47 protein-coding genes and 12 tRNA genes (1 of these 59 running past the window's edge) are annotated in these 57,671 nt (G+C 44.9%); 36 read left to right on the plus strand and 23 right to left on the minus strand.

Annotated features, from left to right (window positions below; translation table 11 throughout):
- The 6 genes from G517_RS0114585 to queF all read left to right on the plus strand — a co-directional run bounded on the left by G517_RS0114585 (window position 1) and on the right by queF (window position 3,195).
- Window positions 1-76, plus strand: a tRNA-Gly gene (locus tag G517_RS0114585).
- A gap of 25 nt (window positions 77-101) precedes the next feature.
- Window positions 102-177: transfer RNA gene (locus tag G517_RS0114590), tRNA-Glu, on the plus strand.
- 47 nt (window positions 178-224) lie between these two features.
- Window positions 225-300 (plus strand) — tRNA-Gly (locus G517_RS0114595).
- 268 nt (window positions 301-568) lie between these two features.
- Window positions 569-1,555, plus strand: a complete 987-nt coding sequence (locus G517_RS0114600) for an ABC transporter ATP-binding protein (RefSeq protein ID WP_028305019.1) — start codon at window positions 569-571, stop codon at window positions 1,553-1,555.
- Window positions 1,556-2,329 (plus strand): ABC transporter permease, encoded by a 774-nt coding sequence (locus tag G517_RS0114605; protein WP_028305020.1) that lies wholly within the window; start codon window positions 1,556-1,558, stop codon window positions 2,327-2,329.
- A gap of 2 nt (window positions 2,330-2,331) precedes the next feature.
- Entirely contained in the window at window positions 2,332-3,195 is an 864-nt protein-coding gene (queF, locus tag G517_RS0114610; protein ID WP_028305021.1) for an NADPH-dependent 7-cyano-7-deazaguanine reductase QueF, read from the plus strand.
- A 67-nt stretch (window positions 3,196-3,262) separates the two neighbouring features.
- Here queF and G517_RS0114615 read toward each other — a convergent pair whose 3' ends face one another.
- Window positions 3,263-3,823, minus strand: coding sequence for a hypothetical protein (locus G517_RS0114615; RefSeq protein ID WP_028305022.1), 561 nt, complete (start codon window positions 3,821-3,823; stop codon window positions 3,263-3,265).
- Between the two features lie 186 nt (window positions 3,824-4,009).
- Between G517_RS0114615 and G517_RS0114620 the strand changes: the two genes are divergently transcribed.
- The 3 genes from G517_RS0114620 (at window position 4,010) to G517_RS0114630 (ending at window position 5,342) form a co-directional block, all read left to right on the plus strand.
- The gene (locus G517_RS0114620) at window positions 4,010-4,570 is read left to right on the plus strand and encodes a nitroreductase family protein (RefSeq protein ID WP_028305023.1); all 561 of its coding nucleotides are present in this window, start codon (window positions 4,010-4,012) and stop codon (window positions 4,568-4,570) included.
- Between the two features lie 56 nt (window positions 4,571-4,626).
- Window positions 4,627-5,079, plus strand: coding sequence for a YiiD C-terminal domain-containing protein (locus G517_RS0114625; RefSeq protein ID WP_028305024.1), 453 nt, complete (start codon window positions 4,627-4,629; stop codon window positions 5,077-5,079).
- Between the two features lie 175 nt (window positions 5,080-5,254).
- A tRNA-Ser gene (locus G517_RS0114630) sits at window positions 5,255-5,342 on the plus strand.
- Window positions 5,343-5,448: 106 nt separating this feature from the next.
- Here the strand turns inward: G517_RS0114630 and G517_RS0114635 are convergent.
- Window positions 5,449-6,324, minus strand: a complete 876-nt coding sequence (locus G517_RS0114635) for a putative RNA methyltransferase (RefSeq protein ID WP_028305025.1) — start codon at window positions 6,322-6,324, stop codon at window positions 5,449-5,451.
- A 210-nt stretch (window positions 6,325-6,534) separates the two neighbouring features.
- Between G517_RS0114635 and G517_RS0114640 the strand changes: the two genes are divergently transcribed.
- A complete protein-coding gene (locus tag G517_RS0114640) occupies window positions 6,535-6,900 on the plus strand; it encodes a DUF2750 domain-containing protein (protein WP_028305026.1) in 366 nt (121 codons plus the stop codon).
- Window positions 6,901-6,918: 18 nt separating this feature from the next.
- Here the strand turns inward: G517_RS0114640 and holA are convergent, their stop codons facing one another.
- The 3 genes from holA to leuS form a co-directional block, all read right to left on the minus strand.
- Window positions 6,919-7,950 (minus strand): DNA polymerase III subunit delta, encoded by a 1,032-nt coding sequence (gene holA, locus G517_RS0114645; RefSeq protein ID WP_028305027.1) that lies wholly within the window; start codon window positions 7,948-7,950, stop codon window positions 6,919-6,921.
- Window positions 7,947-8,540: an LPS-assembly lipoprotein LptE gene (locus G517_RS0114650; RefSeq protein WP_028305028.1), complete on the minus strand. Its 594-nt coding sequence runs from the start codon at window positions 8,538-8,540 to the stop codon at window positions 7,947-7,949. The genes holA and G517_RS0114650 overlap by 4 nt, the downstream gene beginning before the upstream one ends.
- Before the next feature lie 147 nt (window positions 8,541-8,687).
- The gene (leuS, locus tag G517_RS0114655; protein WP_028305029.1) at window positions 8,688-11,138 is read right to left on the minus strand and encodes a leucine--tRNA ligase; all 2,451 of its coding nucleotides are present in this window, start codon (window positions 11,136-11,138) and stop codon (window positions 8,688-8,690) included.
- 485 nt (window positions 11,139-11,623) lie between these two features.
- On the opposite strand from leuS, the gene G517_RS0114665 reads away from it, so the two are divergent.
- The 4 genes from G517_RS0114665 to G517_RS0114680 all read left to right on the plus strand — a co-directional run bounded on the left by G517_RS0114665 (window position 11,624) and on the right by G517_RS0114680 (window position 14,813).
- Complete coding sequence (locus G517_RS0114665) at window positions 11,624-12,175, plus strand: zinc ribbon-containing protein (RefSeq protein ID WP_028305030.1); 552 nt, start codon at window positions 11,624-11,626, stop codon at window positions 12,173-12,175.
- Between the two features lie 100 nt (window positions 12,176-12,275).
- Entirely contained in the window at window positions 12,276-12,983 is a 708-nt protein-coding gene (gene tsaB / locus G517_RS0114670) for a tRNA (adenosine(37)-N6)-threonylcarbamoyltransferase complex dimerization subunit type 1 TsaB (protein WP_028305031.1), read from the plus strand.
- Between the two features lie 169 nt (window positions 12,984-13,152).
- A complete protein-coding gene (locus G517_RS0114675) occupies window positions 13,153-13,950 on the plus strand; it encodes an undecaprenyl-diphosphate phosphatase (RefSeq protein ID WP_028305032.1) in 798 nt (265 codons plus the stop codon).
- A gap of 20 nt (window positions 13,951-13,970) precedes the next feature.
- Complete coding sequence (locus G517_RS0114680; RefSeq protein WP_028305033.1) at window positions 13,971-14,813, plus strand: class I SAM-dependent methyltransferase; 843 nt, start codon at window positions 13,971-13,973, stop codon at window positions 14,811-14,813.
- Between the two features lie 83 nt (window positions 14,814-14,896).
- Here G517_RS0114680 and gvpU read toward each other — a convergent pair whose 3' ends face one another.
- Together gvpU and plsB are read right to left on the minus strand one after the other, a co-directional pair.
- On the minus strand, window positions 14,897-15,343 hold the full coding sequence (gene gvpU, locus G517_RS0114685) for a gas vesicle accessory protein GvpU (protein ID WP_028305034.1): 447 nt from the start codon (window positions 15,341-15,343) through the stop codon (window positions 14,897-14,899).
- A gap of 152 nt (window positions 15,344-15,495) precedes the next feature.
- Window positions 15,496-17,994: a glycerol-3-phosphate 1-O-acyltransferase PlsB gene (plsB, locus tag G517_RS19410; RefSeq protein WP_051206455.1), complete on the minus strand. Its 2,499-nt coding sequence runs from the start codon at window positions 17,992-17,994 to the stop codon at window positions 15,496-15,498.
- A 116-nt stretch (window positions 17,995-18,110) separates the two neighbouring features.
- Here plsB and G517_RS0114695 point away from each other — a divergent pair, with 116 nt between their 5' ends.
- On the plus strand, window positions 18,111-19,988 hold the full coding sequence (locus G517_RS0114695) for an ABC transporter ATP-binding protein (RefSeq protein WP_245543264.1): 1,878 nt from the start codon (window positions 18,111-18,113) through the stop codon (window positions 19,986-19,988).
- A gap of 92 nt (window positions 19,989-20,080) precedes the next feature.
- Here the strand turns inward: G517_RS0114695 and G517_RS19415 are convergent, their stop codons facing one another.
- The gene (locus G517_RS19415; RefSeq protein WP_051206456.1) at window positions 20,081-20,797 is read right to left on the minus strand and encodes a YecA/YgfB family protein; all 717 of its coding nucleotides are present in this window, start codon (window positions 20,795-20,797) and stop codon (window positions 20,081-20,083) included.
- Between the two features lie 213 nt (window positions 20,798-21,010).
- On the opposite strand from G517_RS19415, the gene G517_RS0114705 reads away from it, so the two are divergent.
- The 4 genes from G517_RS0114705 (at window position 21,011) to G517_RS0114720 (ending at window position 26,968) form a co-directional block, all read left to right on the plus strand.
- Window positions 21,011-21,589 (plus strand): SprT family zinc-dependent metalloprotease, encoded by a 579-nt coding sequence (locus tag G517_RS0114705; protein WP_211224309.1) that lies wholly within the window; start codon window positions 21,011-21,013, stop codon window positions 21,587-21,589.
- Window positions 21,590-21,775: 186 nt separating this feature from the next.
- On the plus strand, window positions 21,776-23,656 hold the full coding sequence (locus G517_RS0114710) for a methyl-accepting chemotaxis protein (RefSeq protein WP_028305037.1): 1,881 nt from the start codon (window positions 21,776-21,778) through the stop codon (window positions 23,654-23,656).
- A 513-nt stretch (window positions 23,657-24,169) separates the two neighbouring features.
- Window positions 24,170-26,119, plus strand: coding sequence for an acetate--CoA ligase (gene acs / locus G517_RS0114715; protein ID WP_028305038.1), 1,950 nt, complete (start codon window positions 24,170-24,172; stop codon window positions 26,117-26,119).
- 192 nt (window positions 26,120-26,311) lie between these two features.
- Window positions 26,312-26,968, plus strand: coding sequence for a LuxR C-terminal-related transcriptional regulator (locus tag G517_RS0114720; RefSeq protein WP_028305039.1), 657 nt, complete (start codon window positions 26,312-26,314; stop codon window positions 26,966-26,968).
- A gap of 111 nt (window positions 26,969-27,079) precedes the next feature.
- Here the strand turns inward: G517_RS0114720 and G517_RS0114725 are convergent, their stop codons facing one another.
- A complete protein-coding gene (locus G517_RS0114725) occupies window positions 27,080-31,036 on the minus strand; it encodes a hybrid sensor histidine kinase/response regulator (protein WP_028305040.1) in 3,957 nt (1,318 codons plus the stop codon).
- Window positions 31,037-31,324: 288 nt separating this feature from the next.
- Between G517_RS0114725 and G517_RS0114730 the strand changes: the two genes are divergently transcribed.
- The 7 genes from G517_RS0114730 to G517_RS0114760 all read left to right on the plus strand — a co-directional run bounded on the left by G517_RS0114730 (window position 31,325) and on the right by G517_RS0114760 (window position 39,556).
- On the plus strand, window positions 31,325-31,579 hold the full coding sequence (locus G517_RS0114730; RefSeq protein WP_028305041.1) for a DUF4212 domain-containing protein: 255 nt from the start codon (window positions 31,325-31,327) through the stop codon (window positions 31,577-31,579).
- 50 nt (window positions 31,580-31,629) lie between these two features.
- Window positions 31,630-33,465, plus strand: a complete 1,836-nt coding sequence (locus G517_RS0114735) for a sodium:solute symporter family protein (RefSeq protein WP_028305042.1) — start codon at window positions 31,630-31,632, stop codon at window positions 33,463-33,465.
- A gap of 601 nt (window positions 33,466-34,066) precedes the next feature.
- Window positions 34,067-34,336 (plus strand): DUF4212 domain-containing protein, encoded by a 270-nt coding sequence (locus tag G517_RS0114740; RefSeq protein ID WP_028305043.1) that lies wholly within the window; start codon window positions 34,067-34,069, stop codon window positions 34,334-34,336.
- A 6-nt stretch (window positions 34,337-34,342) separates the two neighbouring features.
- Window positions 34,343-36,139: a sodium:solute symporter family protein gene (locus G517_RS0114745; protein WP_028305044.1), complete on the plus strand. Its 1,797-nt coding sequence runs from the start codon at window positions 34,343-34,345 to the stop codon at window positions 36,137-36,139.
- Window positions 36,140-36,258: 119 nt separating this feature from the next.
- The gene (locus G517_RS0114750) at window positions 36,259-36,765 is read left to right on the plus strand and encodes a hypothetical protein (protein WP_028305045.1); all 507 of its coding nucleotides are present in this window, start codon (window positions 36,259-36,261) and stop codon (window positions 36,763-36,765) included.
- Between the two features lie 292 nt (window positions 36,766-37,057).
- Window positions 37,058-38,893 carry a DUF294 nucleotidyltransferase-like domain-containing protein gene (locus G517_RS0114755; protein ID WP_028305046.1) on the plus strand — a complete coding sequence of 612 codons (1,836 nt, stop codon included), beginning with the start codon at window positions 37,058-37,060 and terminating at the stop codon, window positions 38,891-38,893.
- A gap of 39 nt (window positions 38,894-38,932) precedes the next feature.
- On the plus strand, window positions 38,933-39,556 hold the full coding sequence (locus G517_RS0114760; protein WP_028305047.1) for a 3'-5' exonuclease: 624 nt from the start codon (window positions 38,933-38,935) through the stop codon (window positions 39,554-39,556).
- Window positions 39,557-39,680: 124 nt separating this feature from the next.
- Here the strand turns inward: G517_RS0114760 and G517_RS0114765 are convergent, their stop codons facing one another.
- Window positions 39,681-40,754, minus strand: a complete 1,074-nt coding sequence (locus G517_RS0114765) for a polysaccharide deacetylase family protein (RefSeq protein ID WP_028305048.1) — start codon at window positions 40,752-40,754, stop codon at window positions 39,681-39,683.
- A complete protein-coding gene (locus tag G517_RS0114770) occupies window positions 40,751-41,359 on the minus strand; it encodes a DNA-J related domain-containing protein (protein ID WP_028305049.1) in 609 nt (202 codons plus the stop codon). Before G517_RS0114770 ends, G517_RS0114765 begins: the two co-directional genes overlap by 4 nt.
- 208 nt (window positions 41,360-41,567) lie before the next feature.
- On the opposite strand from G517_RS0114770, the gene ttcA reads away from it, so the two are divergent.
- Window positions 41,568-42,410, plus strand: coding sequence for a tRNA 2-thiocytidine(32) synthetase TtcA (ttcA, locus tag G517_RS0114775; protein WP_028305050.1), 843 nt, complete (start codon window positions 41,568-41,570; stop codon window positions 42,408-42,410).
- 95 nt (window positions 42,411-42,505) lie between these two features.
- Here ttcA and fnr read toward each other — a convergent pair whose 3' ends face one another.
- From fnr to ccoN, 11 genes are all read right to left on the minus strand, one after another.
- Window positions 42,506-43,291 (minus strand): fumarate/nitrate reduction transcriptional regulator Fnr, encoded by a 786-nt coding sequence (fnr, locus tag G517_RS0114780; protein ID WP_028305051.1) that lies wholly within the window; start codon window positions 43,289-43,291, stop codon window positions 42,506-42,508.
- Window positions 43,292-43,470: 179 nt separating this feature from the next.
- On the minus strand, window positions 43,471-44,865 hold the full coding sequence (gene hemN / locus G517_RS0114785; protein WP_028305052.1) for an oxygen-independent coproporphyrinogen III oxidase: 1,395 nt from the start codon (window positions 44,863-44,865) through the stop codon (window positions 43,471-43,473).
- A 53-nt stretch (window positions 44,866-44,918) separates the two neighbouring features.
- Complete coding sequence (locus G517_RS0114790; RefSeq protein ID WP_245543265.1) at window positions 44,919-45,635, minus strand: sulfite exporter TauE/SafE family protein; 717 nt, start codon at window positions 45,633-45,635, stop codon at window positions 44,919-44,921.
- Window positions 45,635-45,925: a cbb3-type cytochrome oxidase assembly protein CcoS gene (gene ccoS, locus G517_RS0114795; RefSeq protein WP_028305054.1), complete on the minus strand. Its 291-nt coding sequence runs from the start codon at window positions 45,923-45,925 to the stop codon at window positions 45,635-45,637. The genes G517_RS0114790 and ccoS overlap by 1 nt, the downstream gene beginning before the upstream one ends.
- Window positions 45,922-48,363 (minus strand): heavy metal translocating P-type ATPase, encoded by a 2,442-nt coding sequence (locus tag G517_RS19420; protein WP_036591772.1) that lies wholly within the window; start codon window positions 48,361-48,363, stop codon window positions 45,922-45,924. The genes ccoS and G517_RS19420 overlap by 4 nt, the downstream gene beginning before the upstream one ends.
- A 15-nt stretch (window positions 48,364-48,378) precedes the next feature.
- The gene (locus G517_RS0114805; RefSeq protein ID WP_028305055.1) at window positions 48,379-48,888 is read right to left on the minus strand and encodes a FixH family protein; all 510 of its coding nucleotides are present in this window, start codon (window positions 48,886-48,888) and stop codon (window positions 48,379-48,381) included.
- Window positions 48,889-48,896: 8 nt separating this feature from the next.
- Window positions 48,897-50,363: a cytochrome c oxidase accessory protein CcoG gene (gene ccoG, locus G517_RS0114810; RefSeq protein ID WP_084632297.1), complete on the minus strand. Its 1,467-nt coding sequence runs from the start codon at window positions 50,361-50,363 to the stop codon at window positions 48,897-48,899.
- 136 nt (window positions 50,364-50,499) lie between these two features.
- Entirely contained in the window at window positions 50,500-51,399 is a 900-nt protein-coding gene (gene ccoP, locus G517_RS0114815) for a cytochrome-c oxidase, cbb3-type subunit III (protein WP_036591775.1), read from the minus strand.
- Window positions 51,392-51,577 (minus strand): CcoQ/FixQ family Cbb3-type cytochrome c oxidase assembly chaperone, encoded by a 186-nt coding sequence (locus G517_RS0114820; protein WP_028305058.1) that lies wholly within the window; start codon window positions 51,575-51,577, stop codon window positions 51,392-51,394. The genes ccoP and G517_RS0114820 overlap by 8 nt, the downstream gene beginning before the upstream one ends.
- A 5-nt stretch (window positions 51,578-51,582) precedes the next feature.
- Window positions 51,583-52,191 carry a cytochrome-c oxidase, cbb3-type subunit II gene (gene ccoO / locus G517_RS0114825; protein WP_028305059.1) on the minus strand — a complete coding sequence of 203 codons (609 nt, stop codon included), beginning with the start codon at window positions 52,189-52,191 and terminating at the stop codon, window positions 51,583-51,585.
- Window positions 52,192-52,214: 23 nt separating this feature from the next.
- The gene (gene ccoN / locus G517_RS0114830; RefSeq protein ID WP_028305060.1) at window positions 52,215-53,633 is read right to left on the minus strand and encodes a cytochrome-c oxidase, cbb3-type subunit I; all 1,419 of its coding nucleotides are present in this window, start codon (window positions 53,631-53,633) and stop codon (window positions 52,215-52,217) included.
- An 893-nt stretch (window positions 53,634-54,526) separates the two neighbouring features.
- On the opposite strand from ccoN, the gene G517_RS0114835 reads away from it, so the two are divergent.
- The 8 genes from G517_RS0114835 (at window position 54,527) to G517_RS0114870 (ending at window position 55,461) form a co-directional block, all read left to right on the plus strand.
- Window positions 54,527-54,602, plus strand: a tRNA-Val gene (locus G517_RS0114835).
- Between the two features lie 58 nt (window positions 54,603-54,660).
- Window positions 54,661-54,737, plus strand: a tRNA-Asp gene (locus G517_RS0114840).
- Between the two features lie 16 nt (window positions 54,738-54,753).
- Window positions 54,754-54,829 (plus strand) — tRNA-Val (locus G517_RS0114845).
- Window positions 54,830-54,901: 72 nt separating this feature from the next.
- A tRNA-Asp gene (locus G517_RS0114850) sits at window positions 54,902-54,978 on the plus strand.
- A 57-nt stretch (window positions 54,979-55,035) separates the two neighbouring features.
- Window positions 55,036-55,111: transfer RNA gene (locus G517_RS0114855), tRNA-Val, on the plus strand.
- A 37-nt stretch (window positions 55,112-55,148) separates the two neighbouring features.
- Window positions 55,149-55,225 (plus strand) — tRNA-Asp (locus tag G517_RS0114860).
- 35 nt (window positions 55,226-55,260) lie between these two features.
- A tRNA-Val gene (locus G517_RS0114865) sits at window positions 55,261-55,336 on the plus strand.
- Between the two features lie 48 nt (window positions 55,337-55,384).
- Window positions 55,385-55,461 (plus strand) — tRNA-Asp (locus G517_RS0114870).
- 162 nt (window positions 55,462-55,623) lie between these two features.
- Here the strand turns inward: G517_RS0114870 and G517_RS0114875 are convergent.
- Entirely contained in the window at window positions 55,624-56,688 is a 1,065-nt protein-coding gene (locus G517_RS0114875; RefSeq protein WP_028305061.1) for an AraC family transcriptional regulator, read from the minus strand.
- 135 nt (window positions 56,689-56,823) lie between these two features.
- On the opposite strand from G517_RS0114875, the gene G517_RS0114880 reads away from it, so the two are divergent.
- Window positions 56,824-57,671, plus strand: partial view of an NADPH-dependent 2,4-dienoyl-CoA reductase gene (locus G517_RS0114880; protein ID WP_028305062.1) — the beginning only. 1,198 nt of this gene lie beyond the right edge of the window; only the first 848 of its 2,046 coding nucleotides appear in the window; its start codon is at window positions 56,824-56,826; its stop codon lies off the right edge, out of view.

The raw sequence follows: 57,671 nt of genomic DNA on the forward strand, positions 1-57,671 counted from the left end.
GCGGGAATAGCTCAGTTGGTAGAGCACAACCTTGCCAAGGTTGGGGTCGCGAGTTCGAATCTCGTTTCCCGCTCCAATTTCAAATAACCAAAATCGGCTGCGTCCCATTCGTCTAGTGGCCTAGGACACCGCCCTTTCACGGCGGTAACAGGGGTTCGAACCCCCTATGGGACGCCATCTTCTTTTGTAAGAAGATATTATTATTGTGAACAATATATTGTTATGCGGGAATAGCTCAGTTGGTAGAGCACAACCTTGCCAAGGTTGGGGTCGCGAGTTCGAATCTCGTTTCCCGCTCCAAATTCTAAAAGCCAGTCATCTTAAAAGTGACTGGCTTTTTCCGTTTTTGTCATATGATTTAACTATTGATCTAACGATCGTGCCGTCTGTGATTCCGTCTATGATTAATAACGTCACTTGTAATATCCTCAATCACCCTCATATTTTGAGTCCGTTTCAACGTTCGCTCAACCATTAATCATAACCATTAAAGACTCGATCTGGGTATGATCCGGCTCTGCCTTCATGTGCCAACCAATTTTATGTATAAACAAAACAGGTGTTCTGAATGACCAAAGCGCTTTCTATACGGGGCCTAAAAAAGGTCTATGGCAATGGCTTTGTTGCCCTAAAAGGTATTGATTTGGATGTGGAGCAAGGTGATTTCTTTGCTTTGCTCGGCCCAAATGGTGCCGGTAAATCAACAACACTGGGGATTGTCAGTTCTCTTGTGAATAAGTCTGAAGGCAGTGTTTCTATCTTTGGTGTTGATGTTGATAAAGATTTCTCCACCGCTAAGCGTTTTTTAGGTGTGGTTCCCCAGGAATTTAACTTTAATCAGTTTGAAAAAGTTGAGGATATCATCCTGAGTCAGGCGGGTTACTACGGTATCCATAGAGCTGAGGCGAAGATACGTGCTGAGCAGTTTTTAAAAGAGCTGGGACTGTGGGATAAGCGTGATAATGCTGCTCGTATGCTATCTGGCGGTATGAAACGGCGCTTGATGATCGCCCGAGCCTTGATTCATAAGCCACGATTGTTGATCTTGGATGAGCCAACTGCCGGTGTGGATATTGAGCTGCGCCGCTCTATGTGGGAGTTCATTAAAAAGATCAACCGTGAAGAAGGCACCACGATTATCCTGACAACCCATTATCTGGAAGAAGCCGAAAGCCTGTGTCGCAATATCGCCATTATTGATCAGGGTGAAATTGTTAAAAATACCTCTATCAAAGCGTTACTCGCTCAGCTTAATACTGAAGTTTTTATTATGGATACGTCAGAGGTGATGGTTGAGGCTCCGCAGGTGGAAAGCTTTGAAACGACTTTAATTGATGAACATAGCTTTGAAGTGATAATGCAGCGTGGCCAGCACTTGAATGAGGTTTTTACTCGGCTAAATGCTATTGGCGTTAATATCAGCTCCATGCGGACGAAATCAAACCGACTGGAAGAGTTGTTTGTTGAGCTGGTAGAGCACGATCACAAGAAAGACGGTGCTAAAGATCGCTCTAACGGGAACGCATCTAAGCTTAAAGAAAAGGTATCCGCATAAATGAGTATTCAAGAATATTGGATTGCGTTTTACACCATTGTTCATAAAGAGATCAGCCGGTTTACTCGTATTTGGGCGCAAACTCTGTTGCCGCCTGCGATCACCATGACCTTGTACTTTGTGATATTCGGCAATCTCATTGGCAGTCGTATCGGTGAAATGGGTGGCTTTAGCTATATGCAATTTATTGTGCCGGGATTGATTATGATGTCAGTGATTACTAACTCATATTCAAACGTTGTCTCGTCTTTTTATGGGGCGCGTTTTCAGAAAAGCATCGAAGAGCTATTAGTCTCGCCTACCCCCAATTGGATTATCCTCAGTGGTTTTATTTTAGGTGGCGTAGCTCGGGGTCTGACCGTTGGCTTGATTGTGACGATGTTGTCATTGTTTTTTACGGACCTGCATCTGCATAATGTTTGGATTACCATTTTGGTCGTGCTGATGACCTCGATTCTATTTGCTTTGGGCGGTTTTATTAACGCTATGTTTGCCCGTAGCTTTGATGATATCTCTATTGTTCCTACCTTTATTTTGACCCCATTGACCTATCTAGGTGGTGTGTTTTATTCGATCTCCCTGTTGCCAGAGTTTTGGCAGGGGGTTTCTATGCTGAACCCGATACTTTATATGGTGAATACCTTTCGTTATGGTATTTTAGGTGTTTCTGATATTGATGTGGTTTACGCGCTCTCGGCAGTGGCTGTTTTTATTGTCAGTATGTTTACGCTTGCGTTAACCCTGTTAAACAAAGGTAAAGGAATTCGAAGTTAATCATGGGAAATTCAATTTCACCTGAAATAGAGCAATCGCTATTGGGTAAAAGTACCGAATATAGCGACCAGTACAATGCTGGTTTGTTGTACCCGATTTCTCGCCAGCCAAAGCGAGATGACATTGGTATTAACCCGCCGACAAAAGAAGCAGGCCTGCCTTTTTTTGGGCAGGATATTTGGAATGCCTTTGAATTGTCTTGGTTGAACTTAAAAGGCAAACCACAGGTTGCCATGGCCGTGTTTCGTATCCCGGTGGATTCTGACAATATTATTGAATCAAAATCCTTTAAGTTGTATTTAAACTCTTTTAATCAAACAAAGATTGAGAGCCAGCAACAGTTACAGCATATTTTAGTGAGAGATCTTTCAGCCACCGCCGGTGCTCCGGTTGATGTGACGTTACAGGCTTTGGGTGGTGTTTTGGACGGTGCTGCGACTATGCAGATTACCGAGCCTAAAGGGCGCTGTCTCGATGGGTTGGATATTGAGGTTAAGCACTATCATCCTGAACCGGCTTTGCTGAAAAACCAGAATGATCTGATTATTAAAGAGACGCTGTACAGTCATCTCTTACGCTCAAATTGCCCTGTTACTGGGCAGCCAGACTGGGCAACGGTAGAGATTAATTATACGGGTAAAAGAATCGATAAAGCAGGACTTCTGGCCTATATTGTCTCTTTTAGACTGCATAATGACTTTCATGAGCAGTGTGTTGAGCGGATGTTTCTGGATATTTCTCAGCGCTGTCAGCCAGAAGAGCTAACGATTATTGCTCGCTATACTCGGCGCGGCGGGTTGGACATTAACCCTTGGCGTTCTTCCCATCGACCGAGCTTTGAAAATCGTCGCTTTGTGCGACAATAATGACCAATAAGCGCGACAAGCCCCGTACTTTTAATTGGTGCGGGGGAGAATGTCAAAAAGCTGTAAATTAATCATCAGCAGAGTGGTCGAGATCATATTGATCTTTGTACTTGGTGAGTAGTTTCTTTGCCTTTGCTAGCTGCTCGCGGTAGTGGGTTATTTTTTCCTCTACTGCAGCGGCTTCTTTACGGCTAAGTTTGATATATTCCTCAAGATGCAGCAAAGAGCTTGTCTGCCGCTCGGCGACTTCGGGGGCAGAGTCAGGGTCGAGCTGTAGACTCTCAATTAGCTTGCGCATATTAGCGGTTAGCAATAGCTTCTCATCTAACATTTTGCGTAATTCGCTAATCTCGCCTGTGATTTTCTCAGGATCTATTATCGGTGACTCTGTTGCAAAGTCATCGGCTCTACCGCTATCTGAGTGCGCACTTTGCGAGGAAAAATCAGCAGATTCTGTCATCATCGCTTCAACAGGCGAAGACACACTTTCTGTTTCATCACTATCCCCCCGTAAGATACGAATCTGCTTTTTTAGAAAACGAGTGTGTAAAAACAAAAAGAAGATACCGCCTATCAGCAGCAAAATCAGTTGTATAATGCCAACCAGTGCTAATGTGGAAAAAACCATGTCACAATTCCCTTAATTTATCAGGTTTTGTTCATGATAACCTGTATAACCGCCAAGCTCTATGTATTCGTAATACAAGGAATTGTCGATAAGTTGGTTGTAAAATACATTAAATTGGAGCTTTTGAGTCTTTTCCCGAATAGTTGTAAGTGTGGCTCTACCCTATAACGAATGATAGGAGTTTTTATGCAAGCCGAAGCGTTACTGTTAAACCGAAATTCACATCCAAAGCTATCAGGCGAACGACCTAGTGCTGAAATAATGGAGTTCATTTACCAAGCAGCTTTGAGAGCACCTGATCATGGTGCTATTCGCCCGTGGCGCTTTATTGAGTTCACCGGTACTGGTCGAGAGCGTTTGGGGGAGCTTTTTCATAAGGGCCTGATGGTTCGCCAGCCAGACGCCGATGATGCCAAGCAAAATAAGATTCGACTGATGACGCTTCGAGCCCCTGTGATTATTGCTGTGATCGCGAAGGTGGATGCTAAGCATCCTAAAGTGCCTGTTCTTGAACAGGTGTTATCAGCGGGTGCTGCGGCACAAAACGCTATGCTAGCGGCTCATGCTAAAGGTTTAGGGGCTATTTGGCGTACAGGAGATGTGGCGTTTGATTCTGTGGTTGACCAAGGTTTAGGCTTAGAGCCAGAGGATCAGGTTGTGGGCTATCTGTATCTTGGGCAGATCGAAGGCCGTAATAAGCCTTTACCTGAATATAAAACGGAAGATTATGTTGAATGCTGGTCATAGGGATTAGCACGAACGGATAGTCGATGGTCATGGATGGTAAAAGTAGGAGTTAATTTGTGCAACAAGCGCGTGTTGATCAGTTTTTAGAGCAAGTGAAAGCATCGATCCCCTTGGTTAATCATATGGGGTTACATCGAATAACCTTTGAAAATAGTGAAGTTTGCTTTCAGGTCTCGCTAGCCCCCAACCTGAATGATAAAGGTACGGGCTTTGGTGGATCTATTAGCGGACTGTGTACCTTGGCCGGCTGGGCATTGACGACGCTTATATTGATCGAGCAAGATTTAGAACGTAGTGCCGTGGTCAAAACAGGCACTATCGATTTTACGGCACCGGTGACTTCTGATTTCATTGTCCGCTGCTATTGCCCTGAGAAAGACGGTGCAGACGTGTTGATTGAGCAGGTTAATGCCAAAGGGCGTGGTCGTTTGCCAATTGTTGCTGAGATCTTGCAAGATGAAAAACTAGCCGTACGCTATGCTGGTGATTATGTGGCTTTAGATCGCTAGCGACATAGCGCTGATCAGCGCTTTGCTCTTAAGGTAAGGTTAAGGCAGTAGGGTATTGTCGAATAAGTGCTTGAGATTTATAAAAAATATAGAGAAAACCAGACAAATCTCTTGCTCTTGAAGAGTTGTCTGTCTATAATGCGCGCCATCTGTTTTGCCGAAGGTAAGCAGTTGTGGAGAGGTGGCCGAGCGGCCGAAGGCGCACGCCTGGAAAGTGTGTATACCGCAAGGTATCGAGGGTTCGAATCCCTCCCTCTCCGCCATGAATTCTAAAGCCCGCTGATTTTATAAAGAATCAACGGGCTTTTTTTATATCTTATTTTTCTGTCTAGGTGGCTAAAATCAAATATTTAGCCCTTAGCCCTGCGTTTAGCCTTGGCCCTTATACTGTAAGACCCTAAAGACGACCTGTGCGCTTAAGTCTAGCTTGGTGAGGGCTTGTGCAGCTTGTTTGCCTTCGTAGCTTGCGCGGTAAAGGTGAGGTGTCATTACGAGAAGATCTTGAATCTGTGCTTGGTTGAGGGTTTTCGGAGCAAAGTTAATTTGATTCTGTTGTCGCGATGTAAAGCCTAATTCATCGGCTGTTTTTAGCGCTGGTACATCGCGGCGACGTACCTCTGGGTAGATGATTTCCCGTAGCTCGATAAGATGTTCTGGGCCAGCCTCTGCTAAAATCACTTTGCCGTTAGGCTTTAATACCTTTGCAAACCACTCTAGCTCGTAAAAACCAAACATACAGATGATTAGATCAACCGAGTTTTCTGCTACAGGCAGCTGTGCATTTGTGCCGACAACCCATGTAATAGGAAGCTGGTATTTGGTTGCTGCTTGCGCGCCCCATTTTGATATATCGACACCAATAAGCTCAATGTTGTCAGCTTCGATGAGTTGGTTTTCGGTAGCGAGTCGACTTAGGTAATAACCTTCACCGCAGCCTGCGTCGACAATGGAGATAAGGGAGTCGTTAGATGGTGATGGTAAATGTGTTTTAACAAGTTGATTCAGTTCGTCAGAGATCGGTTGGTAAAGTCCTGATTGTAAGAAGCGCTGTCGTGCCTGAATCATCTCTTTGCTGTCGCCAGGATCCTTTGAGTTCTTTTTTTGCACGGGTAATAAATTAACGTAACCTTGTTTTGCAATATCAAAACTGTGGCCAGAAGGGCACTGTAGGCTGCGATTTTGCAGTGTGAGTAACTGTTTATCTAGAGGACAAGTTAAGTGTGCTGCCAAGGTGAATTGAGCCATGGTGATAGGATCCAGTTGCAGGTCAGGATAACAAAGCGCGCCATCTTGCGATTAAGTGTGGCTGGGGTCAAGCGGATGGCGGGCAAATCTTCGTTTTTAATGGGAATTACGCTATCTTTGATAGCAATTATTGTAGGCCGTGCTAATCTGGCAGCTGATACGTTTAACGGCTATTTTTGCCTATAATGAGTTAGATTTGGTGGAGCTATTATGACACGCCTGACAGATAGTATTGATGACAACTACTCACTCTTTATCGAGGAGATTCGCTTCAACGGGGAGCTTTGGGGTATTGAATCAGAAGATGGCTGGGTTGTGGTGGATTCGCAAGAGTTTGAAAACACGGATGTTATTCCATTTTGGTCTGATAAAGAAGACGCTGCAGTTCACTGTGTTGAGGAATGGGCTGACTATCAGATCAGTAAAATTGAAGTTGAAGATTTTGTTCAAGAATGGCTGCCAGAACTTGATGCCGATGGTGTTTTAGTGGGCGCTAACTGGAATGCTGAACTTGAAGGTGTAGAAGTTGAATCTCTTCAGTTAGCCGAAGCGTTAGCTGGCGCTGATATAGATTAGTGATTGGCTTAGCGCTCTTTATTGAGCCGCTAAGCCGCTAAATTTTAAACATAGTTGGCTTAGCAGCGGCCAGCTTTTACCTTTCTGCATCCCTTTAATCCGCTGATCAACTTGCTCTGCCATTAATATCAACTGATGTAATTGCTTGCTGCTATGGACTGATAGCGCTTTTTTATACAGCGGTTTACGCTTATCCCAGATACGAAGCTCTCGACAAATATGGTCAAATGATTGCCCCTGTTCTGTGCGGTGCTTTAAATTGATCAGTTGGCGAAGTTCTCGAGTTATACCCCAAAGAATAATTGGTGGCTCTAACCCTTCCCCTTGTAAACCCGTGATAATACGGCTGGTACGCACAGGGTCGGCGTTTAATACGGCATCTGTTAGGTTAAATACATCATAACGTGAGCTATCTTGAACGGCAGCCATAATCGCTTGGTCGTCCAACGTATTCTGATCAGGATAGGCTAGCCTTAGTTTTTGAATCTCCTGGTCGCAGGCCAGTAAGTTACCCTCCACACGCTGAGCTAAAAGTGCTACGGCTTCTGGCGTTGCTTGAAAGCCTGCAGCTCTCAGACGGTGGGTAATCCAGCCAGGAAGCCGCTGGCTATCCAGAGGCCACACCGGTACGAAAACTCCGACGGCATCTAAGGCTTTAAACCACTTGCTGTTGGTGGAGGAGCCTTCTAGTTTTCCAGAAATAATCAGCAGAGTGTTGTCGCTTTGTCCACGGTTGTCTGATATCTCTTTGGCATAAGCCTGTAGTGCCTGACTGCCCTCTTGCCCGGGCTTGCCCGAAGGAATATGTAGCTCAATCAATTTATGGCTTGAGAACAGGCTCATGCTAGCGTTGGCTTCGATGAGTGTTGACCAAGCAAAATTGTTATCCACATGATGCACTTCACGTTCTTCGGCCCCTGCTTTACGTACCGATGTGCGAACCAAATCGCACGCTTCACGCATTTGTAAAGGCTCATCGCCAGAGATTAAATAGATCGGCTTTAAGCCTGACTTTAGCTGTTCAGACAATTTATCTGTAAAGATTTTCATGGTTGATTTGAAACCATATTCACCACGCTTTGAACGTTTATTGAACGGCCATCATTTGTGGATTCACTGATGTTTTTAGACATGGTCGGTAGTGTAATATAGCTTAATTGGCGGGCAACGCGGTTCGCAAGATCCCGCTCCATTTCAAAGCGTAGAGCTGCTAGGTCGCTGGCTTCGCTGTATAGATTGTCGCTACTACTATAGGTGCGAGTAGCTTTAAGGGTTGACTGAGGTGCAACAGGCTTACCTTCTGCATCCCGTAGTTGATAATCAACCTCTGCATAAAGGTTGTAGCTACTGGAGCCTGAGGTAAAAGTCGTTTGCTGTGACCTATGGCGGACATTGCCTAACCAAAGGTGCCAGCGTGCGCTTTCTTTGTTTTTCAATAACACAACATTTCCCTGAGCTAGCTGGGTGGTTAAGGTGTTATAAAAAACAGAGGATTGTTCGGTCAGGTACAGTGGCGAGAGTTCAGCCGGAAAACCGGCTGACCCTCGCAATTGAAAGCCGCAGCTACTGACGAAAATCGCCAGAAAAACTGCGCCTAACGCTTTAGGTATAGACAAGGGTTTTGTCTTTTGCAAATTCATCTGTGTTCCATTGATCGAGCTTAATTAAGCTCGATCAGCTTGCAGTTATTCATCATGATATCCATCTGGCCGGCGGTTCGCTTTTAACTTATAAGCTATTTAGCTTACGCCACTGACCAGTGGGATACCCGTTTGTTACAAGGCGCGTTAGTTCGCGACGATATTAACCAGTTTGCCAGGTACAACAATTACCTTGCGGATGGTAACGCCTTCTAAGAACTTAGCGACTTTCTCGTCTGCTTTTGCGATCGTTTCAACGGTGTCTTTTGGTGCGTCCGCAGCGACTTCGATTTTACTACGCATTTTACCGTTTACTTGAACGATTATTTGGATAGAGTCACGAACCAATGCATCTTGATCAACCGTAGGCCATTGGGCATCAATCACGACACTATCATGACCGAGCAGTTGCCATAGCGTATGGGCAATATGTGGCACGATAGGTGACAGCATAACGACACAGGCTTCAATGGCCTCATGCTGAACAGCGAGCATCTCATCGCTATCATCGTTAACTTTAGTAATCGCATTGCTTAACTCCATTACCGCAGCAATAGCGGTATTGAAGGTTAGGCGACGTTCCATATCGTCACTGATCTTGGCGATGGTTTCATGAGTCTTACGACGTAGTTCTTTTTGCTTGTCGTTCAATGTCGCAGGGTTTAGCTCTGGAGCTGGCCCAGCTTCGACATGACTTTGTACCATCTTCCATAGACGTTTCAGGAAGCGGTTGGCACCTTCTACGCCAGAATCAGACCATTCCAGAGATTGTTCTGGTGGCGCTGCAAACATAATGAATAGACGAACGGTATCTGCGCCGTACTTCTGGATCAGCTCTTGAGGGTCAACGGTGTTGCCCTTAGATTTGGACATCTTGCTGCCATCTTTCAATACCATGCCTTGAGTTAGCAGGCGTTGGAATGGCTCATCGGAGTTAACCAAACCTTCATCACGTAATAGCTTATGGTAGAAACGGCTATATAGCAGGTGAAGAATGGCGTGCTCGATACCGCCGATATAATGGTTAACAGGTGCCCAATAATCGACCTCTTTACCTAGCATCGCTTCGCTTTGACTACGGGAGGTATAGCGCGCGTAGTACCACGAGGATTCCATGAAGGTATCGAACGTATCGGTTTCCCGAGTTGCTGGGCCACCACACTTAGGGCAGGTTGTTTCGTAGAACTCTGGCATTTTCTTAATAGGAGAGCCGACACCATCAAAGTCGACGTCTTCAGGCAGAACAACCGGTAGCTGATCCTCTGGAACCGCCACATCACCACAGTCCTGACAGTTGATCATCGGGATTGGTGCACCCCAGTAACGCTGGCGAGAAACACCCCAATCGCGCAGGCGATAATTGATGGTGATCTTACCTTTACCTTCGCTTTCCAGTTTGGCTGCGATAGCATCGAAAGCCGCTTCAAAGCTTAGGTTGTTGAATTCACCGGAGTTGATCAAAACGCCTTTGCCTGTGTATGACGCTTGGCTCAGGTCGACTTCATCACCTTCGGCAGCAGCAATAACTTGCTCAATAGGCAGGTTGTACTTGGTGGCAAACTCCCAGTCGCGTTGGTCGTGACCTGGTACGGCCATAACCGCACCTGAACCGTAGTCCATGAGCACAAAGTTAGCGACCATCACAGGTACTTCACGGCCCGTTAACGGATGAACAGCCGTAAAGCCCGTTGCAATACCTTTTTTCTCCATGGTTGCCATGTCAGCTTCGGCAACTTTGGTATGCTTGCACTCTTCAACGAAGGCTGCCAGCTCAGGATTTGTCTGCGCGGCTTCCAGAGAAAGTGGGTGCTGAGCTGCAACGGCCACATAGGTCACGCCCATCAAGGTATCGGGGCGTGTCGTGAACACTTCCAGTTCTTCGCTACGATCTTTCAGGCCGAAACGCAGCTCAACACCACGGGATTTACCAATCCAGTTGCGTTGCATGGTTTTAACTTGCTCAGGCCAGTCAACTTTATCCAAGTCATCCAGCAATTGATCGGCATAGTCGGTGATTTTCAGGAACCATTGCGGAATTTCGCGACGTTCAACTTCGGTATCACAGCGCCAGCAGCAGCCATCAATCACCTGCTCATTCGCCAGAACCGTCATATCATGGGGGCACCAATTCACAGAGGCTGTTTTTTTGTAAACCAAACCTTTCTCAAACAGGCGAGTGAAGAACCATTGCTCCCAACGATAATACTCAGGGTGGCAGGTGGCTAGCTCACGATCCCAGTCATAAGCGAAGCCCAACTGCTTTAGCTGGTCACGCATATAATCTATATTTTCGTAAGTCCACTTAGCTGGTGCTACGTTGTTCTTGATGGCCGCATTTTCTGCAGGTAAACCAAATGCATCCCAACCCATAGGTTGCAGTACGTTTTTGCCGCGCAGGCGCTGGTAACGAGACAGTACATCACCAATGGTATAGTTACGTACATGGCCCATATGCAGACGGCCACTAGGGTACGGGAACATCGATAGGCAGTAGAATTTTTCGCGGTTAGCATCTTCTACCGCTTTAAAACACTGATTTTTTTCCCAGAAAGCTTGTGCTTCCTGTTCGATCTTATGGGGAGTGTACTGAACGTCCATTATTGCGTAGTTACCTTGCCAGTTCCGGAAGGCCGGAAGGGTTAACAAATAGGACCAGAGCAGGTGCAGACTTAACGCTGTACCATTTTTATGAGGCAATGGGTAAGCATTCTACCGTGCTGATCTGGTTGTCAATTTGGCGCTTAAAGAGCAGAGACGGTATTTAAATCGTAAATTCGCCAATGCCAGCGTGAAACCCCTAAGTTTACCTTAGAGACTGGCTAACAGGTAGAGGTAAGAGTGTGAACGGATGGGAAGAGTACAAGCTTAGAGTATAAAACGCCTCTATTTTGAGGGATTTTAAGTAAAGACCAGAAGGTTTTGAAGTAAAAAGACTTGGCTCAATAGTGCTTAACAATAAGAGCGATAAGAATACGATCTTTCATCCCGTGACAGAATGCTTCAGATAGTAAATACTCAATATAAATAAGGTGATTGCTATCTGGATCATCGGTAAAATTGTTATCTGTCAATAAGGAGACATTATGTCAGATAAAGCCCCTGGAAACCGTTCAAATGATAACGAAAAGCTTGCACGTCACTATGACAGTGCTTTGGTTCGCATTGAAGAACGCTTAGCCGATGTAGAACAGGCGACACTCGATACGCTGCAAAAAGAGATTCGTGATGCGGTAGAATTTGAACAAGACTTAGAACGCCTGACTAAAGATGAAGTCTCTTTACTCACCACTTGGCTGAATCGTGATCTGCAGGATCTAGGTCATTTTGTGAATACAACAGGCCGTGGTTTAGGAGAATGGCTGAATATCGACCTTTCAGCCTTGGAGCTGTCTTTGCTGGAAGCCTTACAATCGGTTGCTGATAAAACTCGGGTCGACCAGTTAGAGCTTGAGCAGAAATTGGAAAGTGATCCTAGTATCTATATTGAAGGTGAGCTGGCCACTGCTGGCTCTTTTAGTTGCACAGAATGTGAAAAAATAGTCGTTGTGACGCACACGCGACCTGTCGAACGCTGCCATCGTTGCGGTAATCATCTGTTTCATCGGGTTAGTCAATACCATAGCGCTCATAAATAGGTCTGAAGGTCTCTTGGGAGGCCTTTTGTCGTTAAATTTCGCTCTTGTGGAATGAATGCGTATAATTGCTATCTTTCTTTCGCTTTTAGGCAGATGACAGATGGCACGCATTCTCGCATTAGATACCTCAACGGAGGCCTGCTCGGTCGCTCTGAAACTGGATGATCAGGTACTGGAGGATTTTCGGCTGGTACCTCGTAAACATACTCAGCTCTTATTACCGATGATTGAGGGTATTTTGGCGGAAGGTGGCGTTAAACTTAGTGACCTTGATGGGATCGCCTTTGCCAACGGCCCTGGTTCTTTTACGGGTTTGCGCATTGCAACAGGTGTTGTTCAAGGGTTAGCCTTTGGGGCGAATCTTCCTGTTATTCCCGTAACAACCTTAGAAACAATGGCGTTTACGTTGTTTCGTGAGCGTTTCGCTCACTATATTATCGCCTCTTTGGATGCTCGTATGGGTGAGGTCTATTGGGCGGCGTATCACTGGAATGGGCAGGGGTTTGACTGCCTTGCAGAGCCTGAAGTGATCGCCCCTGATCAAGTGGCGCTGATTAATCCTATTCCTGACGCTGATTGGGTTGGAGCCGGTAATGGCTGGCAACTACTCGACCAGTTCTCTCCTGTTATGCAAAGCCTGTTGCAGCAAACCTATGCGGATCTACTGCCTAAAGCCGGTGATATTGCTCGCTTGGCTGAACTGTATTGGCAGCAAGGTAAAACCGTGAGAGCTGAAGACGCAATGCCGGTTTATTTACGGGATAACGTGGCTTTTAAAAAAGGTGAAGGCCCCCACGGTAAAAAGTAAAGGCTCAGTCTATTGAAGATATTAAGACGTTGCTTGGGATATTAAGACTTCTTGGCAACGTTAAGACTTGGTTGAGAAGGTTAAGACTTGGTTAAAGGTGTTAAGACTTTGTTAAGTATTGCCCGTTAGCTTTAAGGTTTTGACAGACTCAAAATAAGGAATGCATTCAGTGGACTGGTTTCAAGTTACCTTTTTAGCGTTGATGCAGGGCTTAACCGAGTTCTTACCGGTTTCAAGCTCAGCGCATCTTATTCTGCCTGCGCAGATTTTTGGTTGGGCCGATCAAGGGCTTGCTTTTGATGTTGCTGTGCATGTGGGCACCTTGTTAGCGGTTATGCTTTATTTCCAGCAGGATATCCGTCAGATGACGGTTGCTTGGTTTTCTAGTATTTTTAAGCAAAAAAAGAGTCAAGACAGTTTTCTTGCTTGGGCTGTGATTGTGGCGACTATTCCCGCTGGGCTTGCAGGTTTCTTACTGAATGATTTTATTGCGCTAGAGCTGCGATCTACCTTGGTGATTGCGATTACGACCCTTGTCTTTGGCTTCTTACTCTGGTGGGCGGACAGTCAGTGTCGCCGTAACCGGGATGAGCACCAATTTCAAATGCGTGATGCCATTTGGATCGGTTTAGCGCAAGCCTTGGCCTTGGTTCCAGGAACGTCACGCTCGGGTATCACCATAACCGCCGCTTTAATGCTGGGTCTTACTCGACAGGCTGCCGCTCGTTTTAGTTTTTTGTTATCTATTCCACTGATTATGGCCGCAGGGCTATTAAAAGGGATAGAGCTATATCAGGTGGGGACGGAGTCGCAAATTAGCCACACCTTAGTCGGTGGGGTTATCGCTTTTGGTGCGGCGTTAGTGTGTATTCATCTTTTTCTACGTTTATTAGATCGTACGGGTATGCTGCCCTTTGTGATTTATCGCTTAGTACTGGGCGTTGTTTTATTCGCTTTCTTTGTTTGATTTAAGGCTCTGTTAACCGCATGACGCACTCTTTGCCGCTTTATTTTTATACACCGCAGGAATCCCAACAGAAAGAGATTCAAGCACTGTTTGACCGTTTACGGCCTCAGCTACCAGAGCATTTGTCCCCTCTATTGGTTGACGAGTTGCCTAGGGAGGCCGGTGCTCTGGTTTTGTTGCTGGATAGCCAAGGGCTTTCTCTGGGGGAAACAGGCAAAAAAGCGCCTAAGCCGGTTCAGGTGGACTTCACTGCTGGGAAAGCGGCTCATCGACGCCAGTTTGGCGGTGGAAAAAGTCAGCTAATCGCTAAAGCAGTTGGTTTACACACAGGGGTAAAGCCTAGAGTCTTGGATGCCACTGCAGGTCTTGGTGGTGATGCTTTTGTCTTGGCAGGTTTGGGCTGTTCCATGTTGCTGCTTGAGCGGCACCCCGTTGTCGCTGCGCTATTACAAGATGGCTTAGAGCGAGGCTTACTTGATCCAGAGGCCGTAGAGGTTGTTTCTCGAATGCCTTTAGTCACAGGCAATGCGATTGATACGATGCAGCAGGCGGTGACGGAAATGGCGTTTGCCCCGCAGGTGATCTACCTTGATCCCATGTTTCCCTCTAGGGAAAAAACAGCGCAGGTGAAAAAAGAGATGAAGCTGTTTCATCAGTTGGTGGGTATGGATCAGGATGATGACCAGTTACTTGAAGCGGCATGGGCTTTAGCAACACACCGTGTTGTGGTTAAGCGCCCTAGAAAAGCGCCAGCGATTACAGGCTTAAGGCCAACTTATGTGTTGGAAGGAAAATCCAGTCGTTATGATATTTACACTAAACGTAAGTTGGATGCGTCAGGTGTCGGGACATTAGAAGAGTAAGTCTTGATACCCTGTGATGTAATAGCAAAACGGGGAGTCTTGGCTCCCCGTGTTTTATGTTTGTTCGTCTTTCAGACTAAATACTAGTCTTCTATATGCTCTGCGTTCAAGGTGCCCAGAATAAAGCCACCAACCTCTGAGATACGACCACGCCACCACATACCACGATTATTAGGAATTGGAGCGCCGGCGGTGTTGAAAAAACGTGCGCCTTCTAGGTGGATAAAGTTAGCACCGTGCTCTTCTGGGTCATCCGTTTGACCATCGTACAAGCTTGCGTATTTGTTGAAGGCTTGTTCGATATTTTTCAGTGCTTCTTTATTGCCAAAAGCAACGGATGTTTCGGATATGAATTCCGCAGAGAAACCATCAAAGTACTTACGCCCATTAACAATATGGCCTGATACTAAGAAGCCATCCATTTGTAGTGTGATACCGATTTCAATATCACTATTGTTGACGGTGCTCACGAGATTTTCTAAAAACCAATCTTTGTTCTGATCCATCGTACTTTCCTGTGTGTGACTCATTTATCTGCTCCTAATTGGCTTTTATTTATTACTAACATCAGTATTAAATCAACGGTGATGCTAACACAGCTATCCGTTAAAAAAACGACAAAAGCCGCGACAAATTGTATCTTCTGCATGGGATGAAGCTACTGGACAAATGACCTTCATCGTTAAGGTAAAGGCCGAGCTTTAGGCTGACTGGCAAGCTGTCGAATACTGTGGCGCAATGCTGGATCAAATAAAGGACGACACTGTACCGAAAAGGTTTCTAACGCTTGGGAAAAGTGTAGGTGTCCGTCTTCCAACCAAAGATAGCCCTGTTCTAGTAATAATTCAGACAGCTGTTTAAATAGCGGTTTATGAAAGTACTCAGGAGCATTCAAACCATGCAGAATAGAAAGCCGTTGCGCTAGTATTTGGCATTCTGCTTCAAGGCTTTCAGTGGTAAAGCTACCACTACCGTGATGTCGTAGAAGAGCGATCATTAAATAGCCTCGCTCAAGGCTCGGCTGAATCGGGCGAGCTAATAGTGTTAATAATACGCCTTTATCTTGGTAAGGGTCGACGCGAGCCAGTTGCTCACCGTTATCCGTTAGAACGCCTTGCTCGATCAGCTGTTGGAGTAGGTTATCAACGTGCTGATGCATACCGGCTTTATCCCAAGGCAGGAATAACTCTTTTGCAATAAGGGGGTAAAGCACCTGTAATAGCTCATGGAGCTGCGTCCGTGACTGTTGGCTATTTTGATTAAAGCAAAAAGCAATGAGGGATGGCAGGGCAAATAGGTGCAGAATATTATTTCTATACCATGTCATTAAAAGAGCTTGTTGCTCATTGAGCTGTAGTAGGTCGCCATAGTGGTGGTTGAGACGAGTAATTAGCTGTAGTTTTTCTGCTTCTGCAATGAGTTGTTCTGAAGTTTGAGTGTTTATGGGTGCATGGCCGCTGTACTGTAATCGATTATGAAGGGTCTGGCAGAGCTGAATAAACTGATTCAGGCTAGATTCTTCTAAAGTGAAGCTTGGCGCGGTTAGTAAACCAAGAGCTGTTAAGTTAGCAGCATTTAGTGTTGCGGTGCTGTTGATACCCACAGCAACTTGCTGAGAAAGGGTTTGAACCGCCTGAGGTAGCCAGTCAGGTTTGCCCTCGTTTTGATCGTTATTCCAATGGGGAATGGTCGTATCAAGTGTCTGTTTCAGGTCGATAGGCTGACCAAAGGCCAGATTGACTTTTCCGAAGTGCTCTTTAAGGGTTTTAAGGGATCGTATAAGACCGATAATCGATTCACCTTTTTTCTCTTTGCCTCGGAGTTCACCGAGATAGGTGCGGCCTTCAACGACCTTTTCATAGCCAATATAAACAGGAATTAACTGGATATGGCGGTGAGGGTTACGTAAGTACCCTTGAATGGTCATGGATAGCATGCCGGGTTTAGGCACAAGGGTTCGCCCTGTTCGGCTGCGACCACCCTCTATAAAGTACTCTGTGGCGTAGCCTTTATTCAGTAGCATAAACAGGTATTCAGAAAATACAGCGGCATACAGCGGGTTATCACGGAAACTACGACGAATAAAGAAAGCACCGCCACGCCTTAATAACGCCCCCACAATGGGAAGGTTCAAGTTAATACCTGCAGCGACATGGGGTGGCGTTAAACCTTGATTATAAAGGGCGTAAGAGAGCAGCAGGTAATCCATATGGCTTCTATGACAGGGTACATAAACAAGCGTATTGTTTTTGGCACTTTCTTGTACCTGTTCAATGTTATGTATATTGACCCCTTGATAGAGACGGTTCCACAGCCAGCTAAGTAGAATATCAAACAGCTTTACCGTGCTGTAAGAGACATTGGCCACAATCTCATCGGCGTATTTCTCTGCTTTTTGCTGAGCTTTTTGACTGCTAAACCCCTGCTCTTTAACCGCGGATTGTACCGCCGACTGAATACGGGGGCTGCGGATTAACTGACGAATCAACTGCTTGCGATCGGGTAATTCCGGGCCGGTAACGCTAATGCGGGTTTGTCGAAAGTGAACACGCAGTAAGCGGGCGGTCTTGCGCACATGCTGGTTAATTAATGTTGATTCAGGACTGGTCGCGATTAGTGCTCTAAGGGATACAGGTTCAGCAAAGTGAACGAGGGTATGCCGCCCATGAAAAATAATGGCTCCTAAGCGCTTGATGCTTTGGTGTAGCCAGCCTCTTTGATCCGAAAACCGGTTAAGCCAATGACGCTCTTGACCTGGCGAACGCCCCCAAAAAATAGTGACAGGTACTAGCTTAATATCTTGCTCTGGGTGTTCTAAAAGATGGGCCATCATACGTGTTAGACGTGGCGATACACGATGCTCTGCTAAGCCCTTCAGTCCATAGTGATTCATGTGCAGTGCAATTAAGCGGGCGTCTTTGCTAACCGTTTCGCTGCCCTGTTCTGACCAAGGTAGTCCATATTGGCGCGTTATGCGGCTAAGTAAGATCCGATCCGTTAGACTCTTATTGCCTAAAGCGTAACAATATTGCCCTTCGGTTTTGGCTAAAGCAGGAAGCGGGCGATGAAAGCTAACCCGTATAAAGGGTTGCATTAGGCGCTCGATAACGACCATTAACAGCCGTATCAAGCGATCTGTAAGACGATCTGCGCGTTGTTTATCTCGGGCAGGATAGATCATTGGCACTGAGTTCCTGTTTCATTGTTATTATATAGACTGTTTTTTTAGGACATACGCGATGGCATCGCTAACAGCTTGTCGCAAACGTTCATTATACCTGATTAGGAGTGTCACATTTGAAGTCTAAGCCGCCCAATATAGATCACTCAAATAGACGTGATTCTGCTCAATTATCGCGCTCAATAAATCAGCAAGACTCCCCCCGTGCTGAATCCGATGATATTACGCCACAGGCACTTTGGCAGGCGGTTAAGCAGCATAAGAGAGAGCTTGTTCTTGCTAATGTTATTGCGATTTTTGCCACCCTGTTTAGCGTACCCTTGCCATTATTAATGCCATTGATGGTGGATGAAGTGTTACTGCATCAACCGGGTAATATGGCAGCGTGGATTGATTCTCTATTCCCGGACATCTGGCATGGGCCGGTGCTTTATATTGGCGTTATCTTGGTGGCGACCGTGATGATGAGGGCGATCTCTTTAGTCTTAAATGTTTGGCAAACGCGGCAGTTTACACTGATCTCTAAGGAGATCGTATTTACATTGCGACAACGTTTACTGGATCGGTTGCCACGTATTTCAATGGCGGAATATGAACACCTTGGAGCGGGGTCGGTCGCGTCTCATTTGGTGACGGATGTTGATACGATTGATCGGTTTATTAGTAGTTCTGTGAGCCGGTTTATTGTCGCATTTCTCTCTTTGATTGGTGCGGCGGTTATTCTTTTCTGGATGCACTGGCAGTTAGCACTATTTATTCTGTTGCTTAATCCGTTGGTTGTCTGGGTCACCATGCGCCTTGGCAAACATGTTAAACGTTTAAAGAAAACGCAGAACTCTGCCTTTGAAGCGTTCCAAATGGCTCTAGGGGAGACGTTAGATGTGGTGCAGCAGCTTCGTACCTGTAACCGAGAAGAACACTATATTAAACGCCTCGTACGCAAGGCCGCCGATGTAAAAGATCACTCTGCCAGTTTTGAATGGAAAAGTGATGCGGTGAGCCGATTAAGCTTTCTGGTGTTTCTGTTTGGTTTTGATGTTTTTCGTGCGTTGTCTATGTTGATGGTGCTTTACTCCGATTTAACCGTGGGGCAGATGTTAGCTGTTTTTGGTTATCTCTGGTTTATGATGGGGCCGGTGCAAGAGGTGCTGGGTATTCAGTACTCTTGGTTTGCCGCTAAGGCTGCGACAGGTCGCCTCAACGGATTGCTGAAGCTTGAACAAGAGCCGGTTTATCCTGCTCTTAGCAACCCTTTCAAAGGTGAGACGACGGCCAGTATTGAGCTGCAAGACTTACAACTTAAATACGGTGATAATGAGCCTGTACTCAAAGGTGTTAGCCTTTCGATTCAGGCGGGAGAGAAAGTTGCCTTGGTGGGAACCAGTGGCGGGGGTAAATCCACCTTGGTACAGGCGCTTTTGGGCTTATATCGCTTAGAGTCCGGCCATGTTAGCTACAACGGTGTGGCTATGGAAAATATTGGCTTGCCTGTGATTCGAGAGCATGTGGCAACGGTGCTACAGCATCCCGCGCTCTTTAACGGTACGGTAAGAGACAACCTCACACTGGGTGTTGACCTGACTGACGTAGATCTTTGGCACGCCCTTGATATTGCCCAGTTAAAGCCTTTTGTAACAGGCCTTGAGAAAGGCTTGGATACACGGGTTGGACAAAAGGGGTTGCGGTTGTCCGGTGGGCAAAAGCAACGTTTAGCTATTGCGCGTATGATTTTAACGGATCCGAAGGTGGTTATTTTAGATGAAGCAACCTCTGCGCTAGATACCGAAACAGAAGCCCATCTACATGAGGCGATGGCTGACTTTTTACAGGGAAGAACAACGCTGATTATTGCTCACCGTTTGAGTGCGGTAAAACAGGCTGATCGTGTTTATGTTTTTGATGACGGTAAAGTGATCGAACAAGGTAAACATGAAGATCTACTTCAACAGCAGGGCGTGTATCACAGGCTGTATGGCCAGCGGCAAACGTTTTAACTGTTGCTGACGTTGTTTCTGGGATTTTTTACTTAAGTTTTAGAAATTGATTTATTCAAAAAGGCGACCTTGTCACCAAGGTCGCCTAAAGACTAACGGCGCTTACCAGAACGACGGGCGGAGCCACCGTTTTTATTACCGCCACTCTTACTGCCACTGTTATTACTATTATTATTACTACGACCTGCTTTACCTTGGCCTTTACCCGGAAAAACCTTAGGCTTTTCTGCCGGCGCATTGAACAGTAGGTACAGATCGACCAGAATTTCTGGCAGTTGGGCAGCCAAACGATTTGTGGTGTCTAAATCAGCGACGATTTCATCAAGCTCTTCTTCTGGAAATAGGCAGGAGATCGCCATAAAAGGCAGCAGCAGCTCTGCAGCATCTTGTTCATGCTGACCAAACCAGATCGCTTCGCGCAGCATAACCGCTTCAATAAAGCCTGCACACCAAACACTCACTTCGCTATCGTCTAAAACCTCATCTTCTTCCAGTCCTGGCTCAAAGGGTAGCTCTATGGTTTGGCCGCGATAGAGTACAGTCCGAGTTTGATCCAGCATGGTTTCTAACCAGCTAATAACGGTATTTTCTGTAAATTCGCCATCAAATTTAGGCATACCGTTAAAAGCAACGGGTAGCCACTCACCTGTTGGCACTGGCTCTGGGCATACGGCCAAGGCCACCATAAAGCCATGGAGGCCAATGACATCGAGAGCCTCTGGATCAACATTGTCTGATTCTAGAAAATCATAAAGTTGATCGAGGATCTCATCGTCGATTACCGATACTGGAATAGATTCTTCTTTCATAATTACCTCAAAAAGGAGATGGCCCTTTTACTTGGGATTCTTTTTACTTAAGGCTATCGCTGGTTTATTGGGCCATTAAACTAGCGTTATTGTACCAGTGTCGCCTATGAACGGTAGCTGACAATTGAGCTTTTCTCACGAAGCTGCCACCATCTCGGGTCATTATTATGAATTGTGATACTGAATGATGGTGCTGATACCCAAGGACACCGAATGAAGGGTGATATTTTGTTGGAAAAACACTCAGAAGCTTTACCTTTTTGCCCTGACCCTAGGGATAAAACTCAAGCAGAAGTTGCTCTGCGCTTTGGTTTGATCTATTGGATGAAGCGGGCTGAGCGCTATTTTAATAAAACTTATCCTGTTCCAGAGCTGGATCTTAGCTTAAGGGGGAAGTGTGCAGGCCAAGCTTATCTTCAAAAGTGGAAGCTACGGTTTAATCTCGGACTTATGGCGGAAAACTATCAAGATTTTATGTTGAATGTTGTGCCCCATGAACTTGCACATCTTATCGTCTTTCGTGAATTTGGCGGACGTATTAAACCTCACGGCCAAGAGTGGCAGGCTGTGATGGAGCAGGTGCTTGGCGTACCGGCAAAAACAACCCATCGCTATGATGTTAGTAAAACGGCTCGACAGCATTATATCTACCGCTGTGGCTGTCCTGATCGGGTTCATGGATTAACGATTCGTCGTCATAATAAAGTGGCGCAAGGTGTTAAATATCAGTGTAAAGGCTGCCAGCAAGAGCTAGAGTATCTTTATTTTTCTGAAGAAGCTGAGACTCTTTAGCCTATTTATGGTTGATGATGGCTTATGATTATTCCTTGATTTAACTGCAATCTATTGATTATGAATAATAAATAGTTATCTGAAGCATTTTGTAACGCTTGGTTAGATGCTTTTTTTGATTAGACAGGTAAACTTTGTCGTTAACATTCTTTCTATAACTCACTTTCTTCATGATAAGGATTCTTAATGACGTCACTGTCTTTTAAAAGCAAAATGCTGCTTTCAACAATAAGTCTTTTGCTGGCAAGTTGCGTGGTTCTTGCGCTCTTATCGCTGACTCGTCTAGTGACTGAAACAAGCATTCAGATTAGTGATCAGCTAGGCATGACCCTAAATCAAGCTGAGTCATTGGTGGATGGTTGGCTGGACAGTAAGTCGGCTATTGTGGATGCGGCGGCAGAAACACTACCTGTGGAAAAAGAGAGAGTGAGTGAATTTTTAACACTAAGCCGCACAGCCGGTCATTTTGATCTATTTTACGTCGGCACAGAGCAGGGAGATATGCTTCAGTCATTCCCTCCCGTTAGCCTATCGTCTGACTATGACCCGAGAAAGCGACCTTGGTATCAGCAAGTAAAAAGAGAAGGTCATTCAGTCGTGACGGCACCCTATCCCCGTGCGAGTACGGGAGAGTTAGTTGTCACCCTAGCAGCACCAATGAAAAGTGCATTAGGTGGCGTTGTTGCTGGTGATATTACCTTGACTAGTTTGGTTAAGTCCCTTTTAAGTTTGGATACTCGTTGGCCTTCAGAGTTATGGCTTGTGGGTCAAGATAACCAGCTTTTAGCTCATCCCAATCCTGAACTTGTTATCCAGAAACGAAGCTATGATGATCTACTTACGCCAGCGGAGGCTGGTGTTGCAGGGCTTCAGCGTGTTGTTTATCAAGAAGAGCAGTATTTTATTAAGGAAGTTCAATTAGAGAAAACCGGCTGGCGGTTGATTCTTTTGGTTGAGCGGGATTCCGCGCTTGCACCTCTGTATAAGCTAACATGGCAGTTGATCTTCAGTAGTCTCTTGATTCTTCTGGTTGCCAGTGGACTCGTCTATTTAATGGCTCGCTATTTCAGTCAACCTCTTGTTATTGCGACATCTGCGCTGCACCGATTGGCAGAGGGGTATATCGACCAAAGATTAGACATTGTCAGCAAAGATGAGTTTGGTCAAATCAGTACGGCATTTAACCAATTAGCAGAGAAGCTTCACGGTAGCTTAGGAAATATATCTCGTTTAAGCCATAAATTGCTACAGGATTCCGATGCTACGGCCCAACGTTCTAATAGTGCTTTGGAAGATACGATGGCGCAGCAAGCCGCGTTGTCACAATTGACGGACGCTATTGAACAAATGTCGATAGCCAGTGGTGAAATTGCAAGAAATGCGGAGCAGACAGCAAGCTCTGCAGAGCAAGCGGCCCATGCTAGTGGTGCAGGCCTTTCGTTGGTTAAATCGAGTCAGTCCGCCATTGCTGCACTTTCAGAACAAGTGCATGAAAATTCCGGTCAGCTGAGTACGTTAGCTAAAACCGTCTCCGCGATTCGCAGTATTCTTTCTAAGATTAATGAGATTGCGGAGCAAACTAACCTGTTGGCTCTTAATGCAGCGATTGAAGCAGCGCGGGCCGGTGAACATGGTCGTGGGTTTGCAGTGGTCGCTGATGAGGTTCGCTCGTTATCACACAACACTCAGTCTGCAACCCATGAGATTCATACGCTAACGCAAGAGTTAGAAGTTGCGACCCAAAAAGCTTTAGCGGATATGGATGCTAGCGAGCAAACTGCACAGAAAAGTACAGACCAAGCGGATAAGGCGAGTCAGCAATTGCAGGTGATTACCGATGCGAACAGCTATATCTGTGATATGACGGTTCAAACTGCAAGTGCTGTAGAAGAGCAGCACGCCATGTCTAATGAGGTTAATCAGCATAGCCAGCACATTGCTCAATTGATTGATAATTCTGCCAAGGTGACGGAAGAGAACCACAAGCAGGCGCTACAATTGAAGAAAGAGAGCCTCTCTTTGCAAGAGCAGTTATCAAGTGCGTTTAAGCTGGATTCAAAATTTTAACAATGGATAAATAAACCTGTCTTCTTTAATTGCTGTGATTATTATTGGCCTATCTAATTAGGTTTTATATGTTAATGACAGCCTTCCTACCTTCTATTGAATCTAAGATAATGATTGAACCCCACCCTTTGGTTGGGGTTTATGACTAAGTAGTCTATTGTTATATGGTTAATTTGGCTTATAAAACGCAATATCCTCGTCTTCTTATGCAGTAATAGCGATATATAATATAGTTATGGTATTGGTCTAAAGTCGAACGATTATCTATTGTGCACCTGCGAAGGATAGAAACTAACAGTGGTTGATTGGTCACAAAATAAATTAATCATTGTAACTTATTGATTTTAAAGGAAAAAATACTTCTACCAAGGTCTAATGTTTTCCCTTCCTTTAGGACAGTATAACTTTGCTACGAATATTCATTCTGGGTGGGGTTATTTTTTAAAACCTTCGCATTATAAAAATAAAGCACCTAGGGTTTCTTTTCCTCAACGGCACAGAGGCAAGATTTAGATGAGCGAACAAAAAAAAGTATATCCAGTACCTGCAGACATAGCATCCAGTGCTTTAGTAAACAAAGCTAAATATGAAGAGATGTATAAACAATCGGTTGAACAGCCAGATGCGTTCTGGGCTGAACATGGTCAGCGTATTGACTGGATGAAGCCGTTTAATAAAGTTAAAAATGTAAGCTTTGATTCTCACAATGTTGATATTAAATGGTTTGAAGATGGCACATTGAATGCCAGTGTTAGTTGTCTTGATCGTCACCTTGATACTCGTGGTGATCAGGTCGCTATTATTTGGGAAGGTGATAACCCAGAGCAAGATGAGAAAATCACGTACCGTGACCTACACACCCGTGTCTGTAAGTTTGCTAACGCCCTAAAAAATGAAGGCGTGCGCAAAGGTGATGTCGTTACTATCTACATGCCAATGATTCCTGAAGCAGCCGTGGCTATGTTGGCCTGTGCGCGTATTGGTGCGGTACATTCTGTTGTTTTCGGTGGTTTCTCACCGGACGCGATTGCTGGTCGTATTATCAACTCTGACTCTCGTATCGTGATTACATCAGATCAAGGTCGTCGCGGCGGTAAAGCGGTTCCTTTGAAAGAGAATGTTGATGAAGCTCTAACCAACCCGCATGTTAAAACGGTCGATAAAGTTGTTGTTGTTAAGTGTACCGGTGGTGATATTGCTTGGCACGATCATCGTGATGTTTGGTTCCACGATATTTATGAATCTGCATCAGAAATCTGCCCACCAGAGGAGATGAATGCGGAAGATCCTCTGTTTATCCTTTACACCTCCGGCTCTACTGGCGCACCAAAAGGTCTGAAGCATACCACTGGCGGCTACATGGTTTATGCCTCTATGACCCATCAGTATATCTTTGATTATAAAGAAGGTGATGTTTATTGGTGTACGGCTGATGTTGGCTGGATTACAGGTCATAGTTATATTCTTTATGGGCCACTAGCTAATGGTGCTACGACCTTAATGTTTGAAGGTGTGCCTTCCTATCCATCTCATAGCCGTTTTGGCGATGTGATTGATAAACACAATGTGAGTATTCTTTACACGGCTCCGACAGCTGTTCGTGCTCTGATGGCTCAAGGCGAAGATGTCATGGGTGATACTAAGCGGGATTCCTTACGTTTGCTGGGTTCCGTTGGTGAGCCGATCAACCCTGAAGCTTGGGAGTGGTATCACAAGAAAATTGGTAACAGCTCTTGTCCAATCGTTGATACATGGTGGCAAACAGAGACTGGTGGTATTTTGATTTCTCCTCTGCCAGGCGCGACAGATTTGAAACCGGGTTCTGCAACTCTGCCTTTCTTTGGTGTTCAGCCTGCGTTGGTTGATGGCCAAGGCACAGAGCTATCGGGAGCAACAGAAGGTAGTCTGATTCTGCAGGATAGCTGGCCAGGTCAAGCTCGTTCGATTTGGGGAGATCATGAACGCTTTGTGCAAACTTATTTCAGTACCTACCCTGGTGCGTACTTTACCGGTGATGGTGCTCGTCGTGATGAAGATGGCTATTACTGGATTACCGGCCGTGTGGATGACGTTATCAACGTATCAGGCCACCGTATGGGTACCGCTGAAATCGAAAGTGCGATGGTTGCTCATAAAGACGTTGCTGAGGCAGCCGTTGTGGGTTATCCGCACGATATTAAAGGTCAAGGCATCTACATTTACATTACAGTGAATGAAGGCACTGAAGCGACTGATGAGCTGCGTGCAGAGCTGGTTAAGTGGGTACGTAAAGAGATCGGCCCAATTGCAACCCCTGACTTAATTCAGTTCTCTGATGGCCTACCTAAAACGCGTTCCGGTAAAATTATGCGCCGTATTTTGCGTAAAATTGCAGCCAATGAATGTGATGGTTTAGGTGATACCTCAACACTGGCCGACCCAAGTGTTGTTGATAACTTGATTGAGTCACGTTTGAATCGTTAGATTTAAGCCATGATTTTTAGGTATTAGGCCTAAGAACTGCGTGTGATAAAAAACCCTATACGGCAGCGTATAGGTTTTTTTTTTGCAGGCAAAAGTGTCAACAATAATGTACTATTAGCGACTAAAGAATAGTAATAGCGACTAAAAAATAGTAAAAAAACTATAAGACTAGCAGGGAGTTGGAGGAGATTAATGGCATTAGCACAGAAAATTATAATTGCTGACGATCACCCATTGTTTCGCGCCGCGCTGCAGCAAGCGGTAAAGCAGGTAGCACCTGAAGCCGAGATTGTTGAAGCTGAAGACATGGAGGCTGTACAGACTGCAGCCAGCAAAAATGCCGACGCAGACCTTATCTTACTGGATCTGCATATGCCCGGAGCCCATGGCTTCTCTGGGTTGGTTTTTTTACGAGGACAGTGCCCCGCCATTCCTGTCATCATGGTTTCTGGTACAGAGGAACCTATCGTTATTCAAAGGGCTATTGATTTTGGTTCGTCGGGATTTATTCCTAAATCGTCATCTTTGGAAACAATTGCTGATGCGATTAAAGACGTACTCAATGGTGAGATCTGGTTGCCAAATGCAGATACTTTGAGTGAAGTTAGTGAAGAACAAGCTCGTTTTGCCGAAGCCTTGTCTACCCTGACACCTCAGCAGTTTCGTGTTTTGAATATGTTAACGGAAGGTTTGCTTAACAAGCAGATTGCTTATGAGCTGAACGTTTCAGAGGCAACAATTAAAGCTCACGTTACGGCTATTTTGCGTAAATTGGGTGTACATAGTCGTACTCAAGCGGTTATTGCCGCTAAACAGCTAGAAGTTGATCCGCCTAAGGTTGCTGAATAAGCTGCTTTGATTTTATGGATATTTTTAGCCTTGTAAGCAAGAACCGCTAACAGCATCTCTTTTATTATTGATGCGCTAGCGGTTTTTTTATGTGATATTTAATCTAATCACTTAATTTTTTAGCTTATGGCTTTTCAATACTCGAGTCACCATGGCCCTTAAGGGCGCAGGTTTTAGGGGTTTATGTAGCAAGGTGTAGCCCTCTCGACGAATTTCCTCTGCAATTTCTTCTGTTCGGTCAGCGGTAATCATAATGCCAGGTAATGGTTCATCCACAATCTCTTGGATCGCGGATAAAGCCATAACGCCTGTTACATCGTTATCAAGGTGGTAGTCCGCCAAGACTATATCGGGTATTCCCGAATTACGTATAGCTGATTTGGCTCCACCAATGGTCGTTGCTTTACTTACACGGCAATCCCAGTTATTCAGCATCGCTTCCATCCCTTCTAGAATAAGTGGCTCATTATCAATACAGAGAATATGCAGTCCCGTTAAAGGGTTATTACGCTGTCTCAATCCTGAGGCACTGGCTTTTTTGTCCGGTTGCTCTCGGGGTAAATCGGCCTCTAGGCCAAAGGGGACTTCAACACTAAATACCGTGCCTTCACCGGGCCATGAGCGCACTTGAAGATTGTGATTAAGTACTCGGCTCATCCGTTCAGCAATCGACAAGCCTAACCCTAAACCTTTTTCACTTTCTTTATTATGGCGTTCAGGGTGATCGAGCCGTTTAAATTCTTGGAAAATTTCGCTCAGTTTTTCCTCTGGAATCCCTGGGCCTGTGTCCCAAACTTCAATACGTACACCTTGCTTAATATAGCGACAACCCAGCAATATTTTACCGTGCTGAGTATAGCGTGCAGCGTTAGAAAGGAAGTTCTGTACGATACGTCGTAGCATTTGACTATCACTTCTTACGATAGCTTTACTATCGACGGCATCGAACTGTAGGCCTCTATTGGTTGCCATTACGCCAAATTCTGCTTTCAATGGCTTTAAAATAGCCGCTAAGCGGAAGGTGCTAATGTTCGGCTGTAATGCACCTGCATCCAATTTAGATATATCCAGCAAGGTGCTTAAAAGTTCTTCTGCGGCTTTCAGCGAGCTATCAATATTACGGGTCATACGATATTGATCAGGGTTTTCCTCTTTTACTTGATGAGCAAGGGCCGATGTAAATAAGCGTGCGGCATTTAATGGTTGCAGTAGATCATGGGATGCGGCAGCTAAGAATCGTGTTTTGGAGGCATTAGCCTGCTCAGACAGTTGCTTGGCCTGCATTAGGTCTTGGTTAAGATCTGATAGCTCTTGAGTACGCTCGTTAACACGCTCTTCAAGTGTTTTGTTCGTTTCTTTAAGGGCTATCTCTGCTTTTCGGCGTTCAGTGATATCTTGATATAAAGAGAAGAAACCAAGGATTTCGCCTTGGTCGTTAGTATGAGGAGTGTAGGTGACTAATCCGTAACGCATTTTGCCATTATCGAGAGCTTGTTCAAGCTCAAAAATGGTACGTTTGCCACTGAGCACTTTTTCGATATAAGGGCGTCGGGCTTCGTATTGGCCTAGGGTTAGTACTTTGTAGATAGGTTGACCAATGATGGTTGTGCGATCAACCCCCATGGATTCTTCGTAAGCTTTGTTGGTAAAGAGATAACGTAAATCGGTATCAAAGTAGGCAATAAGCGCTGGGACATTATCGGTATAAATTCGAATATTGTTTTCACTTTGAATCAAGGCTTCTTCAGTTTGCTTCTGCTGAGTAATATCTTGGTAGGTATACACAAAGCCGCCGCCAGGCATAGGATTACCCTCTACATCAAGTACAGAGCCATCCTTGCGGTAGCGCACATAGCGGTGGGGTTCACCATAGCGAATATTGTCGAGTAGCTGTTGAATCTGGTCTTGAGGGTCTCCAAGACCGTATTCACCATTTTGGGCATTAAAGCGGAAGATATTCTCAATAGGCTCGCCCACACGAATAAGGTTATCTGGGAAGTTGAAGAGATCAAGATAATGCTGGTTCCAGACAACCAATCTTAAGTTATGATCCACCACGGAGATGCCTTGGCTGACGTTCTCTATGGTTGCCTGTAGTAAGGCCCGGTTAAATTCCAGCACTTGTGAGGCTTCATCTACAATCGAGATAACGTCGCTAATCTGAATCTCTTTACCTTGTAGTGCTGAATTAATCACGATTCGTGCAGAAGATGCACCAAGTACCCCCGTTAGTAAGCGTTCGGTAAACTGAATAACTTCGATACTAGCTCTGTCATCGGGCCGGAAAGATTCTTTGTTACTGTGTAAAAAGTAATCGGAGAAGGCTTTGTCGACAGGTTCTGGCTCCAGAAAACGCTCGCAAAGAGACATCAGGTCGCCCACTGATGTTGATCCCATCCAAGGGCGGGCTGATTTTGTATTTCGAGTATCAATGCTGTCGATAAAGGCAGACGCTTGGATGCGGTCAATTACCCTTTGTCGCGTAATATTAGAGACCGCAATATAAAGTATTAGATTGGCCCCAAGGCTGAAAAATACACCGTGGGTTAAGAAATCCATACGAGAGCCGAAGAGCGATTCCGGTCTTAGCCAGTAAATACCCATAGGGCCATCAGCAAACAGTCCTGATTCTACCCAGCCTGCATTGGCCAAGCTTGGCAGCATCATGGTGTAACCCCAGATTAAAATGCCGCTGGACATACCGGCTAGTGCACCGTATCGATTGCCTCTTTTCCAGTACATACCACCTATTAAGGCTGGGCCAAACTGAGCAACCGCAGCAAAAGAGAGCAAGCCTGTTGCCGCTAACGAATTAAATTCGGCGATGGCAAGGTAGGTTAAATAGGCGAGGGCGAGAACACCTATAATGGTGATGCGCCGAATTCGTAATACCAGTTGCCCAAAATCGTGATGGGATGTGTTTCCGCTCCAGCGAAATTTAAGCAGAAGAGGGATCACAATATCGTTAGAAACCATAATGCTGATGGCAATAGTGGCTAGAATCACCATGCTGGTTGCCGCTGAAAAGCCACCGATAAAAGCCAGTAATGTTAACCCACCTTCTTGAGCTGCCATGGGTAATGTTAGTACGAAGGTGTCGGGTTCAACCGTACCATCGGGGAAAATAATCAGGCCTGCTGCAGCAATAGGCAGCACGAAAAAAGCGATAGAGACAAGATAGGCAGGGAAAACCCAGCGAGAGGTACGGGCATCTTCCACATGGGTATTTTCAACAATCGCCATATGAAACTGGCGAGGTAAACAAAGAATAGCCAGCATAGCCAATAAGGTTTGGGCTAAAAAGCCGTTGCTGATCGGGTCTTTGTTGAGTTCTTTTTCTATTTCAAGGTAGTAGCGAGCATGGGTAAGAAGATCATTGAAGCCATTAAAATTGAAGCCATTAAACATGCCGTAGGTAATGGATGCGCCAACTACAATAAAGGCCAATAACTTAATAATGGACTCAAAAGCGATGGCGAGCACTAAGCCATCATGGTGTTCTGTCGCATCTATATTGCGTGTACCAAAAATAATGGCAAATACCGCCATCATAATCGCGACATAAAACCCTGTGTCACTAAAAAGGTGAACACTATTGTCTTCCAATGGGTTTGGATAACTTGTAATGACATTGTAGGACATGGTGACCGCCTTAAGTTGCAAGGCGATGTAGGGCAGAGTGCCCACTAGGGCAATTAATGTGACAAGAATTGCAAGACTTTGAGTTTTTCCGTAGCGAGAGGCAATAAAATCGGCAATAGAGGTGACGTTTTGTTTCTTGCTGACACGAATAATTTTTCGGATTAGCCCAGAAAATAACACGTACATAATAATAGGGCCGACAAAGATACTTAGGTATGTCCAGCTGCTATGGGTTGCTTGTCCTACGGTGCCATAAAATGTCCAAGAAGTGCAGTAAACGCCTAAGGCAAGACTGTAAACAACGGGGCGGCGGGAGGTTAATCTCGCTTTGCTATTTTTAGCTTTCGCATCACCCCACCAAGCTATGGCGAAGAGAATAGCGATATAGACCAGTGAGATAACGACTAATACCCAGCCTTGAAACATGCTTTAGCACCTGATGTTGAAATAAAAGACTATTGTCGTGTACTGATAACTTAGCATCAAGGCAAATAATAACCTTTAGTGGGAAGAGGTTATTCGTTCTGTAACAAAAATGATGTCTTTTTTTCACATAAGGCCACCAGCTTGAACCTCCATCGATAGGCCTTATCCGTATGAAAGGTAACAATGCTGCGCTGCATTTACGACTAAAGTAAAGAGTTTAAACCGTGCGGATTTGTTAGATTTATTGAATTGACTATCGGTCAATCCAATAACAAGAAAAGGTAGATCATGAAAGAAGAGCAAGCGGTTGCCTATTGGCGTGAAAATATTAGCTTAATTATCCGGTATTTGGTTATCTGGTTTGTTGCATCTTATGGCTGCGGCATTCTTTTTGTGGAGACGCTTAATAATATACATTTCTTTGGTTTTAAGTTGGGCTTTTGGTTTGCTCAGCAAGGTTCCATTTTCGTCTTCTTAGCCCTTTTGGTTATGTACGCGCGGAGTATGAATAAGCTTGATCGAAAATATGATGTTCATGAGTGATATCGCTTTTTATCGATAATAAGATTCAAAAATAGAGGAAGCGCTACATTATGAACCTTGATGTTCTTACCTACCTGTTTGTAGGGTTGTCATTTGCTCTTTATATCGGTATCGCTATTTGGGCGCGAGCAGGGTCAACACGGGAATTTTATATTGCTGGTGGAGGCGTGCACCCTGTTGCTAACGGTATGGCAACGGCTGCGGACTGGATGTCTGCGGCATCGTTTATCTCTCTGGCTGGTATTGTTTCATTCTCAGGTTACGACGCCTCGGGATACCTAATGGGCTGGACTGGTGGTTATGTGATGCTGGCGATGTTATTAGCCCCTTATTTGAGAAAATTTGGCAAGTTTACGGTGCCTGATTTTATTGGTGATCGCTATTACTCCAGTACGGCACGAACACTTGCGGTTATCTGCGTTATTTTCATCTCGTTTACTTATATTGCCGGTCAAATGAGAGGCACAGGGATTGTTTTCTCTCGATTTCTACATGTCGATATTGAAAGCGGTATCCTGATCGGCATGGTGATTGTTTTTTTCTATGCTGTTATGGGTGGAATGAAAGGCATTACTTATACTCAAGTGGCGCAGTACTGCATTCTTATCTTTGCTTATACGGTTCCAGCGGTTTTTCTTATTATGCAGGTAACAGGACATATCTTGCCTCAAACAGGGCTTGGGGCAACGGTGCAGTCGTCGGTTAATCCTATTTGGGAGGGTAGACCTGTGCTGTTTGTATTGGATGAGGTGATTCGAGATTTAGGTTTTCATGAATACACCTCAGGTTCAAAGACTACAATTGATATGTTCTTTATAACCGTAGCTTTAATGGCGGGTACAGCAGGTTTACCCCATGTAATTGTTCGTTTCTTTACTGTACCTAAGGTAAAAGATGCGCGTTCATCCGCAGGCTGGGCGCTAATGTTTATTGCTATTCTTTATCTCACTGTGCCAGCGGTGGGTGCTGTTGGGCGATTAAATTTAATTAATACGATCAATGGCGAAGAAGGACAGGGAACCGATTACCAGCATATGCCTTTGTGGTTTAAAAATTGGGAGCAATCAGGGCTTATTGCTTGGAATGATCGCAACGGTGACGGCCTTGTCCAGTATGCTGCAGGTGATGCCTTCGTAGGGGGCAAGCCAATCCTGACGGATCATCTTGGAGATCTGGGGCAGCGACTAACCTCGAACCCTGTTATTGATACAGAATCCAGTCTAGGTTTTGATCTAAACCGTCAGCCTTACGCAAATGAAGTTTTTGTTGATCGCGATATTATGGTACTGGCAAATCCTGAAATAGCTCAGCTTCCTGATTGGGTTATTGCCTTAGTAGCTGCTGGTGCTGTTGCGGCTGCTCTGTCAACGGCTTCAGGATTGTTGTTGGTGATTTCAACAGCGATCTCACATGATTTGTTGAAAAAGACTCTGCTACCAGAGATTAATGAGAAGCAAGAGCTGCTCGCCGCGAGGATGGCTTCTGTTGCCGCCATTTGTATTGCAGGCTACTTTGGTCTTAATCCACCCGGTTATGTGGCTGCAACGGTTGCCTTAGCCTTTGGTTTAGCCGCCGCTTCATTTTTCCCTGTCATTGTCATGGGGATTTTTTCAACACGCATGAATAAGGAAGGCGCTATTGCTGGAATGATGGTGGGATTGCTATCAACGATGGCTTATATCGTTTACTTCAAGTTTATGGATGGGGCACCAGAGGACTTATTTTTAGGTATCTCTCCAGAGGGCTTTGGTGGCGTAGGTATGCTATTAAATTTTGTGGCAGCCTTCACAGTTTCTAGCTTAACAAAGGCACCGCCTGAGCATGTGCAGGCAATGATCAAAAATATCCGTATTCCACGGGAGGCCAATAAGGCTCAGTCTCATTAATTAAGCTTTGCTAGGTTATCTCTTCACTCAGAAGAGAGATATGTTTTAGCGGTAATGAGTATAAACTTTAGCCGTGGGTATAAAAAGTGATGAATCGATGCTTAGTCTTTATCACTTTTTATATATGCAATGCAGCAATTTTAACGAGATTCTACATCTGCTTGCTTCTCGGTTTTGTTGTGTTAGGTGCTGCGGAGTGACTCATGAGTTCTAAAAGGCTTTTTTTCTAGGATTCAGTATTAGACCTTTATACCAAATGCATAAAAATCACTTCTTAACTAAATGCTATATGGTTTGTCAACTTGTTGTTTTATATCGTTTTTTTAATCTTTTATAAAAAAATCAATTTACTCTACTACTAATGTCGGGGATTACATTATCTTGGATATTTTTGAAAATCAATCAGGCCTGAAGTGTAGAGGTTTTTAATAACAATAAATTGAGAGTTAAACCTGTACGTCAGTTGGTGTTCTCAACGGATATATCAGCCTTATTAAACGATGATATAGCTACTTGAGAATTTCTAAGCTTTTGGTTGTAACTCACAACGACTCAGGCTTTATGTTGGAACTCTTAATAACAATAAACGGAGAGCATCGAAATGGCAGATGATAATAAAAGCAATGCTAATGCTGCTGAATACTGGTCGGCGAATCTTCGCTTGATCTTTGGAAGTTTGATCGTATGGGCACTGGTGTCTTACGGTTTTGCAATTCTCTTACGTCCGCTACTGGCAGGTATTCCTGTTGGTGGTACTGATTTAGGTTTCTGGTTTGCACAACAGGGCTCAATTTTGAGCTTCATCGGTATCATTTTTCATTACGCATGGAAAATGAACAAGCTTGATGAAAAATATGGCCTTGAGGAGTAAGGAAGTATGAGTCAATTTGCAATCAACATTATGTTTGTAGGGGCATCTTTTGTACTCTACATCGGTATCGCTATTTGGGCGCGTGCTGGTTCAACGAAAGAATTTTATGTAGCAGGCGGTGGTGTACACCCTGTTGCTAATGGTATGGCGACAGCGGCTGACTGGATGTCTGCAGCTTCCTTTATTTCTATGGCTGGTCTACTGGCTTCTGGCGGTTACTTTAGCTCTTCATTCCTGATGGGCTGGACTGGTGGCTATGTACTTCTAGCGATGCTTCTTGCACCTTACTTACGTAAGTTTGGTAAGTTCACCGTTCCTGATTTTATCGGTGATCGCTTCTACAGCAGTACTGCACGTACTCTAGCGGTTGTCTGTTTGATTATCGCATCAGTAACTTATGTTATTGGTCAAATGAGTGGTGCAGGCGTTGCTTTCTCTCGTTTCTTAGAAGTATCTAACGATGCAGGTATCTGGATTGCGGCTCTGATCGTATTCCTATACGCCGTATTCGGTGGCATGAAAGGCATTACCTATACTCAGGTAGCTCAGTACGTTGTACTGATCATTGCTTATACTATTCCGGCTGTATTCATTGCGATGCAGCTGACCGGTAACCCGATTCCAATGTTTGGTATGTTCGGTACTCACATTGATTCTGGTGTGCCTCTGCTGCAAAAACTGAACTTGGTTGTAACCGAGCTTGGTTTTAAAGAGTACACCGCTGATGTAGACAATAAACTGAACATGGTTCTGTTTACTCTGTCTCTGATGTTTGGTACTGCAGGTCTGCCTCACGTTATTATTCGCTTCTTCACAGTACCTAAGGTTGCTGATGCTCGCTGGTCTGCTGGTTGGGCATTAATTTTCATTGCGCTGCTATATCTAACAGCTCCTGCTGTAGCATCTATGGCTCGTCTGAACCTGATTACAACTGTTTATCCAGATGCAGCAGGTAAAGAACAGAACTACGAAGCAGCAATGAACAATCCGATTGCTTTCAATGATCGTCCAGAATGGATGAAAACATGGGAAGAAACGGGCTTGATCAAGTATGAAGATAAAAACAACGATGGTCGTATACAGTTCTACAACGATAAAAACGCTGACTTCGCACCGACTGCTGAAGCGCGTGGCTGGAAAGGTAGTGAGCTGTATGTAAATAACGATATTCTTGTACTGGCTAACCCTGAGATTGCACGTCTTCCAGGTTGGGTTATTGGTTTGATTGCTGCCGGTGGTATTGCTGCGGCACTGTCTACTGCTGCGGGTCTGCTTCTGGCGATTTCTGCGGCTATCAGTCATGACTTGATCAAGAAAACGATTAATCCTAACATCACGGAAAAAGGTGAGATGTTAGCGGCGCGTATTTCAATGGCGGCAGCTATTCTGCTGGCGACTTGGTTGGGCTTAAACCCTCCAGGTTTTGCAGCTCAGACAGTGGCACTGGCATTTGGTATTGCGGCAGCTTCTATCTTCCCTGTTCTTATGATGGGTATCTTCTCGCTAACCATGAATAGCAAAGGTGCGATCGCCGGTATGGTAACAGGCCTGGTAACGACGATTGTTTATATCTTTACCTACAAAGGATGGCTGTTCATTCCTGGCACTAACACGCTGCCTGATACTGCTGAATTCTGGATTCTAGGTATCTCTCCACTATCTTTCGGTGCAGTTGGTGCGGTGATTAACTTTGCGGTTGCATTTGCAGTATCCGGTGTTACAGAGAAGCCACCTGCAGAAATTCGTGAAATGGTAGAAAGCGTACGTTTCCCTAAAGGTGCAGGAACTGCTATTGATCACTAAAAATAGATGATTGAAAATAGTGCCTCAGTAAAAGCAGACGTATAATCGCTGCTTAGGGTAAAACCAAAAACCGGGCTTCCTTATTCAGGAGGCCCGATTTATTTTGAGGATGAATACGCATGATTTGGCATTTAGTTGCTGCAATAGTGGTTGGTGTCGCCGCTGCAGGTGTTGCATTATTTCTAAGAAAAATAAGTGGCAAGCGCCTACCAAAGTGGATTATTCCTGTTTTTGCTGGCGTGGGGATGCTGGCATATCAAGTACATACTGAATATGACTGGTTTGATCATAAAAAAATGAGCCTTCCTGAAGGTTCCGTTGTTGTTTCTACTGAAGAGCCTGGTAGTCCTTGGCGTCCTTGGACATTTGCGATACCGATGACAACGGCCTTTACGGTTTTGGATGAGGCTAGCATTAATAGTCGTATGGTAAGTAATCAGAAAGTAATTGAATTCATGTTGTATCGCTTTGAAAAACAACATGTTGATCGCGTTAAAAACCAAGCTTTCGTCATAAACTGTGACCGTCGAGAGTTGCTTCCAATGAATCTAAAACGAGAGCTGGATATTGCTGAAGGGCGGGTTCTTGGTGAAGAAGATCCTTTGTATCAAGTTATTTGTCGATAAATTATAGCGACTTAATCACTCTATTTTTTTCCTGTTCTTTGATGTGGTTATTTAAAGGCAGAGGTTGAGACTAAAGTACGGCTTAAAGCTTACCCAGAGGTTTGCTAAATTGATGGCATAACAATTTTTAACGGTGTGCATCTGAACGGTGTCTCTGACTTACCGAATACTACATTTTTACGCCAAATGTTTTTTTATGATAAAGGTTTTACTTTCGGTAATATGATCAACAGGTTCAGTTAAGCACCGTAACTGACGCATATCTCTAGCTCGCATAATAAGGATAAAATCTATGAGCAATGAGTTTGATCTATCCCATCCGCCATTTGATCTGCTCAATTCGAGGGAGCAACAGCAATTAGTGTCGAGTCTTAATATTGGTTATTTCGGTAAAGATGAAACCATTATTGATGCTGGGCAAGAGGGACAGGCTGTTTATATTGTTCTGAAGGGTGCTGTTGTTGAAATTGATCCAGATGTTTTCGATAAAAACCCAGAGTCGGGTGCTATCCGTGAGTATGCCCAGGAAGATCTGTTTGGTGCTATCAGCATTATTAACGGCACTAGTCGCTATATGTTCAGAGCCATCGAAGAAACTATTGCATGGCTGCTACCAAAAACTGTTTTTCTCACCTTGCTAGAAGCCAATGAGGCTTTCGCCACTTATTTTCAAAACACCTTAGCCGAAAAGGCCAGGCTATTAGAAGTACGCCGTAGCGAGAAGCAGGGTGGAGGCGATATGTCGTCTTTCATGTTGGCTAAGGTTGGATCATCGGTTCTGCGTGAAGCGGTTATTCTTGAGTCAGGCACCTCTATCCTTGATGCAACTCGGACTATGCGCGAGCAGCAGTCGGATTGCTTGTTGGTTAAGAGCAAGGACAATTATGGCATGGTGACTCGCACAGACCTTTTAGAAGGTGTTGTGCTGAACAATATGAGCTTAGATTCTGATATCTGCGACTTGGCGAGCTATAACCTATTAACGGTTCAGTCAGAGGACTTCCTCTTTAATGCATTGGTCTTAATGACTCGGCATAAAATCCAGAGGGTTGTTGTTTTTGATCATGACACATTAGCGGGTTTGGTTGAATTAACCGACGTGCTTAGTTTTTTCTCCAGTCAATCTCATGTCATCGGTTTGCAAATTGAGCGTGCGAATAACTTAGAAGAGTTGGCACGAGCAGCGCAAGGTACGACGGAATTAATTAACGGACTGGTCTCTCAAGGTGTGAAAATTCGTTTTGCAATGGACCTGTTAGCTGCTTTAAACGGGCGTATTATTGCAAAAGCCTATGAGCAGTTGGTACCAGAAGAGATTCGCAAAAAAACCTGCTTGCTGGTTATGGGGAGTGAAGGGCGTGGTGAGCAAGTTCTAAAAACGGATCAAGATAACGCACTTATTATCGCCGATGATCTTGATTGGCCAGAATGTGCTCAAGTGATGGAGAAGTTTACCAATACGCTACTCGATTTTGGCTATCCGCTATGTCCCGGTAATATTATGGTTTCAAACCCTGAGTGGGTCATGCGTGAATCCGAATGGAAAAAAACACTCAACCATTGGTCAGCTTCTGTTGAAGGCACAGGGTTGATGAATCTGGCTATTTTTGTTGATGCCCATGCTGTTGCTGGTAATAGCCGTTTATTTAAACGCTTACAAAGTCATCTCTTCAACAGCTTAGAGGGTAATGAAGTCTTTTATTCCTACTTTGCAATGCCACTTAGGCGCTTTAGTACCCCGCTGACTTTCTTTGGTGGCTTGAAAAACTCTGATGGTATGGATATTAAAAAAGGTGGAATTTTCCCTATTGTCCATGGTATTCGCACGATGACACTGCAGTTTAAAATAAAAGAAACGAATACTTTTCTGCGACTTGAAGCCTTAGTTGAAAAAGGCTTAATGAAGAAGAAGTTTGCTGACGATTTAGCAGAAGCACTGGCTGTAATGAGTACCCTAAGATTGCAACAACAGTTAAAAGTAGAAACTGGGCAGGCGGCTTTAGGTGAGGATAATTTGGTGTGCGCTGTTGAGCTTAATAAGCTTGATCGAGATCTTCTAAGGGAAGCGTTACATCTGGTTAAAGAGTTTAAGTCTCGAATGACGCACCGTTACCATCTTGAAAGATAACAATAATGGACTATTTAGGTAAACAGTGAGGAAAGGAACATGGTACTAAAAACAATAAGAAGTGCTACCGATAAATGGGCGCATAAGGATGGCGACTATGCTTTTATGTTTGAACCTTATGATGGGGATGAAGTTATAGCGCTTGATTGCGAAATGACGGATCTTGATCCACAAAAAGCAGAGCTGGTCTCTATTGCTGCGGTTAAGATTAAAGGTACACAAGTACTGACCAGTGAAAAGCTGGATATAAAGTTACAGAAACCAGAAAGCCTGACAGGGGATTCAATTAAAATTCATCGTATTCGCGGTGTTGATCTTCGTGGCGGTGAAGTACTTCCTGATGCGCTTGGGCAATTGATCGACTTTATTGGTAATCGTCCTATTATGGGCTATTACATTGACTATGATATTACGGTATTAAACCGCTTTATTCGTCCGCGCTTTGGTTTTAGTCTGCCAAATAAAACAATTGAGCTATCACACAGCTACTTAAATAAAGTAAAGCGTGCGAATCCTGAGTTACAGCCGGATCTTCATTTTGAGAAAATTGCAGAAAAGCTAGGTGTGCCTATGGTTGGGCAAAGGCACAGCGCCTTAGGTGATGCGATTACAACAGCTTTAATGTATGTACGCCTATTGAAAGGCCCTATACCAACGAGCTAGTAACTTTTTAACCTTAATGAGTAAACCTTTTCAACGTTTTTAACGAGTAAACCTGCATTTTTAAGAATGCTACTCTGTAAGTTTAGCCTGCAATTTATTGCAGGCTTTTTTTTACTTATTTTTATTACCAAGTGCCTTTTTGATTTGGCAGAATCCAAGTATGAGAGAACCAGTAGAAGCGTGATGATTTGTCGTGGGGGGCCGAGCAGGTATATTCGATAGGGCCTATATCTTCATCGACTTCGCTTTTCATAACAAACTTAGGACGACTTCCACCTTCTGAAATATAAGTATCAACAGGCAGACCTTTAGAATCGTTACAGCGTAAACCACTCAGTTGATAGCTGCCTGAAAGTAGCTCTACTTCTGCTTGAGGGCGACGGTTGTCTGCTGCCAATATACTAGGCTGGGCCTTGATGCGCCGAACAGGCAGAGGTAGGCTGGATAGCTTAACTGATAGATTGGTGATATTACTTGCCATATCGGTGGCCGTAAATCTAGGTAGGTAAGTGAGCGAGGTATAGCGACTTACTGGGCCTTGATGTAAGCCAAAACCAATGAGGCCTTTAGATTTAACGACTTTTCTCGCAACCTCATCGGCTTCTCCATCAGGATAAGCTAGCAGTGTTGGTGTTACGGCAAGATATTTACGCAATGCGGTTTGGTTAAGGTCGATCTCTTTTTCTAAACGGGCTTGGCGCTGTTTAGGAAGCTCATTGGGCTGTGATTTAGCAAAATTGCTACCTGTGATTCCCATAGAGCCAATCGTACCGCCTGCTTTCTGTACTTCGCGAAGTTGTTGCCAGTTCATATACAGTGGATGTTCTTTTATAATGGGTTCGGCGGCAACAAAAACGGTAAAAGGTAACTTACGAGCTGATAGGTGTTTTAGCGCATTTTGGTAAACGCTGATATAGGCGTGATCAAAGGTGATCGCGATCGTTTTATCAGGTAAAGCCTGCTTACGTTGGACACGACTGACGATTTTCTCTAATGGCCAAACGGTAAAGCCATTAGCTTTCAAGTAATCAAGATGTTTGATAAACGCTGCTTCGGAAGCACTTTTACTAGGAGGAGTCCGTTCACTAATATGCTGGTATTGTACAACGACCGCATGACGGGCGGCGAGTACAGAATGGCTGGAGCTGATGAGTACGCAGGCCATAAGAGCGAAAAGATAATTTTTATATTGGGTCATTGAAACGCTGCCTTTAAAATTGCCATAGCTTCGTTAATTTCTTGAATCTTTGAGGGGTCACCGCCCCGGTCAGGGTGGTGCTGCATTGCTAATTTACGGTAACGCTTTTTGATTTCTGCAAAAGTAATAGGTTCGCAAAGTTCTAAGCATTGAAGTGCACGCTGGCTGAGCCCTCGAGTGAGGTGTTTGTCTTCTTCAATATCAACATCAACCTTTTTCCAGAAGTTGCGCAACATATCGTCCAGCTCTTCCTCCGTGGTTTCCTGTAGCACCGTCAAATCGAGATAATAGTCACGCATAGTATCTTTTTCTTCGAGTAGATCGTGACCAAACTCATAGGGGTGCAGCTGGATATTCACGGCCGATATGTCAAGAATCCAGTGTGCTTTCTTGATTAATTGGTCTTTAAGTTCATACAGGGCGTTATAAACAAGGAAGTGCGTACGGAATAGAGTCATGGTGTCCGAGAAGGTTGCTGGAGTCACTTCTATAACGCCTGTTTCGCCCAGTGCTTTGATTAAAGCGTGCTCATTAAGCCCTTCGGGGTGCGCCTCAAGAACGAGCTGAATCGTATCAAGTAGGCGTGATCGCTGTAGAGTATTCATTTAACGCCTATGCCCATTATCCTAACCTATCATCCTATCGTCCCATGATGGACTAAAATCAAGCGATATAAAATCAGATATCATCATAAACGCTTTAAACATCAAAGTGTTGTCATTTTTTGTGCTTTTTTATCGTGATCTTGAGTTTACAATACTGCTGAGTTTGGGTAAAAGACCCTCACCGTTTTACCCATGCTTAGGAGTGTCCATGCAGGAACTATTACCGAAAGATAAACGCGAACTCAATAAACTTCAAAAGCGTTTACGCCGTCACGTTGGGCAGGCGATTGCCGACTACAATATGATTCAAGAAGGCGATAAGGTGATGGTTTGCTTATCGGGTGGTAAAGATTCCTACACAATGTTAGACATCTTGATGAGCTTACAGAAAAGCGCACCGATAAAATTTGATCTAGTGGCCGTTAACCTTGATCAAAAACAACCTGGCTTCCCTGAGCATATTTTACCGGAGTACCTTGTTTCAATTGGTGTTGATTACCATATCCTAGAGCGAGATACCTATAGTATCGTGCAAGAAAAAGTACCGGAAGGGAAAACAACGTGTGCGCTTTGTTCTCGCCTTCGTCGTGGATCGCTTTATGGTTTTGCTGAAGAGATTGGTGCCACTAAAATCGCCCTTGGCCATCATCGAGATGACATGTTAGAAACACTATTTTTAAATATGTTCTATGGCGGCACGTTAAAATCTATGCCACCGAAGTTGCTCAGCGATGATGGCAAAAATATTGTTATTCGTCCGTTGGCATATTGCGTTGAAGAGGAAATTGAAGCTTTTTCTGCTCTAAGGAAGTTTCCAATTATTCCGTGTAATTTATGTGGGTCTCAAGATGGACTACAGCGTCAGGTTATCAAGGAGATGTTACAGTCATGGGAAGCACAGTACCCTGGTCGCTTAGATAATATGTTCCGTGCGATGCAGCATATAGCGCCTTCCCAGCTGGGGGATACTGAGCTGTTTGATTTCAAAAACCTAGAGCAAAAACAGTTGAAAATGCTTGCTCAGCGTATTGATATTGTTGATGCAGGGTAGCCAAAAATAAAAAAGAGAGCCTAGGCTCTCTTTTTTATTTGGCTGTTTTATCTGATCGCTTTATTCCATTATGTACGCTGTACGGCTCTTTCCTGTTAGCCTTCGTTTGCTATTTTAGGTTCTTGAATTATTTTAGATTCTTGATCAGGTAGGCCTGCAAGAATACTTAAACCTTCCATATTTAGTATGTGAACTTCCTTGCCGTTAACGGCAATTAAATTGCTGTTTTGAAAGCGAGTAAAAACACGACTAACGGTTTCTACAGCTAAGCCAAGGTAGTTGCCAATCTCATTACGTGACATAGGTAGTCGGAATGTAAACGGCGAGTAGCCACGACGTTTAAAGCGTGTTGATAGGTTGGTCAAGAAGGTAGCAACCCGCTGCTCAGCATTCTTTTTACTCAGTAGCATCATCATTTGTTTATCATCACGAAGCTCTCGACTCATGATGCGTAGCACTTGTGAGCGTAATTCAGGCAACTCTTTTGCCAACTCTTCTAGGCGAGCAAAAGGAATTTCACATACAGTTGTGGTTTCTAGCGCTTTTGCGGAAACAGGATATGTTTCGCAGTCGATGCCATCTAGGCCTACTAACTCACTTGGCAGATGAAAGTTGGTAATCTGCTCCTCACCATCGTTGGTTATGGCATAGTTTTTGATACTGCCCGAGCGGACAGCGTACACACAGTCAAAACGATCACCTTGATGGAAAAGGTGTTCACCTTTTTTCAAAGGTTGGCGACGTTTAATTATTTTATCCAGCTGGTCAATGTCTTCAAAGTTAAGTGATATTGGCAGGCAGAGAGAACTCAAGCTGCAGGTTACACATTTAGTTTCCTTGCTAGGGTGAAAACAAATTCCCTTAAGTTGCCCTTTTGGCATGTCTGAACTCCGGGCTGGTGATGACAGTATGAGTCACGAAAGCCTTTAACTAGGCGTTGGTTCATTATGAACATTTTGCTCAATGACGCAAAGTTTTTTTGATGCAAATCAGGTTTAACGAAAAGGTCGACAATAAAAAAGGCAGGATGTTTTTATATTCCTGCCCTAGGTCAGCCTGATTAGATAATACGAGAATAGGATTGTGTTAGTGCTTTCTTATCAAGATATTTGTCAAAAGCCATACATACCGCACGTACTAAAAGACGGCCAGCAGGGGTTACTTTTAGTTTGTTACCGGTTAACTCGATAAGTCCGTCACGATGATGTTGCTGGAGAAACGCTAGCTCATCTTTAAAATAGGTGTCGAAATCAATATTAAAGTTGCGACTAAAGTCATCACCGTTTAGCTCAAAATGGCAGATAATTTGATTGATAACACTGCGACGCAGAAGGTCGTCGTCACTGAGTTCTAAGCCCTTAATGACGGATAATTGACCTTGATCTATCGACTGCTCATAAGCCTCAATCGTATAGGCATTTTGGCTGTAAGTATTTGCAAGCTGACTGATAGAAGAAACGCCCATTGCGATAAGATCGCAATCAGAATGCGTGGTGTAGCCTTGAAAGTTACGGTGTAGCTTGCCTTCGGTTTGAGCGATGGACAATGTATCGTCAGGCTTGGCAAAGTGGTCCATGCCAATATAAACATAGCCTGCCTTAACTAAGCGATTGATTGTGTGTTCAAGAATCTCAAGCTTAACCTCAGGCGTTGGTATTTCATCGGTATTAATGCGGCGCTGGGGTTTGAAGCGTTCGGGTAGATGGGCATAGTTGAAAACCGAAATTCGGTCTGGACTCATCGTAATAATGGTTTCTAAAGTTTCACTAAAGGTTGCAACGGTTTGCAGTGGCAGGCCGTAAATAAGGTCGATATTTAAGGAGCGAAAACCAAGATGCCGGGAATGATCGAGAATTTCCTGGGTCAACTCTTCTGACTGGATACGGTTCACTGCTTTTTGCACGGCAGGGTTAAAATCTTGTACTCCAAGGCTGACACGGTTAAAGCCTAGCTCGCGCAGTAGCGCCATGGTTTCAACGGTTGCTTCTCGTGGATCAATTTCAATGGAGAAATCACCCTCGTCATCACCTTGTAGCTTAAAGGCTTCGCGTGTTTTTGCCATGAGTTCACGCATTTGATCATGGCTTAAAAATGTCGGTGTGCCGCCACCCCAATGCAGTTGTTTTACTTGGCGGTGTTCGGCATTGCTCAGGGCTGCCTGCATTTCAATTTCTTTATAAACACGCTCAAGATAAGGTTGTGCTTTAGCCGTATCTTTTGTCGCTATTTTATTACAACCGCAGTAAAAGCAGATGGTGTCGCAAAACGGAATATGAAAATACAGAGACAAAGGGCCATCGGTCTCAACACTTCGCTGAGCAGCGGCACGATACTCATTTTCACCAAACTGATCCGTAAACTGAACCGCTGTAGGGTATGAGGTGTAGCGAGGGCCGGAGATATTGTAGCGCTGGATTAGGTCGTGGTCCCACTCGATTTTTGTCTGTGTACTCATGATAAAACCTTTTCGGCGATGCCAGTTTGCAGTGTATAAAAATTAATCCGTGATTATTCTACGCTCATGCTAGAACCAAAAAGCGGGACAAGCTGCCAAAGAGCAAAAGCAATGATCGTTATAGCGGCGACGGAGCGTACACTAGAAGACTGGCTTAATGCTTTGACTTGGCTCGCTAAAACACCAGTCAGTAGCATAGCAGGCAATGTTCCTAAGCCAAAAAAGAGCATAATGGCTGCGCCTTGTAAAGGATGGGCGACCGACAAAGCCCAAATCAGCACGCTATAGACCAGTCCACAGGGTAGCCATCCCCAGATAATCCCCAGCATTAGTGCTTGAGAGCTATTTCGAACAGGCATTAAGCGAGAGGCAAAGGGTTGCAAGTAGCGCCATAGATAACGACCTGCGTTTTCGATATAGACCAAACCTTTCCACCAGTTTGCGATATAAAACGCCATTAATATTAGAATAAAGCTGGCGACAACCCGCATAATATCGGCAATGACGAGCAATTTATCGCTCAGTAATGAGCCTACTGATGCGACGATTAACCCTGCCACGGTATAGCTAAAGATACGGCCTGTGTTATAGGACAGTAAAGGACCTATATTCGAGTGATTACCATGCCCCGCTAAAGATAACGTGCTCATTATTCCACCGCACATACCTAAGCAATGGGCGCTACCCATTAAACCAAAGACAAAAGCGGCCAGTAGTGTAGCAGGGCTGAAATCAGCCCCCATTAGGTTGAATAATATATTGTGCTCCATTAGACGTTTTTTGTTTCCTGTGATTCGCTGGATTCTAAAGCGTCTGACTGAGTAGCTGAAGGTGAAGCACTGGGTATAGGCGAAGAGTCTAAGGCCGTTGTCTGATCGGATTTAATATCGGATTTAGACGCAGTGTTATTATGAGGCTTAACGTCATCATCATAAAGAATACTGTAGGCTGGGCCGCTTAAATCATCAAATTGATCGCTATCTACTGCCCAAAAGAACGCCCAAATCGCAATGCCTAATAAGATGAGCGATAGAGGGATTAGTAAAAATAAAATACTCATACGTGAGTTTCCTCAGGGTTCTCATTGGATTTTAGCGACGGCAATTTTGTATTTAATCGCAGGGCATTAAGTACCACAATGAGAGAGCTTGTGGACATTCCTATTGCGGCTAAATAGGGAGGAATTAAACCTGCAGCCGCAAGAGGAAGAGCTGTTAAATTGTAAGCTAATGCCCATGCTAGGTTTTGACGAATAATCTGTCGGGTTTTTCGCGTCAAAGATATGCCATCAGCAATACGTTCTAGCTGCCCTGACATCAGAATAGCATCTGCACTGGTTTTGGCTAAATCGGTTGCGTTACCCATGGCAATAGAGATATCAGCCCCTGCAAGCACGGGGATATCATTAACACCATCACCCACCATAATGATACGTTCACCTTGGCTTTGTAACTGACGAATATAACTCAGTTTATCTTCTGGAGAAGCACCGGAGCGAATATTACGAATGCCAGTGGTTTGAGCTACTGCGTGAACGGCTCCAGATTGATCCCCAGATAAAAGATCGACTTCTAAGCCTAGGTTTTGTAATGCAAAAATAGCATGTTGAGCACCACTTCTGATGCGATCTCCAATGGAAAACCATGCTAAAGGTTGTTTGTTTTTGCTTAATAGCAGCCATTGTCCTTGGTTGTCGGGTAGCTCAGGTTTATGGTCACTGTCTACAGCAAAAGATGGCGTACCAATACGGTACTCATCCCCAAGAATTATTCCTAGGAGGCCCTGCCCAGGGGTCGATATGACATCTTCTGCTAAATAGAAACCTCGATAGTCATCAAAAGCTCTGGCGATAGGGTGCTCAGAGGTACGCTCAAGAGCGGCCGCCAGTTTAAGGGCATCCTCCTCTGAGTCATCGTTTGAGACTAATCGTGTCTCGGTCAGAATTAACCGGCCTTCCGTTAACGTACCTGTCTTATCGAAAACAATCCTAGTGGCTTGGGCAAGTGTTTCTATTACGTGCCCTCGGGTGACCAACAAGCCTTGTTCTCTTAGGGCATTGGTCGAGGTGGTTAGGGCTGTTGGTGTTGCCAGCGATAATGCACAGGGACAGGTAACAACCAGTACCGATAGCACGACCCAAAAGGCGTCTGCTGGACTTTGTTGCCACCAGAAAAAACCAACACCACAGGTTGATATTAGAACCGCTAAGACAAACCAGTGTGCCACTTGATTCGTGATTTCGGCCGTTTTGGGCCGCTCAGAAAAGGCACGATCAAGCAGGTGGACAATATTGGCAACGCGAGCGTTTTGCCCCGTTTTTTCGACACGAATTTTTAATGGGCTTTCAACATTCATGGTACCTGCGAGTACGTTGTCGCCGATTGTTTTTGATACGGGCATGTACTCGCCGGTTAAAGCTGATTCATTAAGACTGCTTTGACCCTCAAGAATCACACCATCTGCAGGAAGTGTATGGCCGGGTTTAATAAGAAGCGTATCACCCTCCTGCAGCTCACGGGTTAATACAACCTCTTCATGATTGCCGTTAATACGGGTTGTACTTGTGGGAATCAGGGTGTTTAACGCATTGCCACTTCGGCCTATTCTATGGCGGGCACGCATCTCAAGGTAGCGGCCAAACAGAAGGAAAAAGGTAAACATGCTAACGGAATCAAAATAGACATCGCCACTGTTGGTGATCGTTGCCCAAGCACTGGCGGCAAATGCCACGCCAATTGCTAAAGAGACCGGGACATCCATTGTAAAATGACGGGCGCGTATATCTCGGAATGCCGCTTTAAAGAAAGGTTGCGCCGAATAGAGAATAACCGGAGTTGAAACAAGTAAAGAGAGCCAGCGGAAAAGCATAACGTATTGCTCTTCCATCTCTTCAAAGGCACCCGCATACAGCATGACGGCAAACATCATAGCTTGCATCATACCAAGTCCGGCAATAATTAAGCGTCGAATGGTTTTCTTTTCTTGCTTAACAAGGCGCTCTTGTTGCTTATCTGCTTGGTAGGGATAAGCTTGAAAACCAATGGCTGCAAACATCGCCATCAACTGACTTAGTTTGATCTGATCAGAATGCCAGCGAAGTGTAGCCCTGTGATTGCTAAGATTAACGCGAATTAACTCAACCCCACTGCTTTGATTAACTTGATGCTCAATCAACCAAACGCAGGCTGCACAGGTAATACCATCAATGGCAAGGGAGGCTTCTTTTATATCGCCGTCGGTATCTCGCACAAAGCTCTCTTGCACATCCTCTCTATCATAGAGTGCAAAAGCGGCTTGTTGCTCATCGGTTAGATCATCGGCGCGTGTTGCGGGGCTGTCACGAAAACGATAGTAGTCTTCAAGGCCACCATTAACAATGGCATGAGCCACAGCTTCACAGCCCAAGCAGCACATAGGCTGCTTTTCATTTTCGATGACAACAGAAAAGTTGGAGCCGGCAGGAACCGGCTCTCCGCAGTGGTAACAGGATAAGCTCATAATAATCCGCCAGTGCTATTGAGCTGCTTTTAGCTCAATAACTTCTTCAGCAGGGAAATCAGCACTGCCTTTGAGACGCCATAGGTTATCAGGCGCTGAAATGTCCAAATACCAAAGATTTAGTGGGGCTTTTTCCACTTGACCTCGATAATTGTTTCCCGTGACTTGAGTTAAAACCGCGCTGTAATCACGGTTGGCGCGAGTCGGGTTAATAAACTGTAGGGTAAGCTGCTTTGGCCAGCTTTCCAGCTGACCATTTAGAGTAATAAGCACATCCCCTGTTACGCTATCAACCTTCAGCGAGGCTGCCATTCCTAGCTTTTGGGCATAATGATCCCGTTCAAGGGTCTGGTTGATAGCCAGACCTTCTTTGTAATAATTGTCGTTTACTGTGCCGTCAAAAACCTGAATGGAAAATGACAGCATCGTAATGCCAACAATAACGGTAACAATCAATGGCGCTAAAAGAAACCAAGGCCAAAACTGTTTGTACCATGCGTGAGTAGTACTGTTTGTATTTTGCATTTGTTCTCTTACCGTCGAACGGCTCCGATAAATCGAGACTCTTTAGTTAGCTCATAACCTGAGCCATCTGTTGATTGTACTTTCACTTGAATATCAACACTTGGATCGGACATTAGCTCTCGGCGAATCTTCATTCGCAGAGGTAGATTGATAACTTCACCAGCGCTTACTGTGACTTCTTTCTTGCCAACCAGTTCCAAGCCCTCAATACCTGTGACTGATAGTTTATAGCTGCGAGTCTGCTGATCCATATTCGCCAGCTTGATAATGAAGCTATTTTCAACATTACCTTGACCATCCATTCGGTAGAGCTGGTTTCGATCTCGTAGTATTTCCAGTTCCAGTGGAATACGGTCATTAATGGCAACTCCAATCGCAATGATCATAGCCATTAATACGACAAAGTAGCCAATGAGGCGTGGGCGAAGAATATGGCTCTTTTTGCCTTCTAATTCATTTTCGGTGGTATAACGAACGAGGCCGCGCTCATAACCCATTTTGTCCATCATCTCGTTACAGCCATCAATACAGGCGGCACAGGTGATGCACTCGTACTGCAAACCATCCCGAATATCAATGCCAACAGGACAGACTTGCACACAGACACCGCAGTCAATACAGTCGCCTAAGCCATTTTCTTTATAATCTGTTGAGCCTTTTTTACGTGGGCCACGTTTTTCACCACGACTTTCGTCATAGGAAACAACAAGTGTGTCACGGTCAAACATAACACTTTGGAAGCGCGCATACGGGCACATGTAGATACAGACTTGTTCACGCATCCAGCCAGCATTGATGTAGGTTGCAGCGGTGAAGAACAGTAACCACCACATCTCCCAAGGACCTAGATCCCAAGCAAGAATGCGTGGGCCTAAATCTCGAACGGGTGAGAAATAACCAACAAAGGCAAATGCTGTTGCACAGGCAAAAAATAACCAGAGAAGATGCTTCGCACTTTTGCGCAGAAATTTCTCTTTGGTCATGGGGGCTTTATCTAATGACATACGCTTGTTGCGCGGCCCTTCGGTAATGCCTTCTGCCCAGATAAACAGGAACGTCCAGACGCTTTGGGGACAGGCGTAGCCACACCAGACCCTACCGGCAAACACGGTGATAAAAAATAGACCAAAAGCGCAAACGATTAGAACCCATGACAACAACATAAAGTCATGGGGAAAGAAAGTAGCGCCAAAAATATTAAACTGACGGCTTGGCAGGTCGAAGAAAATGGCTTGTTTGCCACCCCACTGCAACCATGAGAAAGAAAAATAGGCGATTAATAGTGCCCAGTTTAGAGTGGTACGAAGCTTAGTGAATACCCCTAAGGCTTTACGTACATAGATATGCTTTCGTTTTTGATAAAGACTATCCCCATTCTCTTTTTTCTCAATTTTTCTTTCGTTTGCAGCTTTAACGGCATGACTCCGTTTTTTTGCTGCATCCGTGATGTCTTGAGCAGGAATTCTATCCTTCATCGCTAAAACCAACCTTGCTTACAAATAGGAAAAGGTTGAACCAAAAAGACGAGGTTCAGGTTGTGTTAATTCTACGGGATTTTCTAAGGGGGGAGGGGGAAAAGGAATGCGACATTATGTCGCATTCCTTTGATGTTTACTTGCCCTGGGATAGGCTGTAAACGTAGGCTGCTACCAAGTGAACTTTATCTTCACCGATATACTTAGCCTGAGCTGGCATGTTGCCGTTACGACCCAAGCGGATCGATTGTTCAACAGACTTAGCGACACCCCATTCAGGGTTCAGATATAACCAGGTGTTATCGGTTAAGTCTGGTGCGCCCAGCATCTGATTGCCTTTGCCATCTGGATTGTGACAGGCTGCACACATTGCTGTGAAGGTTGCGCTACCTGCTTTAGCCGCTGCTGCATCAGTTTCCTGACTGCTAAGGCTTAGCACGTACTGAACCATTTGAGTCACACCTTCGTCACCCAAGATCTCACCCCAAGCAGGCATCTGACCGTTACGGCCATTAATGATGGTGTGCTTGATGGCATCTGGTGATCCGCCATACAACCAATTTGTATCGGTTAGATTCGGAAAACCATAGGCACCACGACCTTCTGAGCCATGACACAGTGCGCAGTTGTTGGCGAACAAGCGTTGGCCAACTTTCATTGCTTCTGTGTCTTGGGCAAGCTCAGCAACAGGAATGCTGCTGTATTGCTCGAAGATTGGGGCGTAGTGTTCAGCGGCATATTGAACTTCTTCTTCCCATTGACCTTCCTGGGACCAGCCCAGAATGCCTTGATAAGTACCTAGACCTGGATACAGAGCTAGATAAACCAAGCTGAAGATAATGGTGCCAATAAATGAGATGAACCACCAGCGTGGCATCGGGTTGTCATACTCTTCGATCCCGTCGAAGCTATGACCCATAGTTTTCACATCACCACTCTTAGGGGTAGAGACACGGTTGGCAAACAGAACCCACCAGCAGCCTGCAATCACACCTAGAGTGATAACAATGATCCATGCGCTCCAAAAGCTAGTCATGGTCTTTATTCTCCAATTTTGATTTGCCTGAGTTATGGCTATCTTCGTCGGCGAAAGGCAGATTAGCCGCTTCATCAAAGCTGGCTTTCTGTCGCTTGCTATAAGCCCAAAAAACAAGACCCATAAACCCAACCATTACCATGATGGCTGAGATGCCGCGCAAGTCAGTGATATCCATAATCCCTACCGTTTATCTTTCAGTACTGTGCCTAGCTGTTGCAGGTATGAGACTACAGCTTCAATCTCTGTTTTACCCTGAACATCAGCTTTGGCGCTTGCGATATCTTCTGCAGTGTAAGGTACACCCAGAGTTTGCAAGGTCTCCAGTTTCTTGGCGGTTAACTTACCATCAAGAGTGTCACTGAAAAGCCAAGGATAAGACGGCATTTTAGACTCAGGTACTACGTCGCGCGGGTTATATAAATGCGCACGGTGCCAGTCATCAGAGTAACGTCCGCCTACGCGAGCTAGGTCAGGCCCAGTACGCTTAGAACCCCATAAAAATGGGTGGTTGTATACTGATTCACCGGCTACCGAGTAGTGACCATAACGCTCAGTCTCTGCGCGGAAAGGACGGATCATTTGAGAGTGACACACATTACAACCTTCACGGATGTAAATATCACGACCTTCAATCTGCAATGCTGTTAATGGCTTTAGGCCTTCAACAGGTTGAGTCGTTTGCTTTTGGAAGAACAAAGGCACGATTTCAGCAAGACCACCAAAACTGATGGCAACTAAAATCAGCACAATCATGAGGCCAACGTTCTTTTCAATATTTTCGTGTTTCATATCTATCGTTCCTTACCTTAGCATCAGGCTGTCTGTGCAACAGGTTTGGCTTCTGTGTTACGTACAGTCATCCATACGTTATATGCCATGATCAGCATACCTGTAACCCAGAATACACCGCCCAACCAGCGAACCAAGAAACCAGGGTGGCTTGCTTCAAGTGCTTCTACGAAGCTGTAAGTCAGGGTACCGTCGGCATTAACTGCACGCCACATTAGACCTTGAAGAATACCGTTCACCCACATAGATGCGATGTAAAGAACTGTACCGATCGTTGCTAACCAGAAGTGAACATTGATCAGGCCTACGCTGTGCATTTGTTCTTTATCGAATAGGCGAGGAATCAAGTGATAGATCGCGCCGATAGAGATCATCGCTACCCAACCTAGAGCACCGGCATGTACATGGCCGATTGTCCAGTCAGTGTAGTGAGAAAGAGCGTTTACCGTTTTGATTGCCATCATCGGGCCTTCGAAGGTAGACATACCGTAGAAGGACAGAGAAACAACCAAGAAGCGAAGAATCGGATCGTTGCGTAGTTTATGCCATGCACCAGACAGCGTCATCATACCGTTGATCATGCCGCCCCAAGAAGGTGCAAGCAGAATCAGTGACATCACCATACCTAGAGACTGAGTCCAGTCAGGTAGAGCGGTGTAATGTAGATGGTGAGGGCCGGCCCACATATACGTACAGATTAGTGCCCAGAAGTGCACGATAGATAGACGGTAGGAGTAAACCGGACGATCTGCTTGCTTAGGAACAAAGTAATACATCATGCCTAAGAAACCAGCCGTCAGGAAGAAACCTACAGCATTGTGACCGTACCACCATTGTGCCATGGCATCGATAGCACCGGAGTATGCGGAGTAAGACTTAGTCAAACTTACCGGCAATGCAGCGCTGTTTACGATGTGCAGGACAGCAACGGTGATAATGAAGGCTGCATAGAACCAGTTCGCCACATAGATGTGGGAGGTTTTACGAATCTTCACGGTCCCTAAGAAGTTGATCGCATAGGCAACCCAGACAACGGCAATCAGAATATCGATTGGCCATTCCAGTTCTGCATATTCTTTAGAGCTTGTTAGCCCTAGAGGCAAAGTAATTGCCGCCAGTACGATCACTAGCTGCCAACCCCAGAAGGTGAAGGAGGCTAGAGCGTCGGAGAACAGACGAACCTGACAGGTACGCTGTACGACATAGTAGGAAGTAGCAAATAACGCACTACCACCAAAGGCGAAAATCACGGCATTGGTGTGCAGTGGGCGAAGACGACCAAAGCTTAACCATGCGGTGTCAAAGTTCAGTGACGGCCACACCAATTGAGCAGCGATTAGGACACCGACGGACATACCGACGATACCCCAAACGACTGTCATGATGGCGAACTGCCGGACCACCTTGTAATTGTAGGTCGGTTGTTCAGTTGCTGTGCTCATGTCAGGTTCCCATTAACAGCGAGTTTAAGTGAAGGAATCCAGCCGAAGTCTCTAGAACTACGGCTTTTTTGGCAATGACGCATATCAAGGTATGCGCGACAATCCGCCACACCGTACCATGGGCTTAAGATCGCTTTGCAATTACCAAGAGTTTTTAGAGTCATGCTCGATATCAACGTTTCCTCTAACGAATCTATCAAGTGGCAGGGATTTTAACAGCAAATAGCTATGGATGGGATAGTCGAAAGTTGTAAAAACCTAATGCTGATAGGGGTTTGTTGATCTAAGTCTGAATATCCCTTGCCGCTATCCATCAAGAAATATGGGGGAATTAATTTCTTTGGTTTGTAGGATTTTTAGTGACCAGTATGCTTCTAGGTCTTGTGGGCTGCGACGAAGAGGTTTTTTTGAGGGCTAAGTGCTTGGTTTTCTAAGTAGGTTTTTTAGTAGGCGTCGCCTAGGAATAATCCACAAGTGAACGTCGGTGAAAAGAGCTGTTTTTTTATCGATATTATCTGTTTATTTGCTCTTCTCGACAGACGGCAATGACTGCATTTGCTATCGCCTATAAGGTAAGGCTGGCCAATTGATTAGCAATGATTATTGTTAATGGCGTTTTTGTGGCTATCAATCGTTCGGTTCTAGTGCGTTTTATAATATGCTGTTCATTATCGTATTTGCGTTGCTCTCTTTAATACTGCGGTGGATAAAGAGAGAGGCGAATGGAGGTGTGGTTTAATTCTGATTGCTTGGGTGCGGGCATCGTGTCACTATTACGCTCGCAAGTTGACTGGGGATAAGTTTGCTAACTTACTGAAAAGTAATTTAAATTATTTTCAAAAAGTGTTTGACAGAAAAAATAAATCCCTTATAATTTGCGCCACAAATTGAGCGGGTGGTTAGCTCAGCCGGGAGAGCACCAGCCTTACAAGCTGGGGGTCACAGGTTCGATCCCTGTACCACCCACCATTTTTGCTTTTGACGAAGCATGAATAGAATTCAATTTGTTGTAATAATGATGATATGCGGACCGGTAGTTCAGTTGGTTAGAATACCGGCCTGTCACGCCGGGGGTCGCGGGTTCGAGTCCCGTCCGGTCCGCCAATTTCGTCATAGCGTCGGGTGGTTAGCTCAGCCGGGAGAGCACCAGCCTTACAAGCTGGGGGTCACAGGTTCGATCCCTGTACCACCCACCATTTTCTAATTTGTTAGATACGTTTTCTAATTTATTGGATAGTTGGTTCAACGCAGATACAAACTATATATGCGGACCGGTAGTTCAGTTGGTTAGAATACCGGCCTGTCACGCCGGGGGTCGCGGGTTCGAGTCCCGTCCGGTCCGCCACTTAGTTTGTTTCAATGTTGGTACGTTATTGTTATCTATATCGTAAGATATGCCCGTGGGTGGTTAGCTCAGCCGGGAGAGCACCAGCCTTACAAGCTGGGGGTCACAGGTTCGATCCCTGTACCACCCACCACTTCTGCTTTTGTTGAAGTGAACGTCAGATTTTATGCGGACCGGTAGTTCAGTTGGTTAGAATACCGGCCTGTCACGCCGGGGGTCGCGGGTTCGAGTCCCGTCCGGTCCGCCATTTCGTCTGACTTGGTTGTTTTTAGATATTCCCGTGGGTGGTTAGCTCAGCCGGGAGAGCACCAGCCTTACAAGCTGGGGGTCACAGGTTCGATCCCTGTACCACCCACCATTTAGTTGCTGATTTTTTAGTGACTAAAGATGATTTGCAAGTTTATGCGGACCGGTAGTTCAGTTGGTTAGAATACCGGCCTGTCACGCCGGGGGTCGCGGGTTCGAGTCCCGTCCGGTCCGCCATTTGCTTGCTAGTTAATATGTCTTTACATATTAATTTTATAGATCCCTTTTCCTCTTTCTATCTTACTTTTCCGTTTCTACTATCTCCAGTATTATAAGTTTTACCTAGTTTCTATCATCTCTGGATTATGATCTCTCGCTTTTTTACGTTCCCTCACCTATCTATTTTTCTTCTTTTACTGTGCTTACCTTACCTTGCTGTGTTCTAAAGGCTCCTGCAGGAATATCGTGCCAGCGCTTAAAGGCCCGTTGAAAAGCCGGTGATGAAGAAAAACCTAATAGATAGCTGATTTCGCCAATACTTAGTTGAGTATCTCGTATATAGCGTGTGGCGAGATCTTTGCGAGTGCTATCTAAAATATATTGAAAGTGGGTATTTTCTGCCTCTAATTGTCGATTTAATGTCCACGGCTGTAAGTTGAAGTGATGGGCAATCTGCTTTAACGTCGGTGTTTGGCCCGCTAGATTCATGGCTATAATTTCACCAACCTGCTCTGCTAAGCTTCTACCTTGTAAAATTTGCTGTAATTGCTGCTCGCACAATAAACTTAATTGGCGATAGGTGATGGGGTTGTACTGCAAACAAGGCTGTTGGCTTAAATGCTTAGGGAGCCAAAGTCTATTTCCGTCAGCACTGAAATGAACCGGTAGCTTCCAGCGTTGATAGCTTGTGGCGTAATTAGCCGCATAGTTTGGGCGATTAAATTCAATATCAATACTCGCACCAGCTTTGGCAAGCTCAGATAACGTTAACCCAGACCACTCCTGCAATAGGCTTAACCAGCCACCAAGCACTGCATCCACAACAAAATAATTAAAACGGTTGTAGGGGCTAATTGAATAGAAGCAAAACCCCGTTCGTTCACCCTGATGTGTTATATGGCTGTGCCCCCGGCTATTGCTGCTGTAAAGTCGCTCGTAACGAATGGCCGTTGTTAGCGCATCTCCCAGTGTTGGAGCCATTGTTGCGGTTAACCCCATTAATCCGAAATGATGACTACAGGTCTGTTCCCCCATTAATAGGCCAATATCATGACGACCTGTTAAAGAGATGGCTTGTTCTCCAAGGCGCATATAGCGGGGGATGCTGATTCGTCGCTCAGGATGGCTTTGTAGAAGGTCGCCTAGGCCAAATCGTTCAAACAGCCCAAGAGCATTTTTACCTTGGTTGTCGATGACTTGAAATAAGTTTTGCAGGATGTTGACGTTAATATCACCGAGTTTCATGGTTTAAATAATTATTTGTCTTTTAAAGTTACTGATTTGTTTTATAAAGATATCACTTTTTAAGGTCTATGGTTTAAAGTTTCTGGTCACTAACAATAAGAATGCTACCTGAATGATTGACCGAGGATTTAGCTGATGGCAACTGAAAACCAGAATGGGCATCAAGCCTATCCAACCCTACTGCAGCCATTAGATCTGGGCTTTGTCACCTTGCCCAATCGTGTTCTGATGGGATCTATGCATACCAATTTAGAAGAAAGCCCGAATGGTTTTCAGCGCTTAGCTGCTTTTTATGCGGAGCGTGCTCAGAACGGTGTTGCTTTGATTGTTACCGGCGGTATCGCACCCAATAAAGAAGGTGCTGTATTTGAAGGTTCTGCCAAGATGTCCACACCGGAAGAGGCGGAGCAACACAAAGTCATGACAGATGCGGTGCATCAGGCTGGTGGCCGGATCTGTATGCAGATTTTGCACTCAGGCCGTTATGCCTACTCTCAACGTTCTGTTGCGCCATCTGCGATTCAGGCTCCGATCAATCCGTTTCCGCCCCATGAGTTAACAGGGGATGAGGTTGAAAAGCAGATTGCAGATTACGTCAACTGTGCTGCCCTAGCAAAACAAGCCGGTTATGATGGCGTAGAAATTATGGGTTCAGAAGGCTATCTGATTAATCAGTTTATTGCAGCTCGAACCAATAAGCGTACCGATAAGTGGGGCGGAAGCTTTGATAATCGCACCCGTTTTGCCACTGAAATTGTGCACCAAGTTCGGGAAAAAGTGGGTGCTGAGTTTATTATCATTTTCCGCCTGTCGATGCTGGATCTTGTTGAAGGCGGTAGTGATTGGGAGGAGGTTGTTGAGCTAGGCAAGCGGATTGAGTTAGCAGGTGCCACGTTGATCAATACCGGTATTGGATGGCATGAGGCGCGAGTGCCCACTATCGCTACCAGCGTACCACGGGCAGCTTTTACCCGTGTGACTCA

This window comes from Oceanospirillum maris DSM 6286, assembly GCF_000422865.1.
GTDB lineage: Bacteria > Pseudomonadota > Gammaproteobacteria > Pseudomonadales > Halomonadaceae > Oceanospirillum > Oceanospirillum maris.

Bases quoted from the DNA above. Each gene is read 5' to 3' on its own strand.
- G517_RS0114650 (WP_028305028.1), bottom strand. From the start codon at position 8,540: ATGAATTTGCAAAAGACAAAACCCTTGTCTATACCTAAAGCGTTAGGC.
- G517_RS0114720 (WP_028305039.1), top strand. From the start codon at position 26,312: ATGGCATTAGCACAGAAAATTATAATTGCTGACGATCACCCATTGTTT.
- G517_RS0114820 (WP_028305058.1), bottom strand. From the start codon at position 51,577: ATGGATATCACTGACTTGCGCGGCATCTCAGCCATCATGGTAATGGTT.
- G517_RS0114710 (WP_028305037.1), top strand. From the start codon at position 21,776: ATGACGTCACTGTCTTTTAAAAGCAAAATGCTGCTTTCAACAATAAGT.
- ccoP (WP_036591775.1), bottom strand. From the start codon at position 51,399: ATGACTAGCTTTTGGAGCGCATGGATCATTGTTATCACTCTAGGTGTG.
- ccoN (WP_028305060.1), bottom strand. From the start codon at position 53,633: ATGAGCACAGCAACTGAACAACCGACCTACAATTACAAGGTGGTCCGG.
- G517_RS0114735 (WP_028305042.1), top strand. From the start codon at position 31,630: ATGAACCTTGATGTTCTTACCTACCTGTTTGTAGGGTTGTCATTTGCT.
- G517_RS0114605 (WP_028305020.1), top strand. From the start codon at position 1,556: ATGAGTATTCAAGAATATTGGATTGCGTTTTACACCATTGTTCATAAA.
- ccoS (WP_028305054.1), bottom strand. From the start codon at position 45,925: ATGAGTATTTTATTTTTACTAATCCCTCTATCGCTCATCTTATTAGGC.
- gvpU (WP_028305034.1), bottom strand. From the start codon at position 15,343: ATGAGTCACACACAGGAAAGTACGATGGATCAGAACAAAGATTGGTTT.
- G517_RS19420 (WP_036591772.1), bottom strand. From the start codon at position 48,363: ATGAGCTTATCCTGTTACCACTGCGGAGAGCCGGTTCCTGCCGGCTCC.
- G517_RS0114635 (WP_028305025.1), bottom strand. From the start codon at position 6,324: ATGGCTCAATTCACCTTGGCAGCACACTTAACTTGTCCTCTAGATAAA.
- ttcA (WP_028305050.1), top strand. From the start codon at position 41,568: ATGCAGGAACTATTACCGAAAGATAAACGCGAACTCAATAAACTTCAA.
- G517_RS0114730 (WP_028305041.1), top strand. From the start codon at position 31,325: ATGAAAGAAGAGCAAGCGGTTGCCTATTGGCGTGAAAATATTAGCTTA.
- G517_RS0114705 (WP_211224309.1), top strand. From the start codon at position 21,011: ATGAAGGGTGATATTTTGTTGGAAAAACACTCAGAAGCTTTACCTTTT.
- G517_RS0114740 (WP_028305043.1), top strand. From the start codon at position 34,067: ATGGCAGATGATAATAAAAGCAATGCTAATGCTGCTGAATACTGGTCG.
- hemN (WP_028305052.1), bottom strand. From the start codon at position 44,865: ATGAGTACACAGACAAAAATCGAGTGGGACCACGACCTAATCCAGCGC.
- plsB (WP_051206455.1), bottom strand. From the start codon at position 17,994: ATGATCTATCCTGCCCGAGATAAACAACGCGCAGATCGTCTTACAGAT.
- G517_RS0114750 (WP_028305045.1), top strand. From the start codon at position 36,259: ATGATTTGGCATTTAGTTGCTGCAATAGTGGTTGGTGTCGCCGCTGCA.
- G517_RS0114875 (WP_028305061.1), bottom strand. From the start codon at position 56,688: ATGAAACTCGGTGATATTAACGTCAACATCCTGCAAAACTTATTTCAA.
- G517_RS0114640 (WP_028305026.1), top strand. From the start codon at position 6,535: ATGACACGCCTGACAGATAGTATTGATGACAACTACTCACTCTTTATC.
- G517_RS0114805 (WP_028305055.1), bottom strand. From the start codon at position 48,888: ATGCAAAATACAAACAGTACTACTCACGCATGGTACAAACAGTTTTGG.
- ccoO (WP_028305059.1), bottom strand. From the start codon at position 52,191: ATGAAACACGAAAATATTGAAAAGAACGTTGGCCTCATGATTGTGCTG.
- G517_RS0114665 (WP_028305030.1), top strand. From the start codon at position 11,624: ATGTCAGATAAAGCCCCTGGAAACCGTTCAAATGATAACGAAAAGCTT.
- G517_RS19415 (WP_051206456.1), bottom strand. From the start codon at position 20,797: ATGAAAGAAGAATCTATTCCAGTATCGGTAATCGACGATGAGATCCTC.
- G517_RS0114760 (WP_028305047.1), top strand. From the start codon at position 38,933: ATGGTACTAAAAACAATAAGAAGTGCTACCGATAAATGGGCGCATAAG.
- G517_RS0114765 (WP_028305048.1), bottom strand. From the start codon at position 40,754: ATGACCCAATATAAAAATTATCTTTTCGCTCTTATGGCCTGCGTACTC.
- leuS (WP_028305029.1), bottom strand. From the start codon at position 11,138: ATGGACGTTCAGTACACTCCCCATAAGATCGAACAGGAAGCACAAGCT.
- fnr (WP_028305051.1), bottom strand. From the start codon at position 43,291: ATGCCAAAAGGGCAACTTAAGGGAATTTGTTTTCACCCTAGCAAGGAA.
- holA (WP_028305027.1), bottom strand. From the start codon at position 7,950: ATGAAAATCTTTACAGATAAATTGTCTGAACAGCTAAAGTCAGGCTTA.
- G517_RS0114755 (WP_028305046.1), top strand. From the start codon at position 37,058: ATGAGCAATGAGTTTGATCTATCCCATCCGCCATTTGATCTGCTCAAT.
- ccoG (WP_084632297.1), bottom strand. From the start codon at position 50,363: ATGAAGGATAGAATTCCTGCTCAAGACATCACGGATGCAGCAAAAAAA.
- G517_RS0114680 (WP_028305033.1), top strand. From the start codon at position 13,971: ATGACGCACTCTTTGCCGCTTTATTTTTATACACCGCAGGAATCCCAA.
- G517_RS0114725 (WP_028305040.1), bottom strand. From the start codon at position 31,036: ATGTTTCAAGGCTGGGTATTAGTCGTTATCTCACTGGTCTATATCGCT.
- G517_RS0114600 (WP_028305019.1), top strand. From the start codon at position 569: ATGACCAAAGCGCTTTCTATACGGGGCCTAAAAAAGGTCTATGGCAAT.
- G517_RS0114790 (WP_245543265.1), bottom strand. From the start codon at position 45,635: ATGGAGCACAATATATTATTCAACCTAATGGGGGCTGATTTCAGCCCT.
- acs (WP_028305038.1), top strand. From the start codon at position 24,170: ATGAGCGAACAAAAAAAAGTATATCCAGTACCTGCAGACATAGCATCC.
- G517_RS0114620 (WP_028305023.1), top strand. From the start codon at position 4,010: ATGCAAGCCGAAGCGTTACTGTTAAACCGAAATTCACATCCAAAGCTA.
- G517_RS0114615 (WP_028305022.1), bottom strand. From the start codon at position 3,823: ATGGTTTTTTCCACATTAGCACTGGTTGGCATTATACAACTGATTTTG.
- queF (WP_028305021.1), top strand. From the start codon at position 2,332: ATGGGAAATTCAATTTCACCTGAAATAGAGCAATCGCTATTGGGTAAA.
- G517_RS0114745 (WP_028305044.1), top strand. From the start codon at position 34,343: ATGAGTCAATTTGCAATCAACATTATGTTTGTAGGGGCATCTTTTGTA.
- G517_RS0114770 (WP_028305049.1), bottom strand. From the start codon at position 41,359: ATGAATACTCTACAGCGATCACGCCTACTTGATACGATTCAGCTCGTT.
- tsaB (WP_028305031.1), top strand. From the start codon at position 12,276: ATGGCACGCATTCTCGCATTAGATACCTCAACGGAGGCCTGCTCGGTC.